General features: G+C 72.0%; 53 protein-coding genes and 2 pseudogenes (1 of these 55 cut by a window edge). 37 read left to right on the forward strand and 18 right to left on the reverse strand.

Annotated elements, in window-relative coordinates; all coding sequences use genetic code 11:
- Positions 1-936 (reverse strand): hypothetical protein (locus tag AB0J55_RS42460; protein ID WP_364262691.1); only part of this gene is annotated, 936 nt, incomplete at its 3' end.
- Between the two features lie 30 nt (positions 937-966).
- On the opposite strand from AB0J55_RS42460, the gene AB0J55_RS42465 reads away from it, so the two are divergent.
- The 5 genes from AB0J55_RS42465 (at position 967) to AB0J55_RS42485 (ending at position 6,208) form a co-directional block, all read left to right on the forward strand.
- Positions 967-2,496 (forward strand): fatty acyl-AMP ligase, encoded by a 1,530-nt coding sequence (locus AB0J55_RS42465; protein WP_364262694.1) that lies wholly within the window; start codon positions 967-969, stop codon positions 2,494-2,496.
- Positions 2,489-2,749 (forward strand): acyl carrier protein, encoded by a 261-nt coding sequence (locus tag AB0J55_RS42470; protein WP_364262697.1) that lies wholly within the window; start codon positions 2,489-2,491, stop codon positions 2,747-2,749. The genes AB0J55_RS42465 and AB0J55_RS42470 overlap by 8 nt, the downstream gene beginning before the upstream one ends.
- Positions 2,750-2,902: 153 nt before the next feature.
- Positions 2,903-3,217, forward strand: a complete 315-nt coding sequence (locus tag AB0J55_RS42475; RefSeq protein WP_364262700.1) for a hypothetical protein — start codon at positions 2,903-2,905, stop codon at positions 3,215-3,217.
- Positions 3,217-5,727, forward strand: a complete 2,511-nt coding sequence (locus AB0J55_RS42480; RefSeq protein ID WP_364262703.1) for a WXG100 family type VII secretion target — start codon at positions 3,217-3,219, stop codon at positions 5,725-5,727. Before AB0J55_RS42475 ends, AB0J55_RS42480 begins: the two co-directional genes overlap by 1 nt.
- Positions 5,728-5,746: 19 nt before the next feature.
- Positions 5,747-6,208 (forward strand): hypothetical protein, encoded by a 462-nt coding sequence (locus tag AB0J55_RS42485; protein ID WP_364262706.1) that lies wholly within the window; start codon positions 5,747-5,749, stop codon positions 6,206-6,208.
- A 7-nt stretch (positions 6,209-6,215) separates the two neighbouring features.
- Here the strand turns inward: AB0J55_RS42485 and AB0J55_RS42490 are convergent, their stop codons facing one another.
- A complete protein-coding gene (locus tag AB0J55_RS42490; RefSeq protein ID WP_364262709.1) occupies positions 6,216-7,040 on the reverse strand; it encodes an alpha/beta hydrolase in 825 nt (274 codons plus the stop codon).
- Positions 7,041-7,494: 454 nt separating this feature from the next.
- Between AB0J55_RS42490 and glmS the strand changes: the two genes are divergently transcribed.
- The 8 genes from glmS (at position 7,495) to tsaE (ending at position 17,161) form a co-directional block, all read left to right on the forward strand.
- Positions 7,495-9,357 carry a glutamine--fructose-6-phosphate transaminase (isomerizing) gene (gene glmS, locus AB0J55_RS42495; protein WP_364262712.1) on the forward strand — a complete coding sequence of 621 codons (1,863 nt, stop codon included), beginning with the start codon at positions 7,495-7,497 and terminating at the stop codon, positions 9,355-9,357.
- Between the two features lie 17 nt (positions 9,358-9,374).
- Positions 9,375-10,814: an NAD(P)H-hydrate dehydratase gene (locus tag AB0J55_RS42500; RefSeq protein ID WP_364262715.1), complete on the forward strand. Its 1,440-nt coding sequence runs from the start codon at positions 9,375-9,377 to the stop codon at positions 10,812-10,814.
- Between the two features lie 56 nt (positions 10,815-10,870).
- Positions 10,871-11,704 carry a DeoR/GlpR family DNA-binding transcription regulator gene (locus tag AB0J55_RS42505; RefSeq protein ID WP_364262718.1) on the forward strand — a complete coding sequence of 278 codons (834 nt, stop codon included), beginning with the start codon at positions 10,871-10,873 and terminating at the stop codon, positions 11,702-11,704.
- Complete coding sequence (gene xylB, locus AB0J55_RS42510; protein ID WP_364262721.1) at positions 11,694-13,124, forward strand: xylulokinase; 1,431 nt, start codon at positions 11,694-11,696, stop codon at positions 13,122-13,124. The genes AB0J55_RS42505 and xylB overlap by 11 nt, the downstream gene beginning before the upstream one ends.
- 3 nt (positions 13,125-13,127) lie before the next feature.
- Positions 13,128-14,219: a sn-glycerol-3-phosphate ABC transporter ATP-binding protein UgpC gene (gene ugpC / locus AB0J55_RS42515; protein ID WP_364262724.1), complete on the forward strand. Its 1,092-nt coding sequence runs from the start codon at positions 13,128-13,130 to the stop codon at positions 14,217-14,219.
- A gap of 271 nt (positions 14,220-14,490) precedes the next feature.
- Positions 14,491-15,606: an alanine racemase gene (gene alr / locus AB0J55_RS42520; RefSeq protein WP_364262727.1), complete on the forward strand. Its 1,116-nt coding sequence runs from the start codon at positions 14,491-14,493 to the stop codon at positions 15,604-15,606.
- On the forward strand, positions 15,603-16,700 hold the full coding sequence (locus tag AB0J55_RS42525) for an alpha/beta hydrolase (RefSeq protein WP_364262730.1): 1,098 nt from the start codon (positions 15,603-15,605) through the stop codon (positions 16,698-16,700). Before alr ends, AB0J55_RS42525 begins: the two co-directional genes overlap by 4 nt.
- Positions 16,697-17,161 carry a tRNA (adenosine(37)-N6)-threonylcarbamoyltransferase complex ATPase subunit type 1 TsaE gene (gene tsaE / locus AB0J55_RS42530; RefSeq protein WP_364262733.1) on the forward strand — a complete coding sequence of 155 codons (465 nt, stop codon included), beginning with the start codon at positions 16,697-16,699 and terminating at the stop codon, positions 17,159-17,161. Before AB0J55_RS42525 ends, tsaE begins: the two co-directional genes overlap by 4 nt.
- Positions 17,162-17,211: 50 nt before the next feature.
- On the opposite strand, the gene AB0J55_RS42535 is transcribed toward tsaE, so the two are convergent.
- The 3 genes from AB0J55_RS42535 to AB0J55_RS42545 all read right to left on the reverse strand — a co-directional run bounded on the left by AB0J55_RS42535 (position 17,212) and on the right by AB0J55_RS42545 (position 20,997).
- Complete coding sequence (locus tag AB0J55_RS42535) at positions 17,212-18,174, reverse strand: serine hydrolase (RefSeq protein ID WP_364262736.1); 963 nt, start codon at positions 18,172-18,174, stop codon at positions 17,212-17,214.
- Positions 18,175-18,251: 77 nt separating this feature from the next.
- The gene (locus AB0J55_RS42540; protein WP_364262739.1) at positions 18,252-19,580 is read right to left on the reverse strand and encodes a carboxyl transferase domain-containing protein; all 1,329 of its coding nucleotides are present in this window, start codon (positions 19,578-19,580) and stop codon (positions 18,252-18,254) included.
- The gene (locus AB0J55_RS42545) at positions 19,573-20,997 is read right to left on the reverse strand and encodes an acyl-CoA synthetase (RefSeq protein ID WP_364262742.1); all 1,425 of its coding nucleotides are present in this window, start codon (positions 20,995-20,997) and stop codon (positions 19,573-19,575) included. Before AB0J55_RS42545 ends, AB0J55_RS42540 begins: the two co-directional genes overlap by 8 nt.
- 99 nt (positions 20,998-21,096) lie before the next feature.
- Here AB0J55_RS42545 and tsaB point away from each other — a divergent pair, with 99 nt between their 5' ends.
- Genes tsaB through tsaD form a run of 3 tightly spaced genes read left to right on the forward strand, consistent with a single transcriptional unit; the run spans position 21,097 to position 23,284 of the window.
- Positions 21,097-21,762, forward strand: a complete 666-nt coding sequence (gene tsaB, locus AB0J55_RS42550; protein ID WP_364262745.1) for a tRNA (adenosine(37)-N6)-threonylcarbamoyltransferase complex dimerization subunit type 1 TsaB — start codon at positions 21,097-21,099, stop codon at positions 21,760-21,762.
- Positions 21,759-22,238: a ribosomal protein S18-alanine N-acetyltransferase gene (gene rimI, locus AB0J55_RS42555; protein WP_364262748.1), complete on the forward strand. Its 480-nt coding sequence runs from the start codon at positions 21,759-21,761 to the stop codon at positions 22,236-22,238. The genes tsaB and rimI overlap by 4 nt, the downstream gene beginning before the upstream one ends.
- The gene (gene tsaD / locus AB0J55_RS42560; protein ID WP_364262751.1) at positions 22,238-23,284 is read left to right on the forward strand and encodes a tRNA (adenosine(37)-N6)-threonylcarbamoyltransferase complex transferase subunit TsaD; all 1,047 of its coding nucleotides are present in this window, start codon (positions 22,238-22,240) and stop codon (positions 23,282-23,284) included. The genes rimI and tsaD overlap by 1 nt, the downstream gene beginning before the upstream one ends.
- 63 nt (positions 23,285-23,347) lie before the next feature.
- On the opposite strand, the gene wecB is transcribed toward tsaD, so the two are convergent.
- From wecB to AB0J55_RS42575, 3 genes are all read right to left on the reverse strand, one after another.
- Complete coding sequence (wecB, locus tag AB0J55_RS42565; protein WP_364262976.1) at positions 23,348-24,493, reverse strand: UDP-N-acetylglucosamine 2-epimerase (non-hydrolyzing); 1,146 nt, start codon at positions 24,491-24,493, stop codon at positions 23,348-23,350.
- Positions 24,494-24,588: 95 nt separating this feature from the next.
- A complete protein-coding gene (locus AB0J55_RS42570; RefSeq protein WP_364262754.1) occupies positions 24,589-24,765 on the reverse strand; it encodes an LPXTG cell wall anchor domain-containing protein in 177 nt (58 codons plus the stop codon).
- Between the two features lie 11 nt (positions 24,766-24,776).
- The gene (locus AB0J55_RS42575) at positions 24,777-25,544 is read right to left on the reverse strand and encodes a choice-of-anchor P family protein (RefSeq protein ID WP_364262757.1); all 768 of its coding nucleotides are present in this window, start codon (positions 25,542-25,544) and stop codon (positions 24,777-24,779) included.
- Positions 25,545-25,907: 363 nt separating this feature from the next.
- Here AB0J55_RS42575 and xrtP point away from each other — a divergent pair, with 363 nt between their 5' ends.
- A complete protein-coding gene (xrtP, locus tag AB0J55_RS42580; RefSeq protein WP_364262979.1) occupies positions 25,908-26,417 on the forward strand; it encodes an exosortase P in 510 nt (169 codons plus the stop codon).
- Positions 26,414-27,790, forward strand: coding sequence for a glycosyltransferase family 2 protein (locus AB0J55_RS42585; protein WP_364262760.1), 1,377 nt, complete (start codon positions 26,414-26,416; stop codon positions 27,788-27,790). Before xrtP ends, AB0J55_RS42585 begins: the two co-directional genes overlap by 4 nt.
- Before the next feature lie 16 nt (positions 27,791-27,806).
- On the opposite strand, the gene AB0J55_RS42590 is transcribed toward AB0J55_RS42585, so the two are convergent.
- Positions 27,807-29,672: an N-acetylmuramoyl-L-alanine amidase gene (locus AB0J55_RS42590; protein ID WP_364262763.1), complete on the reverse strand. Its 1,866-nt coding sequence runs from the start codon at positions 29,670-29,672 to the stop codon at positions 27,807-27,809.
- 882 nt (positions 29,673-30,554) lie between these two features.
- Here AB0J55_RS42590 and groES point away from each other — a divergent pair.
- Positions 30,555-30,848, forward strand: a complete 294-nt coding sequence (gene groES, locus AB0J55_RS42595; protein ID WP_004559922.1) for a co-chaperone GroES — start codon at positions 30,555-30,557, stop codon at positions 30,846-30,848.
- A gap of 98 nt (positions 30,849-30,946) precedes the next feature.
- A complete protein-coding gene (groL, locus tag AB0J55_RS42600; RefSeq protein ID WP_364262766.1) occupies positions 30,947-32,560 on the forward strand; it encodes a chaperonin GroEL in 1,614 nt (537 codons plus the stop codon).
- 148 nt (positions 32,561-32,708) lie between these two features.
- Here groL and AB0J55_RS42605 read toward each other — a convergent pair whose 3' ends face one another.
- Entirely contained in the window at positions 32,709-33,011 is a 303-nt protein-coding gene (locus AB0J55_RS42605; RefSeq protein ID WP_033261506.1) for a WhiB family transcriptional regulator, read from the reverse strand.
- 209 nt (positions 33,012-33,220) lie between these two features.
- Here AB0J55_RS42605 and AB0J55_RS42610 point away from each other — a divergent pair, with 209 nt between their 5' ends.
- The 6 genes and pseudogenes from AB0J55_RS42610 (at position 33,221) to AB0J55_RS42635 (ending at position 38,151) form a co-directional block, all read left to right on the forward strand.
- A complete protein-coding gene (locus AB0J55_RS42610) occupies positions 33,221-34,165 on the forward strand; it encodes a MerR family transcriptional regulator (RefSeq protein ID WP_364262769.1) in 945 nt (314 codons plus the stop codon).
- Between the two features lie 42 nt (positions 34,166-34,207).
- Positions 34,208-34,483: pseudogene (locus AB0J55_RS42615) on the forward strand (hypothetical protein); the annotation flags it as partial.
- Between the two features lie 492 nt (positions 34,484-34,975).
- A pseudogene (locus tag AB0J55_RS42620) lies at positions 34,976-35,530 on the forward strand (hypothetical protein); the annotation flags it as partial.
- Positions 35,531-35,661: 131 nt separating this feature from the next.
- Positions 35,662-36,258: a response regulator transcription factor gene (locus AB0J55_RS42625; protein ID WP_003073605.1), complete on the forward strand. Its 597-nt coding sequence runs from the start codon at positions 35,662-35,664 to the stop codon at positions 36,256-36,258.
- A 384-nt stretch (positions 36,259-36,642) separates the two neighbouring features.
- Positions 36,643-37,215: a sigma-70 family RNA polymerase sigma factor gene (locus tag AB0J55_RS42630; protein ID WP_026468912.1), complete on the forward strand. Its 573-nt coding sequence runs from the start codon at positions 36,643-36,645 to the stop codon at positions 37,213-37,215.
- Positions 37,216-38,151 (forward strand): anti-sigma-D factor RsdA, encoded by a 936-nt coding sequence (locus AB0J55_RS42635; protein WP_364262772.1) that lies wholly within the window; start codon positions 37,216-37,218, stop codon positions 38,149-38,151.
- A gap of 174 nt (positions 38,152-38,325) precedes the next feature.
- On the opposite strand, the gene AB0J55_RS42640 is transcribed toward AB0J55_RS42635, so the two are convergent.
- Entirely contained in the window at positions 38,326-38,721 is a 396-nt protein-coding gene (locus AB0J55_RS42640) for a DUF5319 domain-containing protein (protein ID WP_364262982.1), read from the reverse strand.
- 147 nt (positions 38,722-38,868) lie between these two features.
- Here AB0J55_RS42640 and guaB point away from each other — a divergent pair, with 147 nt between their 5' ends.
- The 3 genes from guaB (at position 38,869) to AB0J55_RS42655 (ending at position 42,245) form a co-directional block, all read left to right on the forward strand.
- Entirely contained in the window at positions 38,869-40,380 is a 1,512-nt protein-coding gene (gene guaB, locus AB0J55_RS42645; protein ID WP_364262775.1) for an IMP dehydrogenase, read from the forward strand.
- Positions 40,381-40,524: 144 nt separating this feature from the next.
- Positions 40,525-41,034, forward strand: a complete 510-nt coding sequence (locus AB0J55_RS42650) for a hypothetical protein (protein WP_364262778.1) — start codon at positions 40,525-40,527, stop codon at positions 41,032-41,034.
- A gap of 77 nt (positions 41,035-41,111) precedes the next feature.
- Positions 41,112-42,245, forward strand: a complete 1,134-nt coding sequence (locus AB0J55_RS42655; protein WP_364262781.1) for a GuaB3 family IMP dehydrogenase-related protein — start codon at positions 41,112-41,114, stop codon at positions 42,243-42,245.
- Here AB0J55_RS42655 and AB0J55_RS42660 read toward each other — a convergent pair.
- Positions 42,229-42,423 carry a DUF397 domain-containing protein gene (locus tag AB0J55_RS42660; protein ID WP_364262784.1) on the reverse strand — a complete coding sequence of 65 codons (195 nt, stop codon included), beginning with the start codon at positions 42,421-42,423 and terminating at the stop codon, positions 42,229-42,231. The two genes, AB0J55_RS42655 and AB0J55_RS42660, sit on opposite strands and share 17 nt — an antisense overlap.
- A 154-nt stretch (positions 42,424-42,577) precedes the next feature.
- Between AB0J55_RS42660 and AB0J55_RS42665 the strand changes: the two genes are divergently transcribed.
- The 3 genes from AB0J55_RS42665 (at position 42,578) to AB0J55_RS42675 (ending at position 46,583) form a co-directional block, all read left to right on the forward strand.
- Positions 42,578-44,290: a GMC family oxidoreductase gene (locus AB0J55_RS42665; RefSeq protein WP_364262787.1), complete on the forward strand. Its 1,713-nt coding sequence runs from the start codon at positions 42,578-42,580 to the stop codon at positions 44,288-44,290.
- 10 nt (positions 44,291-44,300) lie between these two features.
- Positions 44,301-45,008, forward strand: a complete 708-nt coding sequence (locus tag AB0J55_RS42670) for a maleylpyruvate isomerase family mycothiol-dependent enzyme (RefSeq protein ID WP_364262790.1) — start codon at positions 44,301-44,303, stop codon at positions 45,006-45,008.
- Positions 45,009-45,080: 72 nt separating this feature from the next.
- Complete coding sequence (locus AB0J55_RS42675) at positions 45,081-46,583, forward strand: FAD-dependent oxidoreductase (RefSeq protein WP_364262793.1); 1,503 nt, start codon at positions 45,081-45,083, stop codon at positions 46,581-46,583.
- Here AB0J55_RS42675 and AB0J55_RS42680 read toward each other — a convergent pair.
- Complete coding sequence (locus tag AB0J55_RS42680; protein ID WP_364262796.1) at positions 46,580-48,025, reverse strand: aldehyde dehydrogenase family protein; 1,446 nt, start codon at positions 48,023-48,025, stop codon at positions 46,580-46,582. The two genes, AB0J55_RS42675 and AB0J55_RS42680, sit on opposite strands and share 4 nt — an antisense overlap.
- Positions 48,026-48,080: 55 nt before the next feature.
- Positions 48,081-49,115 (reverse strand): zinc-dependent alcohol dehydrogenase family protein, encoded by a 1,035-nt coding sequence (locus AB0J55_RS42685; RefSeq protein WP_364262799.1) that lies wholly within the window; start codon positions 49,113-49,115, stop codon positions 48,081-48,083.
- A 75-nt stretch (positions 49,116-49,190) separates the two neighbouring features.
- Between AB0J55_RS42685 and AB0J55_RS42690 the strand changes: the two genes are divergently transcribed.
- Entirely contained in the window at positions 49,191-49,763 is a 573-nt protein-coding gene (locus tag AB0J55_RS42690; RefSeq protein ID WP_364262802.1) for a rhomboid family intramembrane serine protease, read from the forward strand.
- On the opposite strand, the gene AB0J55_RS42695 is transcribed toward AB0J55_RS42690, so the two are convergent.
- Positions 49,731-50,276 (reverse strand): DinB family protein, encoded by a 546-nt coding sequence (locus tag AB0J55_RS42695; RefSeq protein ID WP_364262805.1) that lies wholly within the window; start codon positions 50,274-50,276, stop codon positions 49,731-49,733. The genes AB0J55_RS42690 and AB0J55_RS42695 overlap by 33 nt on opposite strands.
- Positions 50,277-50,385: 109 nt before the next feature.
- Between AB0J55_RS42695 and guaA the strand changes: the two genes are divergently transcribed.
- Entirely contained in the window at positions 50,386-51,942 is a 1,557-nt protein-coding gene (gene guaA / locus AB0J55_RS42700) for a glutamine-hydrolyzing GMP synthase (RefSeq protein ID WP_364262808.1), read from the forward strand.
- Between the two features lie 64 nt (positions 51,943-52,006).
- Here the strand turns inward: guaA and AB0J55_RS42705 are convergent, their stop codons facing one another.
- Positions 52,007-52,246, reverse strand: a complete 240-nt coding sequence (locus AB0J55_RS42705; protein ID WP_003073507.1) for a hypothetical protein — start codon at positions 52,244-52,246, stop codon at positions 52,007-52,009.
- A complete protein-coding gene (locus tag AB0J55_RS42710; protein WP_364262812.1) occupies positions 52,239-53,534 on the reverse strand; it encodes a PspC domain-containing protein in 1,296 nt (431 codons plus the stop codon). Before AB0J55_RS42710 ends, AB0J55_RS42705 begins: the two co-directional genes overlap by 8 nt.
- Positions 53,535-53,667: 133 nt before the next feature.
- Between AB0J55_RS42710 and AB0J55_RS42715 the strand changes: the two genes are divergently transcribed.
- The 3 genes from AB0J55_RS42715 to AB0J55_RS42725 are packed head-to-tail and all read left to right on the forward strand — an operon-like array spanning position 53,668 to position 56,333.
- A complete protein-coding gene (locus AB0J55_RS42715) occupies positions 53,668-54,282 on the forward strand; it encodes a restriction endonuclease (protein ID WP_364262815.1) in 615 nt (204 codons plus the stop codon).
- Positions 54,283-54,340: 58 nt separating this feature from the next.
- Positions 54,341-55,645 (forward strand): PspC domain-containing protein, encoded by a 1,305-nt coding sequence (locus AB0J55_RS42720; RefSeq protein WP_364262985.1) that lies wholly within the window; start codon positions 54,341-54,343, stop codon positions 55,643-55,645.
- A 7-nt stretch (positions 55,646-55,652) separates the two neighbouring features.
- Positions 55,653-56,333, forward strand: a complete 681-nt coding sequence (locus tag AB0J55_RS42725) for a response regulator transcription factor (RefSeq protein WP_003073499.1) — start codon at positions 55,653-55,655, stop codon at positions 56,331-56,333.
- On the opposite strand, the gene AB0J55_RS42730 is transcribed toward AB0J55_RS42725, so the two are convergent.
- Positions 56,330-56,839, reverse strand: the 3' portion of a protein-coding gene (locus AB0J55_RS42730; RefSeq protein WP_364262818.1) for a DMT family transporter. Its footprint extends 396 nt past the window's final position; the window shows 510 of its 906 coding nt (coding positions 397-906); its start codon lies off the right edge, out of view; it ends in the stop codon at positions 56,330-56,332. The genes AB0J55_RS42725 and AB0J55_RS42730 overlap by 4 nt on opposite strands.

The raw sequence follows: 56,839 nt of genomic DNA on the forward strand, positions 1-56,839 counted from the left end.
GCCGCCCCCCCCTATATTCACCCCCCCGGTTGTTTTTTTAAAAACTGTTTCAAAACCCTGTTTCTCACTCACGACCACTTGCGCCGAGGCCAGGCCGTGGAAGACCGGGTGGGTCTTCCAGCGGACGTCCCGCACTTCGCAGGCGCCGCCGAGGTGCTTCGCCAGGGCGGTGAGCGCGATCTCGCCCTCGGCCAGCGCGACGCCGGAGCCGGGGCACGCGTGCCGCCCGAGGCCGAACGGCAGGCCGTCGGCCAGGGAGATCGCCACCGGGCCGTCCGGGCCGAACCGCAGCACGTACCGGGCCGGGCAGACCGCCGCCACCAGCTCGCGCACGGGCCGCGGACCGGAAGCCGCGAGTTCGAGACCCGCGCAGGCCAGGAAGTTCAGCGAGTTCTCGTAGACCGCGTGCGCCAGCACCACGGCGTTGATGGCCAGCTCGTCCTCGTCGAGCCGGCCGGCCGCGTGGGCTTCCCGCAACGCGGTCAGCCCACCCGGCCCGGCCGGGGTCCGGCTCAGCTGCACCGCGAGCCGGAACGCCGCCGCCTGCCCGGCCCGGTCGACCTCGCCGGACACGTCGAGGTTCGCCGTCGTCGCTTCGAGGTGGTCCAGGAAGACGTCGTCCAGGGGGACGCCCAGCACCGCCGACGTCACCAGCCCCGCCACCGGCCGCGCGAAGCCGCGCACCAGGTCGAAGGTCGTCCCCAGCCCGGCCACCGCCGTCTCGATCGCCGCCTGCAGGGCAGCCGGGAACGGCTCCAGCCCGGCGATGATCTCCCGCAGTACCGCGCGCACGCGGGTGTGCCCGTCGCCGTCCCGCAGCAGCACGCTGGGCGAGCCGCCCCCGGGATCCGACGTCAGCTCCGGCGACCGCAGGGCCCGCGCGCACGCGTCCCGGCCGGAGACCACCGTGATGCCGTGCCGTTCGAACTCGTCCATCGCTTCGACACGGTAGGGCAGGATGAGGCCGTGCCGCCCGCAGCCGTCCCGGATGCCGTCCTGACCACGCCGTTCACGGACTACCTGCTGCGCAACGCGGCCGAAGACCGCCCCGCGTTCACCTGCCGCACCTTCCCGGGCCCGGCCGGCCACACGCTGACCTGGCCGCAGCTGCTCGCCCGCGTCCGCGGGGTCGCCCGCGAGCTGCGGCGCGTCACGCGGCCGGGTGATCGCGTCGCCATCGTCGCCCGGCAGGACCTCGGGTACGTCACCGCCTTCCTCGGGACGCTCTACGCGGGACGCGTCGCGGTCCCGCTGTCCGTGCCGAACGGGCGGACCAACCGCGCCCGGGTCGAGTCGGCCTTCGCGGACGCCACCCCGGCGGCCTGTCTCACCTCGAAGGACCTGGTGGACAAGGTCCCGCCGGTCACCGTGCTGGCCGTCGAGGACATCGAGCCCGGCGACGCCGAGCCGCCGGCGGCCGTGGCGATGACCGACCCGGCGTACCTGCAGTACACATCCGGCTCGACGCGCCGCCCGGCCGGCGCGGTGATCTCCCACCGCGCGCTCGTCGCCAGCTGCTGGCAGACCACGCAGTGCTATCGCGCCGGCGCGTCGACACCGCTAGTGGGCTGGGTGCCGTTCTTCCACGACATGGGCCTGGTCCTGTTGATCGGCACGCCGGTCTTCCTCGGCTCGCGGTCGGTGTTCTGCACGCCGATGGACTTCGTGCGCGACCCGCTGCGCTGGATCCGGCTGCTGGCCGACCACCCGGGTGCGGTCACCGCCGCGCCGAACTTCGCCTTCGACCTGGCCGCCGAGGCGGCCCCTGGCCTTGAGGCCGTCGACCTTTCGCACGTCAACTCCCTGCTCAACGGCAGCGAGCCGGTCCGCGCGGACACCGTCGAAAACTTCGCGCGGGCCTTCGCGCCCTTCGGCCTGCCGCGAGCCGCCATCAAGCCGTGTTACGGACTCGCGGAGGCGACGGTGTTCGTCACCAGCGCCGGGGACGAGGGGCCGACGATCACCGAACTCGACGGCGAGCCGCGGGTGTCGGTGGGGCGGCCGTACGGCCAGCGGATCCGCATTGTCGACAAGGAGATCCAGGTGTCGGGCCCGAACCTCGCCGACGGCTATTGGGGCCGCGACGACGAGATCGCTCCCGGCGGCTGGCTGCGCACCGGCGACCTCGGGTTCGTCCACGACGGACAGCTGTACGTCACTGGCCGGCGCAAGGATCTGATCATCGTCGACGGCCGCAACCACCACCCGCAGGACATCGAGGCCACCGTGGAGGCCGCGCACCCGAGCGTCCGGCGCGCCGCCGCGTTCGGCGTGCGGGACGGCCGCGGCGAAGGTGTCGCGGTCGTGGCCGGGTGCACCGCGCCGGACGCGGCCGTGGAAACGGCGGTGCGGCGGGCCGTCTCGGCGGGGCACGACCTGCCGCTGCGCGCGCTGTGGCTGGTGCGGCCGGGCGAGGTGCCGCGGACCTCCAGCGGCAAGGTGTCCCGCGCCGCGGCCCGCGAACGCTGGTGGGGCGAGAATGGGCACCATGACTGACCCGGGGGCCTACGTCGACGAGATCCGGCGGATCATCGCCTTCGCGCTGGAGATCCCGCCGGAGCGGCTCACCGACACCACGCCGTTCGACGACATCGGCATGACGTCCCGGCAGCGCATCCAGCTGCTGGCCCGGGCCGAGGTCACCTTCGGCGTCTCGGTCGACATCGACGAGCTCGACCGGCTGGTGGACATCCGCGGCGTCGCCGAGGTGATCTCCGAGGCGGTCGCGGCGCAGCACGCCGGCGGGTAGCTCCCGGGCGGGTGCACTTCGCGGAAGCCCAGGTCCGCCGCCCGGGCGGACGCTAGACTCTGTGTGCATCTGCGACGGCACCGAACGGGGTCCGGGCGCGTCACAGTCCCGGAACGTCAGCCAGGGACTGTGGGATCGAAGGGGGCAGCGACCATGCCGGACGGGTATGCAGCGAGTTCGGAGGCGATGACGCGGGCGCAGATCCGCCTGGCGGACGTCGCCGACGACCCGGCGGCCGAAGCCAAGAAGGTCGCGCCGACCGAGATCGTGGCCGTCGACTTCGGCCGCGTCCACCAGGAGAGCTTCGGCAAGTACAAGGCCGGGATGGACGAGATCGGCGCCGGCCTGACCGGGCTGTCGAACGCCCTGCTGAACCTGGGCGGCGGCATCGGGACCGCGGGCGGCAAGTACACGACCCAGGAAGCGAACGCCGGGGCGACCGCGAACCAGGCCGGGGGTAACCGCTGATGGCTGACTGGGCCGAAATCAAGAAGGTCCTCGATGACCCGAACGTGTCCATGGACACGAAGACGAAGCTCATGGAGGAGTACGACCGCAACACCTTCAACTTCAACGACGAAGAAGAAGAGTACGCGAAGAAGTACATCGAAAACTATTCCGACGGCGGCGGCGGTTACGACGTCTTCGACTCGAACGACACCGACGAGATCGTCGCCGAGGCGAAGCAGGAGTCGGCGGCCAAGAACCAGGAACACCGGCGCCAGACCGCCGAACGCGACCAGGCCAAGAAGAACCTCGACGGCATCGCCGCGCCGACGCTGGGGGCCGGCGCGAAGAGTTCCGACGAACAGCTCGACCAGGGCAATGTCGCGGTGGACATGCTCGCGAAGTGGACCGACGAGGTCTGGAACCAGATCAAGGGCGGCGAAGGCGAAAAGAAGAATTCGCAGACCGACCTCAAGGACAAGTTCCACGAGAACCGCGGGATCCAGTACCAGAAGTTCCTCAGCGACGCCGACGACCTGAGCAAGGCGCACAAGGTCGTCGAGGACACCCTCACCAAGAGCGACACCGAGCTGCAGACCCTCTTCGGCGAGTGGAAGGGCAAGGGCGCCAACGCCGCGGAGATCAAGTACGACGAGATGCTCAAGCCGCACGCCAAGGAGCTGTCGCAGCAGATCGAAGGGGCGGCGAAGCTGATCCCGGAGACCGTCACGCAGGTCTACACCGCGGTCAAGAAGAAGGTCGATGAGGTCCTGCAGCTGCACCGCCCGGTGATCGCCGAGGCCGACATCCCGATGGCGAAGGACGTCCTCAAGATCGCCAACGGCGACACCGACAAGTTCGACGACTTCATGAAGGTCGCCGGCTGGATCGACGCCGTCAACGCGAAGAACGGCAACCCGTCCAACCTCGCCGAGCGGCTGCAGAACGACGACTGCGGCTTCAACGACGAAAACAAGGAATACGGCCGGAACGTCTGCCGCTACTGGCGTGACGGCGCTTTCTCGACCGAGTACAAGAGCCTGATCACCGCGTTCGACGGGTCCTGCAAGGCGGCCAAGGAGACCATCGACCAGCAGTTCGGCGCGCTGGCGCGGTACATGGACGGCTACCGCAACCAGCTGACCGAAGCCAAGAACGACGGCAACACGGGCAATACCGGAAACACCGGCAACACGGGGAACACCGGCAACACCGGGAACACGGGCAGCACCGGGACCGGCAGCACGGGAAGCACCGGCACGGGCAGCACCGGAACCGGGGGCGGCGGCACGACCACGCCGTCGGCGGCCGAGCCGCCCAAGGCCGAAGAACCGCCGAAGCCCGAGGAAGGCAAGAACCCGATCACCGGGAAGCCGTTGGAGGTCGACCCGGCGACGGGTCAGCCGTACCCGATCGACCCGAAGACCGGCGAGGCCATCAAGGACCTCGACGACACCGACACGGTGTCGGTCAAGAAGGGCGACAACACGATCACGATGTCCGAGCCCGACAAGGAGGGCAAGCAGGACATCTCCGTGGACGACGGCCACGGCCACAAGAAGGACTACCACCTCGACTGGGGTGACGACGACAAGGCCGAGGCGGGCAAGGACGGCGCCGGCAAGGACGGCGACAAGGCGTCCTTCGGCCCGCAGGGCAGCCAGGCGGTCAAGGAGGGCCAGCCCGGCGCGGACGGCAGCTACAAGCCGGGGCCGGACGGCAAGATCCACATCCAGGACGGCAACCTCAAGATCACCGCCGAGCGGCCGGAGGGCCCGGACGGGCCGACGATCGTGACCGTCGACGACGGCAAGGGCGAGCCGACCACCTACACGCTGGACGAGAAGGACGACCCGAAGGCCGCCGACCTCAAGGGCGACAACCTCAAGACCGAGGCCAAGCCGGTGACCGACGGCGCGGCCGGTGCGGACATCCGGCACGACGCGAACGCCGAGTCGCCGCTGACGAAGGACCCGGCGCCGGCCAACCCCGACCCCGGCTTCACGCGCAGCGAAGGCATGTCGGGGTTCACCGCGCCCGGCGGTTTCGAGGGTGACCTCGGCGGCAGCGTCGGCGCCGAGCCCGCGGTGGCGACGGCCGACGCGGGGGCGGGCACCGGTTCCGGTGACGCGACGACGACGGCCGGCGCGAGCGACTTCGGCTCGGCCATCACCGGCGGCGGGGCGCCGGACTTCGCGGGCGCCGTGTCGCTCGACCCGGGCGCCCAGACGGGCAGCGACGCCTCGCTGCCGATGTCCGACGGCGGCGGTGGCCTCGGCGCCACCCCGGTCGACGCCGGCCTGCACCAGGCGGCCGCGAGCGCGCCGGGCGCGAGCGCGATGTCGGGCATGGGCGGCATGGGCATGATGGGCGGCATGGGCGGCGCGCCCGGTGGCGGTGGCGGCGACCAGCAGCGCGGGCCCAGCCAGTACCGCATCGAGGGCGGCGTGTTCGAGACGTCCGGCGCGAAGGGCCGGATCAGCGGCTCGCTGGACGACGAGGGTGACCGTTCGATCCGGTACGACCGGTGACGAGGGCCGAGGAGGGCCGATGAGCAGCGCCGAAGACCGGTATCGCGCGGCGATCTCGACGATGGAAGCCGCGGCTCGTGAGCAGGACGAGCAGCGCGGGCTGCGCGAACGCCGGCTCGCCGAGGCCCAGCAGCAGGTCCGGGAGGGCATGCGGCAGGAGCTGGCGGCCGCGCAGAAGTACGCCGAGCACATGGACGAGCTCAACAAGCGCAAGCAGAGCGCGGGTGGCTGGGCGACGGAGAAGACGCTGGCCGACAAGTCCCGCGAGTCGCTGATGGAGTTCGGCGTCCACGACGAGGAAGCGGACACCGGCTACACGAACTACCCGACGCCGAGTTACGGCACCCCGGCGGTTTCCGCCCGCCCGGAGCCGGCCCCGGAACCGCCACCGGCGGCGGCCCCCGAGCCGCCCCGGCGTGGGCGGCACGCGCGTCAGCCCGACGACGAGGACGACTTCTCCAGCACGAGCTGGCTGGTCTGAGGCCGGTTCAGCGGGCGGGTTCTTCCTCACGCTCGATCGGGGCGCGCTTGACGTCCGCCTCGAGCAGGGGCCGGTACTTGTCGGTGCCGGTCAGGTGGGTGAGGAAGAACGCGGTGAACAGGGCACGCGTGAGCTGCTGCGTCTTGCGGTGCGGCTTGCCGTGCATGATCAGCTGCGACCAGTGCTTGCCTTCGGTGACGCCGAGGTGGGACGCCTTGCCGAGGAAGCGCAACTGGACGTCGTCACCGCCCCAGGCCCCGGCGATGGCCTCGGCGTGCGCGACGGACGGGGCGACCAGGTCCGCCTCCGCGGCCAAGTGCAGGCCGGGAACGGTGATCGCCTGCGCCGCCTCGCTCGCCGGCGGGAGCGTCTGGGCCGCGGTGATGGTGGCGACGGCCTTGATCCGCGGCTTCTCACTTCGAGCGTCCTGCGCCGCGGCGAGAACGGCCGAGCCACCGCCGGTCGAGTGTCCGGCGAGCCCGAGCTTGGCCGGGTCGACGCTGATCCCGTCCGGCCCGAGCCGCACGGTCGTGACGACGTCGAGGGTGGTCAGTAGATCGGCGGCGAGCAGCCGGTGCGACGGCAGGGGGCCTTTTTGCGTGGCCGGCGCGGCGGCGACGATGCCCCAGCTGGCGAGGTGCCGCAGCAGCTGCCGGTACCGATCGGGCGGCTGCAGCCACCCGTGCCCGAAGGCCACGGCCGGCAACCCGAGGCCGGCCCGGGGCGTGTAGACGACGCCGGGCAGCCCGACCAGGGCGAGATCGCCCCGCAGGACCTCGTGCGGACCCGGGTGCGTCAACTCCGCGAGCAGCTGCTTGGGCTTGCTGGCCATGGCCGAACCCTACTGTGCGCGGCCGGTCCGGGCTCGCCCGCCGCCCCGGCGCGCCGCCGCGCGAACCTGGACGGTCAGCTCGCGTACCCGGACAGCCGCCTCGCGTACCCCGAGGGTCGGTCCGCGTACCTGGACAGTCGGCTCGCGTACCTGCGCTGTCGGTCCGGCTCATCGGGTTCGCCGCTCCGCGGCATGTCGCGTCCGGTGGCCCGCGGGGGCGCCCCCCGTCTTCCACTCTACCGGCGGGCACCGACAGTTTCGGCGGCCCGAGCCGGCCGACCCTCCAGGTACGCAGGCCGACCCTCCAGGCACGCGGGGCCGACTCTCCAGGCACGCGGGCCGACCGTCCGGGTGCACCGCATTGGTTTGAACCATCGGCCGCGCCTTTTCGCAGGTCGGAGGGCCTTCGCGGACCCCGTCAACCCGCTGAATGTCCCTCGTTAGGCTGGTGTGCGTGTGTGGAATCGTGGGATATGTCGGGCACCGCCCGGCTCTGGACGTCGTCCTCGGTGGGCTCCGGCGCATGGAGTACCGCGGTTACGACTCGGCCGGTGTCGCGGTCCTCGACGGTGCCGGTGCGCTGACCGTCGAGCGCAAGGCCGGCCGGCTGGCCAACCTGGAAGGCCGGCTCGACGAGGTCGGCCGCGAGCACTTCGGCGGCACCGCCGGCATGGGGCACACCCGCTGGGCCACCCACGGGGCGCCGGTCGACCGCAACTCGCACCCGCACCGGGACGCCTCCCAGCGCGTCGCCGTCGTGCACAACGGCATCATCGAAAACTTCGCCACCCTCCGCGCCGAGCTCGAAGCCGACGGCGTCGAGATGGCCAGCGACACCGACACCGAGACCGCCGCCCACCTGGTGGCCCGCGCGTACACCGAAGGCGACACCAAGGGCGACTTCACCGCCAGCGTCGCCGCCGTCTGCCGCCGCCTCGAAGGCGCGTTCACGCTGGTCGTGACGCACGCCGACCACCCGGACACGATCGTGGCCGCCCGCCGGTCGTCGCCGCTGGTCGTGGGGGTCGGGGAGGGCGAGCACTTCGTCGCCTCCGACGTCGCCGCCTTCATCGAGCACACCCGCGAGGCCGTCGAGCTCGGCCAGGACCAGCTCGTCGTCATCACCCGCGAGGGCTACGACGTCCTCGACTTCCACGGCGACGCCGCCCAGGCCAAGCCGTTCACCGTGGACTGGGACCTCTCCGCCGCCGAGAAGGGCGGCCACGAGTACTTCATGCTCAAGGAGATCGAGGAGCAGCCCGAGGCGCTGGCCAACACGCTGCGCGGGCACTTCGAGTCCGGCCGGATCATCCTCGACGAGCAGCGCATCTCCGACCAGGACCTCCGCGACGTCGACAAGGTCTTCGTCGTCGCCTGCGGCTCGGCCTACCACTCCGGCCTGGTCGCCAAGTACGCCATCGAGCACTGGACCCGCCTGCCGGTCGAGGTGGAGCTGGCGAGCGAGTTCCGCTACCGCGACCCGGTCCTCGACCGCGACACCCTCGTCGTCGCCGTGAGCCAGTCCGGCGAGACGGCGGACACGCTCGAAGCCGTCCGGCACGCCCGGGAGCAGAAGGCCCGCGTCCTGGCCGTCTGCAACACCAACGGCGCGCAGATCCCGCGCGAGTCCGACGCCGTCCTCTACACCCACGCCGGGCCCGAGATCGGCGTCGCCTCGACCAAGGCGTTCCTCGCCCAGATCGCGGCCAACTACCTGGTCGGCCTGGCGCTGGCGCAGGCCCGCGGCACGAAGTACCCGGACGAGGTCGCCCGCGAGTTCGCCGAGCTGGAGGCCATGCCCGCGGCCGTCCAGAAAGTACTGTCCACTGTGGAGCAGGTGCGCGACCTCGGGCGCCGCATCGCGGACTCCAAGGCGGTGCTGTTCCTCGGACGGCACGTCGGCTTCCCGGTCGCCCTCGAAGGCGCGCTGAAGCTCAAGGAACTCGCGTACATGCACGCCGAGGGCTTCGCCGCCGGCGAGCTCAAGCACGGCCCGATCGCGCTGATCGAAGACGGCCTGCCGGTCGTCGTCGTGATGCCGTCGCCCAAGGGCCGCGCGGTGCTGCACTCGAAGCTCGTGTCGAACATCAGCGAGATCCAGGCCCGCGGCGCCCGCACGATCGTGATCGCCGAAGAGGGCGACGAGACGGTCCGGCCGTTCGCCGACGAGCTCATCGAGGTCCCCGCGGTGCCGACGCTGCTGCAGCCGCTGGTGTCCACCGTGCCGCTGCAGGTGCTGGCCGCGGAGATCGCCCGCGCCCGCGGGTACGACGTCGACAAGCCGCGTAACCTGGCGAAGTCCGTCACAGTCGAGTAATCGCCGGAGGGCCCGCCGTGCAGGGAATCTGGACCACGGAACGGATTCGCGAGGCGGAGGGGCGGGCGTTCGCCGTCACGCCGGAAGGCGAGCTGATGCGGCGGGCGTCCTTCGGGCTCGCGGTCCACATCGCGGACTTCCTCGAGGACCACACCGGCAGCGTGTCCGGCCGCCGGGTCGTCCTGCTGGTCGGCTCCGGTGACAACGGTGGTGACGCCCTGTGGGCCGGCGCGTTCCTGCGCCGCCGCGGAGTGGCGGTCACGGCGGTCCTGCTCAACCCCGCGAAGGCACATGCAAAAGGCCTCGGGGCGCTCAAGCGCGCTGGGGGACGTGCGGTGTCCGCCGAGGACGGTCCACAGTGGATCGCCAAAGCCGACGTCGTGGTGGACGGCATCATCGGCATCTCGGGCAAGGGCGCACTGAGGCCCGACGCGGCCCGGCTGGTCGAGCTGGTCGAGGCCCCGATCGTGGCGGTCGACCTGCCCAGCGGCGTCGACCCGGACACCGGCGCGGTCGACGGCCCGGCGGTGAAGGCGGCCAAAACCGTCACGTTCGGCGCGCTCAAGCCGGTCCACGCACTCGCGCCCGCCCACTGCGGCGAGGTCGTGCTGGTCGACATCGGTCTCGAGCTGGACAACCCCGACCTCCAGCGCCTCGACATCGTCGACGTCGCCGCGGCGTGGCCCATCCCCGGGCCGGAGGACGACAAGTACAGCCAGGGTGTCGTCGGGATCGCGGCCGGCTCGGCGACCTACCCGGGCGCGGCGGTACTCGCGTCGGGCTCGGCGGTCCGCGCGACCTCGGGCCTCGTGCGCTACGCGGGTCACGCGGCCGACGTCGTGCGCGGGCAGTGGCCGGAGATCATCGCGACGGGCACGGTCGCGGACGCCGGCCGGGTCCAGGCGTGGGCGGTCGGCCCCGGCATCGGCACGGGCGCCGAAGGCCGCGAAGTCCTGCGGTTCGTCCTCGGCCAGGGCGTCCCGGTCTGCGCGGACGCCGACGCGACGACGATCATCGCCAAGAGCCCGGACGTCCTCGACGCCCGCGACCCGGACACGCCCCTGGTCCTGACGCCGCACGCGGGCGAGTACGAGCGCTTGATGGGCCGCAAGCCGGGCCCGGACCGCGTGACGGCGGCGCGTGAAGCGGCGAAGAAGTACGACGCGGTGGTGCTGCTGAAAGGGCACTGCACGGTGATCGCGGCTCCGGACGGCCGGGTCGCGGTGAACACCCCCCGCGGCGCCTGGCTGGCGACGGCCGGCTCGGGCGACGTCCTGTCCGGCCTGGTCGGCGCGCTCCTCGCGGCCGGCTTGGACCCCTGGCTGGCGGCGGCCGCCGCAGCGAACGTCCACTCGCTGGCCGGCGCGATCGCGGCCCAGAACGCCCCGACGTCGGCGTCCGGCCTGGTCCACGCCATCCCGGAGGCCATCCGCGCGATCCGCTCGCTAACGTCCTGAGAAGACTTATCGAGTTCTCTGTTAACTTCGCGCGATAAATCTGGTAAGAATGCCGTGTGAGCGGCGGCACAGTATCCGGAGACCGGAAGACCCGGCCGTCCGATGCCGTCGTCGAGCAGCGGCGGCAGGACATCCTCGACCACGTCATCGAGCAGGGCGAGGTCCGCATCGACGACCTGACCGCGCGCTTCAAGGTCAGCCTGATGACCATGCACCGCGACCTCGACGACCTCGCCGAGCGCCGCCTCCTCCGCAAGCTCCGCGGCAAGGTCGAGGCCTACCCCGCGCTCACCATCGAGACCGCCGCCCGCTTCCGCGACACGCTCCACCACGGTGAGAAGGAGGCTCTCGGCGACGCCGCCGCGAACCACGTCCAGGCCGGCCAGACCGTCTTCGTCGACGACTCGACCACCCTCCTCCCGCTGGTCCGCCGGCTCGCCGAGATCGACGCCCTCACCGTCGTCACCAACTCGCTGCACGCGGCCCGGCTGCTCGGGCCGAAGGTCGAGGTCGTCCTCGCCGGGGGCCGCTACAGCCACGAGTACGACTCCTGCGCCGGTCCCGAGGTGCTCGGCCTGCTCGACTCGATCCGCGCCGACGTCTCGTTCGTCTCGGTCACCGCGGTCGCCGTCGGCCGGCTGTTCCACCCGGACCGCGACTACGCCGAGCTCAAGAAGGCCGCCCTCAAGGTCGCGAACCAGAGCGTGCTCGTCGTCGACCACTCGAAGTTCGGCCGCACCGCCACCTACGCGCACGGCGACGTCGGCGACTACGACCTGCTGATCACCGGCCAGGCCACACCCACCGAGGAGATCGAGGCCGCGCTCAACGCGGGCACCGCGATCGAGATCGTCGAACACGTCGCAGAGGGGCAGCCCTATGACAGCTGAGCTGGTCGCCGGCATCGACTCGTCCACGCAGTCGACCAAGGTCGTCGTGTGCGACGCCGAAACCGGCGAAATCGTCCGCACCGGCCGTGCGCCGCACCCCGAGGGCACCGAGGTCGCGCCCGCCGCCTGGTGGGACGCCTTCCAGGAGGCGTCGAACGGCCTGCTCGACGGCGTCCGGGCCATCGGCGTCGGCGGGCAGCAGCACGGCATGGTCACCCTCGACGAAGACGGCGAGGTCGTCCGGCCGGCGCTGCTGTGGAACGACACCCGCTCCGCGCAGGCGGCGCTCGACCTCATCGACGAACTCGGCGGGCCGTCGGCCTGGGCGAAGTCCGTCGGCTCGGTGCCGGTCGCCAGCTTCACCGTGACGAAACTGCGCTGGCTGGCCGAGCACGAGCCCGAGCTCGCCGACCGCGTGACGCGCGTGCTGCTCCCGCACGACTGGCTGACCTGGAAGCTCACCGGCGGCGACCCGGTCACCGACCGCGGCGACGCCTCCGGCACCGGCTACTTCTCGCCGTCGGACAACGCCTACCGCCTCGACGTCCTCAGCCACGCCTTCGGCGGCCGGACGCCGGAGCTGCCGACCGTCCTCGGTCCGGCCGACGCGGCCGGCCACACCCCGGACGGCGTGCTGGTTTCGGCTGGCACCGGCGACAACATGGCCGCCGCGCTCGGGCTGGAACTCAAGCCCGGCGACGCCGTCGTTTCGCTCGGCACCAGCGGCACGGTGTTCGGCGTCGCCGAGACCGGCGCGGCCGACGTCAGCGGCGAGGTCGCCGGGTTCGCCGACGCCACCGGCCGCTTCCTCCCGCTCGCCTGCACGCTCAACGCCGCCCGCGTCCTCACCGCGACGGCCGCGATGCTCGGCGCGACGCTCAGCGAGTTCGACCGGCTCGCCCTGGCCGCCGAGCCGGGCGCCGGCGGGCTGACGTTCCTGCCGTACCTCGACGGCGAGCGCACCCCGAACCTGCCCGGCGCGACCGGCTCGCTGGCCGGTCTGACCCGGGACAACATGACCCCGGAGAACCTCGCGCGCAGCGCCGTCGAAGGCATGCTCTGCGGCCTGGCCGCGGGTCTCGACGCGGTGCGTGCGCACGGCCTCGACGTCCAGCGCGTGCTGCTGATCGGCGGTGGCGCGCAGTCGCGGGCCGTCCGCGCGGTCGCGCCGCTGGTCTTCGGCGTGCCCGTGCAGCTGCCCGAAGTCGCCGAGTACGTCGCGCTCGGCGCGGCGCGGCAGGCGGCGTGGGCCCTGGCTTCCAGCGCGGAACCCCCGTCCTGGCAGGAACACCAGAAGCTCCGGCTCGAGCTGGACGAGCCGACCGAGGCGCAGCGCGCCGAGGGCCACCGGATCCAGCAACGCCACCTCGAAGCCCGCGAAGCGGCGTACGGGGTCCGGCGGAATCTCGGAGAGGACTGACCGATGGCTTCCATCACCTACGACAAGGCCACCCGCCGCTACCCGGGTGCCGAGCGGCCCGCGGTCGACGCGCTGGACCTGCAGATCGAGGACGGCGAGTTCCTCGTGCTGGTCGGCCCGTCCGGCTGCGGCAAGTCGACCAGCCTGCGCATGCTCGCCGGCCTCGAGGACATCGACGACGGCGCCGTCTGGATCGGCGACCGCGACGTCACCCAGCTGCCGCCGCGTTCCCGCGACATCGCGATGGTGTTCCAGAACTACGCGCTGTACCCGCACATGACGGTCGCGCAGAACATGGGCTTCGCGCTGAAGATCGCCGGGCGGCCCGCGTCCGAGATCAAGCAGAAGGTGCTGGAGGCCGCGAAGCTGCTCGACATCGAGCAGTACCTCGACCGCAAGCCGAAAGCGCTCTCCGGTGGTCAGCGCCAGCGCGTCGCGATGGGCCGCGCGATCGTGCGCGAGCCGCAGGTCTTCCTCATGGACGAGCCGCTGTCGAACCTCGACGCCAAGCTGCGTGTCTCGACGCGTACGCAGATCGCCGCGCTGCAGCGCCGCCTCGGCGTCACGACGGTGTACGTCACGCACGACCAGGTCGAGGCCATGACGATGGGTGACCGCGTGGCGGTGCTCTCGGACGGCCTGCTGCAGCAGTGCGACACCCCGCGCGCGCTGTACGACCGGCCCGCCAACGCTTTCGTCGCCGGCTTCATCGGCTCGCCCGCGATGAACCTCGTCACCGCGAAGCTGACGGCCGACGGCGCCGAGCTGGGCGGCGGCAGCGTGGCCCTGACCCGCGAGGTCATCGCGGCCGCCGACGGCGACACGGTGACCCTCGGCTTCCGCCCGGAGTCCCTGGAAGTGGTCAGCGAGGGCCCCGACTCGGTGCCGATCAAGGTCGACCTGGTCGAGGAGCTCGGCTCGGACGCGTACGTCTACGGCAAGCTCGCCGAGACCGACGCCGAAGGCACGAAGTCCAACGTCGTGGCCCGAGTCGACCCGCGCACCCCGCCGGCCATGGGCGACACGCTCCACCTGCGAATCCGCCCCGACGAGCTGCACGTGTTCTCCGCCACGTCCGGGGCGCGCCTGCCCTGACCGGCAAAGGCCCGGCAACCGCCGAGCCGACGTAAACCGCTCGTTGACGGCCTAACCAGCCCGAAACCACCCAGACCTCCCCGCAACCCCGATACGAAGCCAGAACACGGCCGGTAGTGCCGGGTCAAGGCACGCTTTCCCGCCTTGACGCGGTGCTGCCGGCCGTAGTCACAATTCCGGCTTCGGGGTGGTGGGGTACTGAGCGGGTGGGGATGCTCACCCGGGGCGCGCGCCTGCCCTGACCTCGGGTCATGGGAAACTGGAGGGCGCCATGTCCTCCAGCTTCCCGCGCGCGCAGGTCGACATCGACCTCGACGCGATCCGCCACAACCTCACCCTGCTGGGCGCCCGCGCGCCCGGCTCCCAGGTGATGGCCGTGGTCAAGGCCGACGCCTACGGCCACGGCGCGCTGCCGGTGGCGCGCGCCGCGGTCGAGGCCGGCGCGTCCTGGCTCGGCACCTGCTCCCTCGGCGAGGCCCTCGCCCTCCGCGAGGCCGGCATCGAGACCCGGCTGTTCAGCTGGCTGGACACCCCCGACGTCGACTTCACCGCCGGCCTCGAAGCGGACATCGACCTCGCCGCCAGCTCGCTGGGTGAGCTTCGCCGCATCGCGGCCGCCGCGAAACCGGGTACCCGAGCCCGTGTGCACCTCAAAATCGACACCGGGCTGTCGCGCAATGGCTGCCCGCCCGCCGCGTGGGCCGGGCTGGTCGAAGCGGCGGCCGCCGAACCGCGGGTCGAGGTCGTCGCGATCTGGTCCCACCTCGCGTGCGCCGACGAGCCCGGGCACCCCTCGATCGACCTGCAGGCCAAGCGGTTCGCCGACGCCTACGACACCGCCCGCGCCGCCGGGCTCGACCCGATGCGGCACCTGGCGAACTCCGCGGCCCTGCTCACCCGGCCCGACCTGCACTTCGACGTCGTCCGGCCCGGCATCGCGATGTACGGGCTGAACCCGGTGCCGCAGGCCGAAGACCTGCGCCCGGCCATGACGTTCCGGTCCGCGGTCGCCCTGGTCAAGCGCATCGAAGCCGGCGAATCGGTGTCCTACGGGCACACCTGGACAGCGGAGCGGGACACGAACCTCGCGCTCGTCCCGGCCGGGTACGCCGACGGCGTCCCGCGGTCCCTGTCCGGCCGCATGGACGTCTGGCTCGGCGGGCAGCGGCGGCCGGTCGCCGGGCGGGTCTGCATGGACCAGCTGGTCGTCGACTGCGGCGACTACGAACCGGCCGTCGGCGACGAGGTCGTCCTGTTCGGCGCGGGGACGCACGGGGAGCCGACCGCCCGCGAATGGGCGGACAAGCTGGGCACCATCGACTACGAGATCGTGACCTCGATGTACCGGCCGCGGGTGCGGCGCCGGTATCTGGGGGAACGCGGGTGACACCTTCACGTCGACTGCTGGCCATCGCCGGCGGGGTCGGGGCGATCGCCACCGGGACCGCCGCCGCCATCGCCGTCGCCGCGCAGCAGCGGCGGCACATTGAGGATCCGTACGTGGACGAGCCGCTGGGGGACCTGAAGCCGGACCGCACTTCGACGGTCGCGGCCGAGGACGGCACGCCGCTTTCGGTCGAGGAGATCGACCCGGAAGACGGCGGCGAACCGGAACTGACCGTCGTGGGGGTGCACGGCTTCGCGCTTTCGCGGCGCTGCTGGCATTTCCAGCGTCGCGACCTCGCGTCGCTGCGGCTGCCGCGCGTGCGTCAGGTGTACTACGACCACCGCAGCCACGGCCTGTCCGGCGCGGCTTCGGCCGAGACGTCGACCATCGAACAGCTGGCCCGCGACCTGGACTGCGTGCTGCGGTCCGTGGTGCCGGACGGGCCCATCGTGCTGATGGGGCACTCGATGGGCGGCATGGTCATCATGGAGCTGGCCGCCGAGTTCCCCGAGCTGTTCGAGGACCGCGTGTGCGGGGTCGCCTTCATCGCGACGGCGGCGGGTGAAGTCGGCGCACGCGGGTTGCCGCGTTCGCTGCTCTCGAAGTACAACCCGCTCACGCGCGCCGCGGGTGGTCTCGCGGGCTGGCAGCCGGGGCTGGTGGAGTTCGTCCGCGCGGCGGGCGGCCAGCTGACGCGCCAAGCCGTGCGCCGGCTGGCGTTCGGCAGCCGTGACGTCGCGCCGCGGCTCGTCGACTTCATGATCGAGATGCTGGAAGTGACGCCGGTGCGCGGGCTCGTCAACTTCATCGACACCCTCGGCAGCCACAACCGGTACGCGGCGTTGGCCGGCTTGAAGCACGCCGAAGTGCTGGTCATCGGCGGCGATTCGGACCGGTTCACGCCGTTCTCGCACGCCGAGCGGATCGCGGCCGAGCTGCCCGACGCGGAGCTGGTGCGCGTCCGCGGCGCCGGCCACATGGTCCAGCTCGAGCAGCCCGAGCTGGTGAACAGCCATCTGATCGATCTCCTGCAACGCTGTTCCGGTGCGGACGGCGTGACCTCGTCCCGGCGAACCTGGTGGTGGCAGCGTTGAGTTTCGTGTTCCCGACCCCCGACGAAACGATGGACTTCGGGCGGGCCCTCGGCCGCGTCCTGCGGGCGGGTGACCTGGTCCTGCTGGCCGGGCCGCTCGGCGCGGGCAAGACGACGCTGACCCGCGGCATCGCGGACGGCCTCGGCGTCGGCGGCCGGGTGAGCAGCCCGACGTTCGTCCTGGCCCGGGTCCACCCGGCGGGCGCTTCGGGCGTGCCGCTGGTGCACGTGGACGCGTACCGCCTGGGCGGCGATCTCTCGCAGCTGGACGACCTGGACCTGGACACGGACCTGGAGCGCTCGGCGATCGTGGTCGAGTGGGGCGAAGGCTCGGCGGAACGCCTGTCGGACGACTACTTGGTGGTGCGGCTGGACCGCCGCGAGGACGACGTCCGCGAGATCACCCTGGAACCGCACGGCACCTGGGCCGACCGGGTTCCGGAGCTCGCCAAGACCTCGTGAGTGAGAAACAGTGTTCTAACCCTGTTTCCCACTCCCGAGGGTAGCTGCGCTCAGCCGCCGTTGTACTGCTGGTAGGCCGGTGCCCGGAACGTCCGGGTGCCGGCGCCCGCGATCTTGTCGACCGCGCACAGGAACTTCGGCCCCATCTTCGCGGCGGCCTGCCGGACCGGGTGCGTGGCCCCGAAGTCCTCCGGGTTCGCCTGTCCGTGCGCGAACATCGAGTAGATCAGCACCGGCTTGCCCGCGGCGTCGAACATGATTCCGGCCTCGTTGCGGCCGTCGTTCAGCCAGCCCGCCTTCGTGGCGATCCTCGCCCGATCCACGGACGACATCTCACGGCGGATGCCGTCGGTGAACGCCACCTGCGACCGCAGGAGGGACAGCAGGTAGTCCGTCGACGCCGGGCTCAGCAAGGTGCCCGCGACCAGCGCCTGCAGCAGGTCGTGGGTCTCGCGCGGAGTGGTCTGGCCGAGGAAGTAGCGGTTCGGGTTGGCCACCGGCGTGACCTGGGTCTTGGGGAAGCCCTTGGCCACCAGGATCTGGTTGATCTCGGCCGCCGGAACCACCAGCCCGGCCAGCCGGACGCACGTGTCGTCCGAAACCGTGAGGAACAGCGACAGCACGTGCCCCAGCGTGAACGCGCTCGGGTACGCCTTGTCCAGGATGATGATGCCGTCACCACCCGGCACGACGATGCTCGCCGGCACCTGGACCTGCTGGTCCAGGGTGAGCAGGCCGCGGTCGATCTTGTCCATCAGGGTGACCGCGACGGCCACCTTGTTGACGCTGTACGCCTCGACGATCTCGTCGGACGCCACGTCGACGGCCACCTGGCCGGCCACGCTGATGTAGGAGTTCCAGATGCCGCCTGCCTCGGCGGCTGCGTCGTCGTAGACGCGCTTCACCTTCTGCCTGGCCCGGTCCGGTGTGGCCGGGCTGGCCTCGATTTCTGCTTCCTGCGCGTACGCGGGAGAACCGGCCAGAATGCTTCCAGCGGCGACAGCGGTCCCCAAACCGAACGCGGCTCGCCTGTTGAGTTGATACCCCATCGCAAGATCCAACCACGGATGGACCCCTGATCGGGCGACGATCATCGAGCCGGATTCACCACCGCCCGCGCCACGCCCAGATCCACCAGGTCCTGGGGCCGCAGGTGCAGCTGGTTGGCGATGTCCGGCACCTCCGAAGCCGGGCGCTTGAGGATCGCCGCCGCGGCTTCCGGGGACGTCACCGAGAAGTACGCGTCCGGGGTGACCCACGTCGAACCCGCCGCCGCGAACGCCAGTGCGCCGCCCGAGCCGCCTTCGCCGATCACCAGCGTCGTCACCGGGACCGAAGCCGTCGCCACCGCCTCGAACAGCTCCGCGATCGCGCCGCCCACGCCGGCCTGCTCCGCCACCGCGTCGTTCGCCGCGCCCGGAGTGTCGACCAGCGTCAGCACCGGAATCCCCAGGCGGGACGCCAGCCGGACCAGGCGCGCCGCCGTCCGGAAGCCCGAGGGCAACGTCGGCGTGCCGCACTGGGCCGCGTACGCGATCGTCCGGCCGTCGCGCCAGCCGAAGCCGCACGCGACACCGGGGTCCGCGCCGCCGACGCGGTCGCCGCTGATGTCTTCCCGCCAGCCGAAGTACGCGTCGAGGTACTCCGCCGCCCGGGCCCGTTCCGGCGACCGTGCCGCCTGGACCGCTTCCCAGCCCGTCGAAGGCAGCGGAGTGGCCCGCAACGCGGACGGCGGGGGAGCCGCCGCCGACGAACGCGCGGTCAGCAGCCGCAGCCACCGGTTCAACGCCGCCCCGAGCTCGTCCGGCGCGACCACGGCATCGACCTGGCCCCAGGCGTGGTGCGCCTCCGCGGTGTACGCCTCCGGCGAGCCCGGCGGCCGCACGCGGGAGCCCGCGAAGCCGACCTGGACCTCCGGCAGCGCGAGGACGACGTCGGCGCCCGCGCCGAGCGTCGCCCAGCCGCCGCCGGTCGTCGGGTCGCGCAGCACCGCGATCTGCGGGATGCCCACCGACCGCGTCAGCGCCGACGCCCGCGCCACCCGCTGCAGCTGCATCAGCGCCCGCATGCCCTGCTGCATGCGGCTGCCGCCGGTCGCGACCAGCGACACCACCGGCAGCCGCGCGTCGCGGGCGTGCGCGAACGCCGCCTCGATCCGGTCGCCGGTCCGCTGCCCGAGGGACCCGCCGAGGAACCCGAACTCGAACGCGATCAGCACGGCCTCGACGTCGCCGATCTTCGCCGTCCCGCAGACGACCGACTCCTTCTCGCCGGTGCGGTCTTCGGCGGCGGAACGCGCTTCCCGGTAGCCCGGCCAGCCGATCGGGCCGTCGGCGGGCTCCTCGCGCAGCGGGGTGGCGAACTCGGTGAAACCGTTCGCGATCGCGCCGACGACCTCGCGCGCCGGCAGCCTAGGCACCGAGCGCCCGCTTCATGACCTTGCCCATGTCGTTGCGGGGCAACGCATCCAGGAACCGGACGACCCGCGGGCGCTTGTGCGGCGCCAGCAGCCTGGCCACGTGGTCGGCGAGCTCGATCTCCGAGGGCGGCGAGCCGGCGGGCACGATCCACGCCACGATCCGCTCGCCGAGGTCGTCGTCCGGCTCGCCGGTGACGGCCGCTTCGGCGACGCGCGGGTGTTCGAGCAGCGCGTTCTCGATCTCGCCCGCGCCGATCTTGTAGCCGCCGCTCTTGATCAGGTCGGTCGCCTTGCGCCCGACGATCTTGACGTACCCGTCGGCGTCCCGCGTGGCCATGTCGCCGGTGCGGAACCAGCCGTCGTCGAACGCGGCCGCGGTCGCGTCCGGCCGGTTGAGGTATTCGGTGAACAGGTTCGGGCCGCGGACCTGGATCTCGCCGACCGTCTCTACGTCTTCGATCACTTCACCGGCGTCGCCGACCAGCCGGAGGTCCACGCCTCGGAGCGGCACGCCGACCGTGCCGGGTTTGCGCTCGCCGTCCGCGCGGACGCTGGTGTTCATCAGCGTCTCGGTCATGCCGTAGCGCTCGACGACCTGCTGGCCGGTCGCCGCGGTGATCAGCTGGTGGTCGTGCACCGGCAGCGCCGCCGACCCGGAGACGAGCAGCCGGGCCCGTTTCAGCCCCTCGGCCAGCGCCGGGTCGGCGCCGACCTCGCCGGCGATCCGGTGGTACATCGTCGGCACGCCGAACAGCATGGTCGCGCCGGCCGACAGCTCCCGCGCGACGCCCTCGGTCGAGAACCGGCCGAGGTGGCGGACCGAACCACCGCGGCGCAGCGGGCCGAGGATGCCGAGGATCAGGCCGTGCACGTGGAACAGCGGCAGAGCGTGCACCAGGACGTCGGCGGCGGTCCACGCCCAGGCGTCCTCCAGGGCGTCCAACGTGGTCGCGAGCGCGCGGCGGGGGAGCACGACGCCCTTCGGGGGCCCGGTGGTGCCCGAGGTGTAGACGATCAGCGCCGGGCTTTCCGGGTCCGGCTCCGCCGGGATCGGCGCGCCCTCGCCGGTGAGCGGGATGTCGCGCCGCGGCAGGGCGGCGAGCCCGGCGGGCAGCTCCGCGCCCGGCTCGGCCAGGACGAGGGCCGGTTCGCTGTCGGCGAGGATGTGCGCGAGCTCGCGTTCGCCGATCTTCGGGTTGAGCGGCACCGCCGGCACCCCGGCGAGCAATGCGGCGACGACGGCGATGCTCGTGTGCACGGTCGGCGTCGCCCACACCGCGACCCGGCCCGGTGGCAGCTCGGCGGCGAGACCGCCGGCGACGGCGGCGAGGGCGTCGTAGGACAGGGCGCGGTCGCCGAAGCGCAAGGCTTCCTTGGCGGCACCGGCGACGAGGGTGGGGAACAACGGGTCGGGCACCGCGGGGACCTCCCAGTGTCGGACTCCATCCGCACGTTACCGTGCTGATCGGTCCCCTGCAGCAAGCGGGCGAAGGCGCTGGTCGTAGGCTGGGACACCGTGTTGGTACTGGCGATCGATACCTCGACCCCGGCGGTGACCGCCGGCGTCGTCGCGCTCGACGGCGATGCGGCCGGGACGCTCGGTGAGCGTGTCACGGTCGACCCCCGCGCCCACGGCGAGCTGATCATGCCGCACGCCCTGGCCGCCGCCGAAGCCGCCGGCGTGACCCTGAAGGACCTCGACGCGATCGTCGCCGGTGTCGGTCCGGGGCCGTTCACCGGCCTGCGCGCCGGGATGGCCACCGCGGCCGCGCTCGGCCACGCGCTCGGCATCCCGGTGTACCCGGTCTGCAGCCTCGACGCGCTGGCCGCCGACGTCGTCTCCGGCGGTCACCCGTTCCTGGTGATGACCGACGCCCGCCGCCGCGAGGTCTACTGGGCGGCCTACGACGCCGACGGGCGGCGCACCGGCGGCCCGCACGTCCAGCGGCCCGCCGACGTCGAGACCGACGTCGAGGCGGCGGCCGGCGACGGCGTGCTGCTCTACGCCGACGTCCTCGACGTCCAGCCGGTCGAGCCGCGGTTCCCGTCGCCCGCCGGGCTGGTGAAGGTCGCGCGGACCGCGTTGCTCGCTTCGGAACCGCCGGCTCCGCTGACGCCGTTGTACCTGCGCCGCCCGGACGCCGCCGAGCCCGCCGCGCCGAAACGGGTGACCGTCCCGTGAGACTCGGGCCCCTGCGCCGCATGGACATCGCCCGGTGCGTGGAAATCGAGCAGATCCTCTTCCCGGGCGACGACCCGTGGAGCGCCCGCGCCTTCCACTCGGAGCTGGACGCGGGGCACTTCTACCTCGCCGCCCGCCCGGACGAGGGCGACGAACTGCTCGGCTACGCCGGGCTGGCCGTCGTCGGCCGCCGCCGCGGCGAGTACGAGGCGACCGTGCACACCATCGGCGTCGCACCCGAACACCAGGGCCAGGGCATCGGGAAGGCGCTGCTGCAGGCCCTGCTGGTGCGGGCCGACGAGTTCGAGGCGCCGGTCTTCCTCGAGGTCCGCACGGACAACACGACTGCGCTCGGCCTGTACGAGCGCCACGGCTTCGAACGGCTCGGCATCCGGAAGCGCTACTACCAGCCTTCCGGAGCCGACGCGTACACGATGGTCCGCCCGGCGCGGACGCGGGACGGGGTGGCGCGCTGATGGCACGCATCATCATGGGTATCGAGAGCTCGTGCGACGAGACCGGCGTCGGCTTGGTCCGCCTGCACGACGACGGGACGGTCGAGCTGCTGGCGGACGAGGTGGCCTCCAGTGTCGAGCAGCACGCCCGCTTCGGCGGCGTGGTGCCCGAGGTCGCCAGCCGGGCTCATCTCGAGGCGATGGTGCCGACCACCTCTCGTGCCTTTGCCACGGCAGGGCTGTCCATGTCCGATGTGGACGCTATTGCCGTGACGGCCGGGCCGGGGCTGGCTGGGGCGCTGCTGGTCGGTGTCTCGGCCGCGAAGGCTTATGCGACCGCGTTGGATGTGCCGTTGTACGGGGTCAATCACCTGGCTGGGCACATTGCCGTGGACACGTTGCAGCACGGGCCGTTGCCGACCCCGTGCCTGGCGCTGCTGGTTTCCGGCGGGCACACGCAGCTGCTGCGCGTCGACGACATCGCGTCGTCGATCACCGAACTCGGGTCCACAGTGGACGATGCCGCGGGCGAGGCGTACGACAAGGTGGCCCGCGTCCTCGGTCTCCCGTACCCGGGCGGCCCGCCGATCGACAAGGCGGCGAAGAACGGCGATCCGGCGGCGATCGCGTTCCCGCGTGGGATGACGGGCCCGCGGGACGCCGCGTTCGACTTCTCCTTCTCCGGTTTGAAGACCGCGGTGGCGCGCTGGGTCGAAGGCGCTGCGCGACGCGGCGAGGAGATCCCGGTGGACGACGTCGCGGCGTCATTCCAGGAGGCGGTCGCGGACGTGCTGACGGCCAAGGCCATCCGCGCGGCGAAGGAGCAGGGGATCGACACGATGGTGATTTCCGGCGGCGTGGCGGCGAATTCCAGGCTGAAGGAGCTGGCGGCCGAGCGCTGCGCGGCGGCGGGGATCGAGCTGCGGGTACCTCGGCCCCGCTTGTGCACGGACAACGGCGCGATGATCGCGGCGCTGGGCGCGCACGTGGTGGCCGGGAAGCGCCCGACGACGCCGCTGGAGTTCAGCGCGAACCCGGCGTTGCCGGTGAACGTGGTTTCGCTCTGACCACCGGTCGTGAGTGGTAAGGCGAGTTGGAACGCTCCTTGCCACTCACGACAAGTCCGGTCCCTACGAAGCCGCTGCCGGGGCCACGGCCCGGACGCCCAGCAGCTCCTCGATCGCCGCCACTGCCAGGATCGCCGCTTTTCCTTCCCCATAAGGGTTTCCCACCTGAGCCGGGCGTAGCTCGCCCCGTAGCAACCGGGCCGCCGTGTCCGCTATGCGGGCCGTGTCCGTCCCCGCCAGCCAGGCGCACCCCGCCTCCACCACCTCCGCCCGCTCGGTCACGTCTCGCAGGACCACCACCGGGGTGCCGAATGTCGGGGCCTCCTCCTGGATGCCGCCCGAGTCCGTCAGCACCAGCGATGCCAGCCGCAAGGCGCGTACCAGGTCCGGGTACTCCAGCGGGTCCGTCACCGTCACCCGGGGCAGGCCGCCCAGTGCCGCCTCCACCTGGGTGCGGACCTGCGGGTTCGGGTGGGCCGGGAACAGCACCTGGACGTCCGGGTGCTCCGCCACGATCAGCTGCACCGCCGCCAGCGTCCGCTCCAGCGGCTCGCCCCAGGACTCGCGGCGGTGGGAGGTCACCAGCACCAGCCGCTCGGTGGCCTCGGCGATCTCCATCTCCAGCAACGCCAGCGCCGTGTCGCGGGCCGGGAGGTCTCGGGCCGCTATCTCCAGCACCGCGTCCACCACCGTGTTGCCCGTGACCGCGATCTGCTGGCGCGCAACGCCTTCCGAGCGCAACGCCGCCGCCGCGGCGAGGGTGGGGGCCAGGTGCAGGGCCGCCAGGCGGGACACCATCTGGCGGGCGCCCTCCTCGGGGAACGGGGCCGCCAGGTCGTGGGTGCGCAGGCCGGCCTCCAGGTGGACCACCGGGATGCCCAGCCAGAACGCCGCCAGCGCGCCCGCGAGCGTTGTCGTCGTGTCGCCCTGGACCACCAGTGCTGCCGGGGTGTGCCGGCGCAACGTCTCGTCCAGCGCGGGCAGCAGGCCCGCGACCAGCTCCGCCTGGCCTCCGGTGACCCGCGGGGGTACGTCCAGCCACAGGTCCGCGGTCAGGCCGAACGGCTCCAGCGCCTGCTCGACCATCCCCGGGTGCTGGCCGCTGTGGACCAGGACCGGGCGCAGGACCGGGTGCGCCGCCAGCGCCAGGGCCAGCGGTGCGAGCTTGACGGCTTCCGGCCGCGTTCCGGCCAGCAACATCACGTCCACCCCGTGCCGCCCCTTCTCCACATCATTCAGTGTCCAGCAAATTCGTCACCTCGGGGCCGCCGGCGTGCGAGGGGCACACGCCGGCGGCCCGGGAGTCACCGCGCCCGGGAAACGCGGCGGTTGCGGCGGTGGACGGCGATCAGCGCGATGGTCCCGAGCAGGACCAGGAGCACGCCGACGGCCAGCCACCACCCGATGTCGGCCCCGGTGGCGGCGAGGGTGCCCACCCCGCCACCGGCCACGCCGACTCCGGCGCCCGGCATCCGGTACACCGCGACCTCGCTCAGGCCTGCGCGGAACGGCGGCGGAAGATGCGCGTGCCGACCGGCACCGCGACGGCGCCGAGCAGCCCGAGCCCGATCCACAGGCCCGCGCCCGACGCCAGCGGCATCGGCGGTGCGGCCGGGCCGCAGGTCGCCGACGACACGACGACGTCACCCGAGCCCAGTGCGTTCAGGCCGTCGCCGAGCAGCTTCACGTGGACGGCGTTGACCGTGAGGCTGCCGTCCTTGTTCTTCACCTGCTCGTTCAGGATGATCGTGGCGACGTTCAGCGTGCCGAGGCCGACCTTGATCTGCGTGTTCGCGGCCGGGGCCGCGTCGACGGCGCCGACGCTGCCGAGGTCGGCGCCGACCAGTTTCGTGCTGCCTTCGACGCCCTTCTGCGTGGCGGTGCAGACGGCTTCGACGAGCTTGATGCCGACGTTGCCGAGTGCCGCCTTCAGCAGCGGCAGCGTGACGTCGGCGGTGCTCGCCTTCGCCGTCACCGCACCGGAATTCTCATCACGCTTGGCCTCGGCGTTGAGGGCACCGGCGGTGAGGATGCCCTTCAGGTCGACCTTCGCCAGGCTGCTGCTCGTCGGGCCCGCGGTGTTCGCGGCCGCGAACGGGCCCGCTTTCACCGCGTCCTGGCCGAGCAGCTTGACGTCGACCTTGACGCCGTACGCGGATCCGTCGCCGGGGGCCGCCGAAGCGGGAGCCGCGCCGGCGAGCACGACGCTCGCCACGACCGCGGCGAGCAGCCCGCCACGGCGCACGAGGGAGCTCTTCATCAAGTGGTCCTCCGAAATTCGCTGGATTCATCGGGGGGTGCGTGACGGCGGCGCGGATCGAACCGGCTTGCCTCGACTCGGCACGCGGATCGACTATCGCGAAGACCGCGCCGAATAGCACACATTATTTTCCGAATCACCGGATCGGGTAAGGCTCTGAGTCGTTTCCCCAGGTCGGTTTCGACGTCACCCGGATGGCGTAACAAGTTCCGGGAAGATCCAGCCGATTGGGGCCACGTTTCCACCCCTCCGAGTGGAAACGCCCGGCGCAGGTGTTCTACGCTCGCCCGTGCCCCGCAACTTGGTCGGAAAATCGGCACCGAGAGGAACGTCGTGGCGGTAGCGAGCGCTCCGAACTCAGGAATGGCAAGGTTTCCGCTGGTCGCAGCGTTGAGCGTGCTCGCCGCCGCGGGAGTCGTGGTGGTGCTGGCCGAGCGGCTCTATCGCGAGCTGGAAGTGCGGCTCGCCGGCGCGATCCTCGATCTGTTCACTACATCGGGTGTTTATGTGGCACCCGATCGGGAGTCCGTTTACTTTGGGTTGACCAGTGCTACTCCGTTCGGGTTGAGAATGACGCCGGAATGTTCTTCGGCGTTCCTTTTGCTCCCGCTGCTCGTTGTGACGATGGTCATGCTCTACTTCCGGCCTTCGAATGCGCGGCGGCTCTTCTTTTCGCTCGGCATTTCGGCGCTCGTCGTCGTATTGGTGAATCAGGTGCGCATTCTGACGATCGTCGGGCTCGTGTACGGGTTCGGCACCGACGAGGGCTACTACTGGGGCCACACGCTGCTCGGCTCGATGGTCAGCGTGTTCGGCGGCGCGGTCTCGATCGTCCTGTTCGTTTGGCTCGCCACGCGGAAGAAGAAGGCATGAGCGTCAAGGTCCTGCTGGCGATCACGCAGGCGTTCGCGCTGACCATGAGCGTGGCGTTCCTCGTCTACGTCGTGGTGATCGTGGTGCCGTACCTGCGCCGCAAGCCCGGCCCGGTCGGCGATCCGGCCGGCTTCACCTGGCACTTCTTCGTGCCGTGCCGCGACGAGCAGACGGTCATCCGCGAGACGATCCGCTACCTGCGCACGACGTTCCGCCGGGCGCACGTCTGGGTCGTCGACGACGACTCGGAGGACCGCACCGCCCGCGTGGTCCGGATGCTGTGGCGGCGGCATGGCGGCTACGACCCGTACCTGCACCTCGTGCCGCGCGTGCGCCCGGAAGCCCGGACCGGCAAGGGGGACGCGCTGAACGCGGCGTACCGCGCCCTGAACGACTGGATGGGCCCGGACGCGAGCCGCGACGACGTCGTCGTGGTGGTCGTCGACGCCGACGGCCGGCCGGCGCCGAACTGCCTGGCGGTCTGCGCGGCGGACCACCTCTTCGGCGACCCGGAGGTCGGCGCGGTCCAGCTCGACGTGTGGATGGGCAACGCCGGCACGCCGCCGCCGAGCCGCAACCCGCTCGGCCGCTGGTTCGGCCTGAAACTCGCTCAGCTGCAGGACCTGGAGTTCCGGACGGCGATCGCGGCGATCCAGACGTCCCGCGGGTTCACCGGCACGATTTCGATGGGCGGCAACGGCCAGTTCACCCGCCTCACCGCGCTGGACTCGATCGCGGGCGAGGACGAGCAGCCGTGGCGCGGCTCGCTGCTGGAGGACTTCGAACTCGGCGTCCACCTGCTCACGGCGGGCTGGCGGACCGGGTTCACCCCGGATTCCCACGTGTCGCAGGAAGGTTTGTACAGCCTGCGGCGGTTCCTCGTGCAGCGCACGCGGTGGGGCCAGGGCACCATGCAGTGCGCCCGGTACCTGCGGCGGATCTGGGACTCGCCGCACGTCAGCACGCTCGGCGCGGCGGAGATGATGTACTACCTGGCCCAGCCGTGGCTGCAGCTGCTGGGTTCGCTGCTCTACCCGATCCCGTTCGTGCTGCTGGTGCTCGGCACCGCGGGCGACCCGGCGCGGATGTGGACGTGGTTCACCGGCGGTGCCTGGATCCTGTTCGCCATCTACGGCTCGTTCGGGCTCCTGCCGTTCCTCGTCTGGGGCCCGATCTACCAGCTGAAGTGCCTGCGCAGCAAGAACATCCTGCGCGGGCTGGGCATGGGCCTGGCGTATGCGGCCTACATCTACACGTTCTACGTGACGTCGTGGCGCGCGCTGTTCCGGCTGGTCCGCGGGCGCAACGGCTGGGCGAAAACGCGGCGCAACACCGAACAGGCGAGCGGGGTGAAGGTCGCGCTCGACGCGTGACCTCCACCCCGGCCGGTCAGAACGCGGGGAGGAACCGGACGTCGTCCGCCTTGACGAAGGCGATCCGGTGCCCGAACTGGATCTGGACGTACTTCAGCTTGCCCTTCACCACCACGTGGTTCGCCGGGTCGAACGTGGTCGCCCAGTAGTACTCGGAGCCGACCGTCCCGCCCGAGGAGTACTTCTGGCCGGCGGCCAGCGTGTAGGGCAGCGGCGTGATGGCCTGCACGGTCACGCCCGCCGGGTACGCCTCCGGCTCGGGGTAGGCGCGGCCGTACACCGGCACGGACGCGAGGCCGGGCTTCGGCGTCACGACCCAGCCGATCGCGGGCTTCGCGACCCGGGCGTTGCGCGGGTTGTGGAACCAGCCCTTCTGCCCGAGGTACCAGATCGCCGTCCAGTCGCCCCGGACTTCGGCGACCGAGTACTGCTGCCCGGTCGCGACGCGGCTGCCGACGTCGGCGACGTCCATCGTGGACGCCGTGCCCTTCGGGTGCAGGCCGATGTCGACCAGCAGCGGCGACGTCTCACTGGGCTCCGAGTGCAGCACGACGGCTTCCGAGCCCCGCGGCGTGCACGGCGTCCCGGGGCTGTCGCAGCCGGTGAACGCGGGCTGGTTCTTCGCGAAGTCGGGATCGATGGTGACCAGCGACGAGCCGGGCAGGCCGAACCCGCCGAGCGGCGCGCCCAGCAGGTCGAAGTAGTGCGACCAGTCCCAGTAGGGGCCCGGGTCCCAGTGCATGCCCGCGATCGTCGCCGGCGTCGTGCCCGGCACGTTGTCGTGGCCGATGATGTGCGCGCGGTCGAGCGGGATGCCGTACTTGCGCGCGAGGTAGCCGACGAGCTTCGCGCTCGAGCGGTACATGGCCTCGGTGTACCAGGTGCCCTTCGCGGCGAAGCCCTCGTGCTCGATGCCGACCGACTTCGCGTTGACGTACCAGTTGCCGGCGTGCCAGGCGACGTCCTTGGTCGGCACGTGCTGCGCGATCAGGCCGTCGTTGGAGCGGATCGTGTAGTGCCAGCTGACGTACGTCGGGTCCTGGGCGAGGTCCAGGACGTTGGCCCAGTAGCCCTCGGTGTCGTGGATGACGATGTGGTCGATCTTCTGGCTCTCGGGCCGGTTCGCGAGGTCGTGGTTGCCGTAGTCGTCGTTCGGCAGCTCCTGGTAGGGAGCGGGGACGGACTCGCAGGTGACCCGGCGCGGGCACTCGACGTTCGCCGGCGTGGTCTCGGCGTGCTGCGGGACGGTGAGGTCCGGCGTGGCCTTCAGGGTGACCTGCTGGCCGTCGTCGGTGGTCCTCGCTGTGCCGGTCTTGATGGTGTCGAAGACCTCGTCGGCGAAGGTCTGCGCGGCGTCACCGGTGGACCCGCTGTACTTCGCGACGGCGGTGTACCAGTTGCCGTCGGTGTTGTACTTCGCGAGCAGGGCGGCGCCGCCGCGGATGTTCTGGGTGGGGTCGGCGCGCAGCGTTCCCGCATCGGTGTGCAGCAGCTGCGCGGCCTCGTCGACGGTCTGCAGCGCGGGCGGCGGGGCGGCGGGGCCGGCCTGCGGGTGCCGGGCCGGGCGGGCGTCGTCGCCGCGCGGGTCTTCGGTGCCTTCGTCGTGGTGGGTGCCCGCGACGCCGGCTTCGCGCAGGTCGGTGAGGTGCATCGGGCCGTAGCCGGCGGACGTGCTGGGCGTGCCGGCGTTGGCGTCCCAGCGGGACTCGAGGTAGGAGACGCCGAGGAGGACGTTCTCGGGGACGTTGAACTCCTTCGCGGCGGCGGTGAAGTCGCGTTGGCGCTGGGAGGAGGGGTCGGCTTGGGCCGGTGTGACGGCCAGGCCGGTGAGGAGGGCGACGGTGGCCGCTACGGCCGCTGTTCTCGGGACGGGCATGGGCATGAACCCCCAGGGTGCAGGTGCCAGAGGTGAGAACCTAACCAGAAACTCATGCTGGGGGTAAGGGCTCGTTCGGGAGTTCCCGCCGTGGGTTGGCCGCATGGGGGGCTTCGCTTCGCGTTGGCTGCCGGTGGGTGGTGTGCCCGGCTCCGCTTCGGCTGCCGGTGGGTGGGGGTCCCCCGCTCCTCGTCCTTTGATTGTTCAACACCGGAGAGCCGGCCTCAAGGGCGCCTTCGGCGTCGCTTCGCGATGAGCTTCGCTCACCCTTGACCCCGGCCCTCCGGTGCTGACTGCGGCTGGGACGAGGGGCGGGGGAGGTGTAGGGCGGGGGTCGGGTTGCTTTCGCGGGTGCGGCTCAGCCGGGCGGTGTGGGTGGTGGCTGGGGTGCTCGGGCCGGGTGGCTCAGCCGGGCGGGGCGGGTGGCCGAGTTGCTCGGCTGGTGGGGCCGCCGGTGTGTGCCTGTCCGGGACGATGCCCCCTGCCGGCAAGCCACAGCCCCCGGCTAGTGCACTTCACCGGGGGCCGCAGGCTGGCCGGCAATGCGGGAGATCGTCACGTCAAGTGCCTCCCCCGGCCGGATGCGGCCACCAAGCCGCGGGCCTATTGGTCCCAGGGGACCGCACAAGACCTAACCATCTATCGCCCTGTCAGTTTCCCGGAACGGGCCGCCGTCATCAAGCGGGACCTTCGGGGGGAACCGAGGCAGGCAAACAGGCCGGTCAGGGCGGCTGTCCCACGTCGGGTGGACCCTCCTTGCGAAGCTGGCACTCACGTGGATAGAGTGCTAATCGCACGGCCCGACAGCCCCGGCACCCGCGACGGCGGGGGTGGTAGAGCCGTAACCACATCCTGCCAACGCTTTCGACGACCGTGGAGGTCAACCCGGTGAGCGTGAACATCAAGCCGCTCGAGGACAAGATCGTTGTCCAGACGAGTGAGGCCGAGGAGACGACCGCTTCCGGCCTCGTCATCCCCGACACCGCCAAGGAGAAGCCCCAGGAGGGCAAGGTTCTGGCCGTGGGCCCGGGCCGGATCGACGACAAGGGCAACCGCGTCCCGCTGGACGTGAACGTCGGCGACGTCGTCATCTACTCCAAGTACGGCGGCACCGAGGTCAAGTACAACGGCGAGGACTACCTCATCCTGTCCGCCCGCGACGTGCTGGCCGTCATCAACTGACGTCCGCTCGCAGCGCATGACGCCCCGGGCCCCGCACAACGCCGGGGGACGGGGCGTTCTTGCGTTCCAGACCCACCGAAAGGTAAGCGGAAACCGCTATGCCCAAGCAGATCAGTTTCGACGAGGACGCTCGTCGCGCGCTGGAGCGCGGGGTGAACAAGCTCGCCGACGCCGTCAAGGTCACCCTCGGCCCGCGTGGTCGCCACGTCGTGCTCGACAAGAAGTTCGGCGGGCCGACCATCACCCTCGACGGCGTGACCGTCGCCCGTGAGATCGAGCTCGACGACCCGTTCGAGAACCTCGGCGCGCAGCTCGCCAAGAGCGTCGCCACCAAGACCAACGACGTCGCCGGTGACGGCACCACGACCGCGACCGTGCTCGCGCAGTCTCTGGTGAAGGTCGGCCTGCGCAACGTCGCGGCCGGCGCGAACCCGACCTCGATCGGCCGCGGCATCGAGGCCGCCGCGGAGAAGGTCATCGAGGTCCTCAAGGCCAAGGCCACCCCGGTCAAGGGCCGCGAGAACATCGCCCAGGTCGGCACCGTGACCTCCCGTGACGCCAACATCGGCGCCCTGCTCGGCGAAGCCGTCGAGAAGGTCGGCGAGGACGGCGTCATCACCATCGAGGAGTCGTCGACCCTGGCGACCGAGCTGGTGATCACCGAGGGCGTCCAGTTCGACAAGGGCTTCCTCTCGGCGCACTTCGCGACCAACCCGGAGGAGCAGAAGGCGATCCTCGAGGACGCCTACGTCCTGCTGCACCGCGAGAAGATCTCGGCGCTGGCCGACCTGCTGCCGGTGCTGGAGAAGGTCGTCGAGGCCAAGAAGCCGCTGCTGATCATCGCCGAGGACGTCGACGGCGAGGCGCTGTCCACCCTCGTGGTGAACTCGCTGCGCAAGACGATCACCGCCGTCGCGGTCAAGGCGCCGTTCTTCGGCGACCGCCGCAAGGCGTTCCTGGACGACCTCGCGGTCGTCACCGGCGGCGAGGTGATCTCCGCGGAGATCGGCCGCAAGCTGTCCGACGTCGACCTCGGCGCGCTGGGCAAGGCCCGCCGCATCGTCGTCACCAAGGACGACACCACGATCGTCGACGGTGCCGGCGCCAAGGACGCCATCGCCGGGCGGGTCGCGCAGATCCGCAAGGAGATCGAGACCACCGACTCCGACTGGGACCGCGAGAAGCTGCAGGAGCGGCTCGCGAAGCTCGGCGGCGGCGTGGCGGTCATCAAGGTCGGCGCGGCCACCGAGACCGAGCTGAACGAGCGCAAGCACCGCATCGAGGACGCCGTGGCATCGACCAAGGCGGCCGTCGAGGAGGGCATCCTGCCCGGCGGCGGTTCGGCGCTGGTCCACGCGGTCAAGGAGCTCGAGGGCGGCCTGGGCCTGGAGGGCGACGAGGCGACCGGTGTCCGGATCGTGAAGGACGCGCTGACGGCGCCGCTGTTCTGGATCGCGACGAACGCGGGCCACGAGGGCGCGGTCATCGTCAACAAGGTGCAGGAGCAGGGCTGGGGCCAGGGCTTCAACGCGGCCACCGGCGAGCTGACCGACCTGCTGGCGGCCGGCATCGTCGACCCGGTCAAGGTGACCCGGTCCGCGGTGGCGAACGCCGCCTCGATCGCGCGTCTCGTGCTGACGACGGAGTCGTCGGTCGTCGAGAAGCCGGCCGAGGAAGAGCCCGCCGCGGCGGGCCACGGCCACTCGCACTGACGCGATACCCGAAAACGGGGCGGCACTCCACCTGGGGTGCCGCCCCGTTCTCGTCTCGCCCCGCGGGCGCTTTCACGTCAAAGCGCCCCTGGAACGGCACGGAGGGCGGCACCCCACCCGGTGCCGCCCTCCGATGTCCGTGGTGCGCTCAGCCGCCCGACATGCTGAGCGCGCGTTTGTCCGACTTGATGATGTGCTCCCGCTCGGACTCCGAGAGGCCGCCCCAGATGCCGTACGGCTCGTGCACCGCCAGCGCGTGGCTGCGGCACATCTCCAGGACCGGGCAGCTCAGGCAGACGGCTTTCGCTCTGGCCTCCCGTCGTGCCCGCGCCGGGCCCCGCTCGCCGTCCGGGTGAAAGAAGGACGCGCTGTCCATCCCCCGGCACGACCCCTCGAGCTGCCAGTCCCACATGTCGGCGTTGGGTCCTGGGAGCCTGCGCGTGTCTGCCATCCTGACCGCCTCCGTCATTCGGTCGATGCCGCTAGCTGCTCTGCTGTGGTGCCGCTACTCCATTCGGTGCAACGGCGGTAACGTTAGAAGCGCGCCAATAGTTGTTCAAGCGATTCGGTTCGATTCAGCCGTTAGGCATCCCCCGGATGTGTGAGCAGGGCTTTCGGCTCCGGTTGCCGACTCCGCTGGCTGCCTGGATATTGAGGCTCGTGGGAGCTGGGTCGGGCACCGAAGAACCCACCCTGCCGGTGGCCTCGGTCGCCCGCCGGCTCGGGGTCGCGCCGTCCACCCTCCGAACCTGGGACCGCCGCTACGGACTGGGCCCCAGCCGGCACACCGACGGCCGCCACCGCCGCTACGGCAGCTCCGACATCGGCCGTCTCGAACTGATGCAGCGCGCGCTGCTGAGCGGCGCGTCGACGGCGGAGGCGGCGCGGTACGCCCTGGAGCAGATGCCGCGCTCGGGGCCGCCCCAGCCGGACGAGCCCGGCGAACCGCCCGCGGCTTCGGAAGCCGACGACGGCATCGAGGTCCGGTCCCGCCTGGCCCGCCGCCTGAGCACGGCGGCGCTGGCCATGGACGTCGGCGCGGTCCAGCGGATGCTGGCGGACACGATCGCCGAGCTCGGCGTCCTCCCGGCGTGGGCCGGCGTGATCGAGCCGGTGCTGTCGGCCCTCGGCGCGCGCTGGCGCGGGGCGAGCGCGGGAGCGGAGGTCGAGTACCTGCTCGCCGAGTGCGTGTTCGCGGCGCTGGTCCGGGCGACCCCGGTGCTGGACGAGCCGCGCAACACCCGCCCGGTGCTGCTGGGCTGCGTCCCGGACGAGCGCGACTCGATGCCGATGTACGCGCTGGCGGCATCGCTGGCGGGCCGCCGGATCGGCGCGCAGCTGTTCGGGGTCCCGCTGCCGGCCGAGGTCCTGGCGGTCGCGGTCCGCCGCAGCGCACCGGCGGCGGTGGTGCTGTGGGCGCACGGACGCGGGGTCGCCGACACCCGGCTGTTCGCGAGGGTGTCCCGCGGGCGCCAGCGCAGCCGCCTGTTCGCCTGCGGCCCGGGCTGGGACCCGGCGGGGCTGCCGGACAAGGTGGAGCTCCTGACGGACCTCCCATCGGCGGCGGACCGCATCGAACACGTGCTGGTGGGCGCGCGGCGGTAGTTCGATCATGTTTTTGTCGGTGTGAACCGCTAGAAAGGACGGGTGCACGAACCCGCCCTGAGGGCCGCCGCGTTCGGGAGCGACCCGCTGCCCGACCCCGCCGTCGCGCGCGGGTCCGGCAGCCCGCGGGAGCGCCTCCTCGCGGCGATCGTGCTGGGCGCCCAGGGCCGGTACGCCGCCGCGGCGACGCTCCTCGACCGCCTCCGGCAGGGGAGCGACCCGGTGCTGGCCTCGCTCGCGGCCAGCACGCTCGCCTCACACCGCCGGCAGCTGGGCGGCCATCGGCGGGCGCGGGCGCTCGACGGGGAGGCCTTCGCGAAAGTCGCCGACCTGGGAACCGCTCCTGCCGGGGCTGGAGTGGCCGGCCGCGACCCCGGGGCGCACGCGGCACCCGGCCCCGGCGACCCCGCGGCCCGCGGTGGGACCGGAGCCGTGATCGGCGGCGAGTCCGGTGCCCGCGCCGCCGGGGGCAAGCCCGGCGCCCGCTCCGGAGCCAGAGCCGTCGGCCGCGACTTCGATGCGCACGCCGCAGCCGGTCCCGGCGACCCCGCCGGCCGCGGTGGAACCGGAGCCGTGCTCGGCCGCGACCCCGGTGCCCGCGCCGCTACCGGAGCTGCCGACCGCGACCTCGCCGACGGCAGCGGGACTGGAGCCGCGATCGGCCGCGACCCCGGTGCCAACGCCGCAGCCGGGCGCGAGCCCCGCTCCAGCGCCGGAGCTGCCAACCGAGAACCCGCCGCCGGTACCCGCGCTCAGACCGACCCCGCCGGCCGCAACGCCGGTGCCCGCGCCGGGACCAACCCCGCCGCCCGCGACCCCGACGGCCTCGACGCCCCCGGCGCCCGCGCCGACGCCCTCCTCGGCCTCGCCGCCGACAACCTCGCCCTCGGCCGTCTCACCGCCGCGCGCCGGCTCGCCGACCGGGCGGAAGCCGAGGACGGCGGGTGGCGGGCCACCGTCCGCGGTGGCTGGGTCGGCGCCGAAATCGCCCTCGCCGCAGGTCAGGGCGCCGATGCCGTGCCGCACGCCCAGCGCGCTTTCGAAACCGCGCGAGCGCGGGGCGCGCGGCGGCACACCGTGAAATCCGGGATTGTGCTGGCCGTGGCCCTGAGCGCGGCCGGGGCTCCCGATCACCGGGAGATTTCGGACGACCTTGTCGGAAATGCAATGGCGGCCGCGGAGGAATGCGAACTCCTTTCACTTTCGTGGCCGGCGGCGCTCGTCGCGGCCGACCTGCGCCCAGGACACGCCGAGGAGTATCGATTCAGAGTGGCGCAGGTGTTGCACGCAGTGTTACGAAGCGCAGATCCTTGCGGGAGGAGGGTTGCGGGGGAATCACCATGGGTCCCCGTCCCGGGTGGTTGAGCCGTCGGAATGGGGTGTTCCGGCATCCGGGCTAAGAAGTTTCAAAAAAAGCCACCGGATCGTGTCAAGGTTCGGGCTAAAGCGTCCGATAGGGGAAGAGGAATGTCACCCGGCTGCAGGAAGGAAACCCCGTGACGACGGTCTTGATCTGCGATGACCGACGCAGTGTCCGTGAAGGGCTCACCCGAGTGATGTCCGCGGTCCCTGGGGTCAGTCGCATCGACTGCGTAGCGCACGGTGACGAGCTGCTGGCCCGGTACTCCCGTCAGCCCGTCGACGTCGTGCTGGTCGGGACGCAGCGCGCGGTCCCGACGGGTGTCGAAGCCACCCGGCGGCTCGTCTCGGCCAACCCCCAGGCGAACGTCATCGTCTTCGGCGCCCCGGACGACGCGGGCAGCATCGCCGCCGCGATCGCCGGCGGTGCCCGCGGCTACCTCCGCTGGGACGCGTCCCGGCCGGAGCTGGTCGCCGCGCTGGCCCACACCCTGGCGAGCACCTCGGTGCCCGCGCCCCGTCAGCCGTCCGACCCGGGCGTCCAGCTGACCGAGCGCGAGCTTCAGGTGCTCCGCGGGATGAGCCAGGGCAAGAGCAACGGCCAGATCGGCCGCGAGCTCTACCTGTCCGAGGACACGGTCAAGACCCACGCCCGGCGGCTGTTCCGCAAGCTCGGCGTGCGCGACCGCGCGCAGGCCGTTGCCCACGGCTTCCGCCGCGGCCTGGTCAGCTGACCTGCTGCTCTCCCCGTTCCTGACACGGCCGGTTCACAGGTGACGACGGGCCAGGGCACTCCGCCCTGGCCCGTACCTGCGTGGTCCCCATCACAAACCGGCGCCCGTAAGGGCAGCCCCGCGGCCGTTCGCCGCCCGGCGCCGTCCCTCCGACGGTTCTCGTACCCGTGACGCCGTTCACTCGTTGAATCGACGATGCCGACCGCGGGTCTGCACGACAATCCGTATTTCCGCGGCTACGGAGGCCGCGGCGCGCCGGGGAGCACCGTGCGCGTCGCACCGCACCGGGCCGCAGGTACGGTAGCGGTCACCGGTGCGCGGTGGAGGCGACCACGGGCCGGGTTCTTTGCCCACCTACACGTAACACTGGGACTGTTGTCTGCGATGGCCAATGTGGGGGATGGACTGGATGAGCCGGTCGCCGCTGCTGTCGAGGGAGATCCCCAGGCAGTGGAGCGGCTGCTGGCTGCTATCCGTCCACTGGTAGTGCGGTATTGCCGCGCCCGGGTTGGCAGGCAGGAGCGATCGTTCGCTTCGGCAGACGACGTTGCGCAGGAGGTGTGTCTCGCGGTGCTAACGGCATTGCCTTCGTACCGTGACCAAGGCCGCCCTTTCCTGGCGTTCGTCTACGGGATCGCGCAGCACAAGGTGGCTGACGCGCATCGCGCGGCAGCGCGCAACCGGGCCGAGCCGGTGGCCGAGATCCCCGACGAGGTCGAGGGCGGGGTCGGTCCCGAGCAGCGGGCGCTGCAAGGTGAGCTGAACGAGCGGATGTCCCAGTTGTTGCAGGTGCTGCCGGACAAGCAGCGGGAGATCGTGGTGCTGCGCGTGGTCGTCGGCCTGTCGGCGGAGGAGACCGCGGATGCGGTGGGCTCCACCCCCGGCGCCGTCCGCGTCGCCCAGCACCGCGCCCTCGCGCGGCTGAGAAAGGTCCTGGCCGCGGAGGAGGTGATCTGAGTGACCGGTCACGAGAAGAGATTCGAGCCGGATGACGTCTTCGGCAGTGGCCTGACGGCGTCGGAGGCGGAGTTCGCCGCCGACCTGTCGGCCGTGCAAGCCGACGACGCGCTGCTCGATGCGCTCGGCGGGTCCGACCCGGCGCTGGCCGACGGTCTCGGCGACCAGGAGCTCAATGCGTTGCTGGTGGCGTGGCGAAGAGACATCGACAGCGAGCCCTTGGCCGAGCTCGTCGACGTCGACACCGCCGTGCGCACCGTCAGCACCGCCGCTCTGGCGAAGCGGCACGCCTCGGGCGGACGCCGCCGCAGGCTGCTCGTCCCGGTCGCCGTCGCCGCCGCCGTGCTGGCGATCGCGTTCACCGGCACCGGGCTGGCCGCGCGCTCCGCGCAACCCGGCGACACGCTGTGGGGCCTCGCCAAGGTCCTGTACTCCGACCACACCCGCTCGGTCGAGGCGGCCGCGACGGCCAAGCTCGACCTCGAGAAGGCCAACCTCGCCATCGCCGGCGGCAACCTCGACGCCGCCCGCCAGGCCCTCCAGGACGCCCAGGCCGCCCTGTCGCAGGTCACCGACGAGGAGAACCGCGACCAGCTGATGGAGCAGCACCGGCAGCTCGCCGCCCAGCTCCAGAACCCCGACGCGCCGGTACAGGGCCCGATCCAGACCTCCGTGCCGCCGGTTTCGCCGGGCGCGCCGACGAGCCAGGCCCCGCCGGCCGGATCGGCCTCGTCGCTGCCGGGCAGCGGCAGCGGCACGACGAGCCTCCCGGGCAGCGCGACGCCGACGCCGACGCCTCCGCCACCGACCACAACCCCGCCGCCCACGACCACCCCGCCGCCGCCGACCACGACCGGCGCGACGGGAAATGAGCCGGGCACGCCGCGCAGCGAGTCCGCGGGCGGTGCGCCGCAAGGTGTGAGCGAGACGCCGTAGCAGTAGTCCTGGCCCGGCAGCACGAGCTGCCGGGCCGCAAGGGGCGCGAGCGCCGCGGGGCATCACGGGCCTGCCGACGATCCACCGCTCAGGCGCCGAGCCGTCCCCGCAGCCGAACCCACGAAAAAAGCCCTGGTGAGCAAACTCACCAGGGCTCTTTCGTGCTCTCAGCGCTCAGTAGGCGCTCTCGTTGGCCGTCACGCCGTCGGCGAAGCCGCGGCAGTAGTCCCAGCTGACGTAGTCGCCGGGGTTCGGGTCGTAGGCCGGCTCGTGCGGGCGCATGCGCCCGTCGGACAGCAGCTGCTCGAGGCTGGCCCGCAGCAGGTGCCAGTCGTGGTAGTGCGGTTCGTCGCACTCGCCGCAGTCGACGACGATCCCGCGGACCCCGCGGGGTTCGAGCAGCGCCTGGTAAACGGCCAGATCCGAAAGATCGGCCAGCAGTTCGGTGCGTTCGGAGTCGCTGATCGGCTCGTCCAGCCGGTCCTCGGGGTCTCCGAAAGCGCGGGCCGGGTCGTCCGGGTCGTCCGCGAACGGGTCTGGAGGCAGGACATCGTGCGCCACGGCCTGCACGGTACCGGGCGGCCCCGCCGGCCCGCCCACCGCCCGGGGCGGGCGGCACGCGGCGGATATCATGAGGGGAAGGCTCCGAGTCGCCAGTTGATCTTGAACAAACGCCGCGACACGCTCATCCCGCGCCAGGAAGGCCCTTCACCCGCTATGACCAGCGACGGCACCACCGCCCCCGTTCCGGCCAAGTTCGCCATGCTCGGCCTGACCTTCGACGACGTGCTGCTGCTGCCGGCCGAATCGGACGTCGTCCCCAGCGCCGTCGACACGAGCTCCCGGCTGACCCGGAACATCACCCTCGGCGTCCCGCTGGTGTCCGCGGCGATGGACACCGTCACCGAGGCCCGGATGGCCATCGCGATGGCCCGCCAGGGCGGCATCGGCGTCCTCCAGCGCAACCTGCCGATCGACGAGCAGGCCGCCGCGGTCGAGGTCGTCAAGCGCTCCGAAGCCGGCATGGTCACCGACCCGGTCACCTGCTCGCCGGACGCGACCCTGGCCGAGGTCGACGCGCTGTGCGCCAAGTTCCGCATCTCCGGCGTGCCGGTCACCGACGCCGCCGGCACGCTGGTGGGCATCATCACCAACCGCGACATGCGGTTCGAGGTGGACCACAGCCGCCCGGTGTCCGAAGTCATGACGAAGCCGCCGCTGGTCACCGCGCAGGTCGGCGTCTCGGCCGACGCCGCGCTCGGCCTGCTGCGCCGGCACAAGATCGAGAAGCTGCCGATCGTCGACGGCGCGGGCAAGCTCCGCGGCCTGATCACGGTCAAGGACTTCGTCAAGACCGAGCAGTACCCGAAGGCGACGAAGGACCCGGACGGCCGGCTCATCGTCGGCGCCGCGGTCGGCGTCGGCCCGGACGGCCACCAGCGCGCGATGGCGCTGGCCGACGCGGGCGTCGACGTGCTGATGGTCGACACCGCCCACGGGCACTCCCGCGCGGTCGTCGAGACGGTCGCGCTGCTGAAGAAGGAGCTGGGCGACTCGGTCGACATCGTCGGCGGCAACGTCGCGACCCGGGCCGGCGCGCAGGCGCTGGTCGACGCGGGCGCGGACGGCATCAAGGTCGGCGTCGGCCCGGGCTCCATCTGCACCACCCGGATCGTCGCGGGCGTCGGCGTGCCGCAGATCTCGGCGATCTACGAGGCCGACCAGGCCGCGCGGCCGGCCGGCATCCCGGTGATCGGCGACGGCGGCATCCAGTACTCGGGCGACATCGCCAAGGCCATCGCGGCCGGCGCGTCCACGGTGATGCTGGGCAGCCTGCTCGCCGGTACGGCCGAGTCGCCGGGTGACCTGATCCTGGTCAACGGCAAGCAGTTCAAGGTCTACCGCGGCATGGGCTCGCTGGGCGCGATGCAGTCCCGCGGCCAGGGCAAGTCGTACTCGAAGGACCGCTACGCCCAGGACGACGTGCTCAACGAGGACAAGCTGGTCCCGGAGGGCATCGAGGGCCGGATCCCGTTCCGCGGCCCGCTCGCCAACGTGGTGCACCAGCTGGTGGGCGGCCTGCGCGCCGGTATGGGTTACGCCGGTGCCGAGACGATCGCGCAGCTGCAGGAGGCGCAGCTCGTCCGGATCACCGCGGCCGGGCTCAAGGAGAGCCACCCGCACGACATCACGATGACCGTCGAGGCGCCGAACTACACCACTCGCTGAGTCCTTTTCCGCTACGGCCCGCAGCGTGGCCCGCACTTCGAACCCGTCCGAAGTGCGGGCTTCTCGCTGAGTCACGGTGACCTAGCGTGCTTACGGTAATCGGCCTATCGCGTTGCGTGGCGGTCGTGGTGTGCACTAGGACACATGACGGTCCTGCGCAGGGTGTTCTTCACGGCCGTCGCCCTGGTGTCCCTGTTCCTCGGCGGCGTGGTCTGCCTGATGTGCCAGGTACTGGCCGGGCGCGACGCGCCGACGTACCGCGTCGAGGGCCATGTGACGTCCCACGAGCGCGGCGCGCTCCCGGTCGGCGGCAACGAGGACGCGGTGAGCCACACCATCGCGGTCGACGCCGGCGGCCGGCAGTACCGCGTCACCGCGGTGGACCCCGGCCTGGACCTGCCGGCGGGCCAGCCGGTGACGCTCGACGTCTCGACGGCGGACGGCAGCATCGCCTACCTGCGCGCCGGCGGGGGCGTGGTCGACCTGCGCTCCGGCGTGGTGCGCCCGGTCCTGCTGATCACGGCAGCCCTGCTCGCCCTGGGCGCGGTGTACTTCGGCGCGGTCCGGCTGAACGTGTACCCGCCGGTGGCGACCTGGCTGGCCCTGGCGCTGGGCGCGCTGCTGGCGCCGGTCGCGGTGTTCGTGCGCGTGTAGACCCCCGTGCGCGCGTCACCCACGCGGCCTAGCGACAATGGGGCACGGCAGATTGTCGTCGGCGGAGGAGGCTTCACGTGCGGGACCTGGTCGAGATCGGGATGGGCCGCACCGCGCGGCGGGCGTATGACCTCGACGACGTCGAGATCGTGCCGTCGCGGCGGACCCGGTCGTCCTCGGTGGTGTCCACCGCCTGGCAGATCGACGCCTACCGGTTCGACCTGCCGCTCGTCACGCACCCGACCGACGCGATCGTCTCGCCCGGCACCGCGGTCGCCGTCGGCGAGCTCGGCGGCCTGGGCGTCCTCAACGCCGAAGGGCTCTGGGCGCGGCACGCGAACGTCGAAGACGCCATCTTCCAGCTCGTCCGGGCGGCCGAGGACCTCGAGGACCCGACCGCGGTCGGCCGCGTGCTGCAGGAGCTGCACAGCGCGCCGATCCGGCTCGACCTGCTGACCGAGGCCATCAAGACGGTCCGCGAATCCGGGGTCACGGTGGCCGCGCGCGTCAGCCCGCAGCACGCCGCCGAGCTGACCCCGGACCTGATCGCGGCCGGCGTCGAGATTCTCGTCGTGCAGGGCACGATCATCTCGGCCGAGCACGTCCAGCGCGACGCCGAGCCGCTGAACCTCAAGGAGTTCATCGGCCGCCTCGACGTCCCGGTGATCGCCGGCGGTGTCAGCGACTACCGCACCGCGATGCACCTCATGCGCACCGGTGCGGCCGGTGTCATCGTCGGCCACGGCTACACCCCGGGCGTGACCAGCACCGACCGCGTGCTCGGCATCGGCGTCCCGATGGCCACGGCCATCATCGACGCCGCGGCCGCCCGCCGCGACTACCTCGACGAGACCGGCGGCCGGTACGTCCACGTGCTCGCCGACGGCGGCATGACGGTCTCGGGTGACATCGCCAAGGCCATCGCCTGCGGTGCGGACGCCGTCATGCTCGGCTCCCCGCTGGCCGCCGCGTCGGACGCGCCCGGGCAGGGCCTCTACTGGACGGCGGCGGCCGCGCACCCGTCGCTGCCGCGCTCGCGCGTGGCGGCCGGGCCGGACTACGCCGTCGACCTCAAGACCCTGCTGTTCGGGCCGTCGTCCGACGCGGAAGGCGTCGTGAACCTCTTCGGGGCGCTTCGCCGGGCGATGGCGAAGACGGGCTACTCGGACCTCAAGGAGTTCCAGCGGGTCGGGCTCACCGTTCGCCGGTGAGCCGCGCGAGGAACGCTGCGAAGGCGTCGGCGGAGTAGACGAGCACCTGGCGGGGTACCGCCTGCTTGGTGTCCCTGACCCCGACGACGCCAGGTGCGGTGCCGATCTCGACGCAGGCGTTCTCCTCGAAGTGGCTGTGGCTCGACTTGCGCCACCCGGTGAGCGTTCGTGGGCTCATCTGGTGCCTCCTGGGAATGGTGTCCCGCTCGGCGGTGCATCGCCGGCGTGGACATCGAGCACCTTCGAAGGTACCCACAGTTGTCATCGGACAAGCGTAACTGGCCGGTAACTTACCTCTGGTCAGAACGCGGACCCGGAGTTACGCTCCAGGTGTGACTGCCAGTAACACCACCACCAGTGCGGGTGGCCCCGACTACGACGTCGTCGTGGTGGGGTCGGGGTTCGGCGGCAGCGTCGCGGCGCTGCGGCTCACCGAGAAGGGCTACCGGGTAGCCGTCATCGAGGCCGGGCGGCGGTTCGCCGACGACGAGTTCGCGAAGACGTCGTGGGACCTCAAGCGCTACCTGTGGGCGCCGCAGGTCGGCTGCTACGGCATCCAGCGGATCCACATGCTCAACGACGTGATGGTGCTGGCGGGCGCCGGTGTCGGCGGCGGTTCGCTCGTCTACGCGAACACGCTGTACCGCCCGCTGAAGCCGTTCTACCGGGACCGGCAGTGGGCGCACATCACCGACTGGGAGGCCGAGCTCGCGCCGCACTACGACCAGGCGAGCCGGATGCTGGGCGTGGTCACGAACCCGACCATGACGCCGTCGGACGTCGTGATGCGTGACGTCGCGAAGGACATGGGCGTCGCCGATTCGTTCCACCCGACGCCCGTCGGCGTCTACTTCGGCAAGCCGGGGGAGAAGGCGAAGGATCCGTACTTCGGCGGCGCCGGCCCCGAGCGCACCGGCTGCACCGAGTGCGGCTCGTGCATGACCGGCTGCCGGGTGGGCGCGAAGAACACCCTGGTCAAGAACTACCTGTACCTCGCGGAGCAGGACGGCGCGAAGGTCATCCCGCTGACCACGGTGACGTCGGTGCGGCCGATCGACGGCGGCTACGAGGTCTCGGTGAAGAAGACCGGGACGACCTCGAAGAAGTTCCGGACGACGATCACGGCCGGGAAGGTCGTCTTCGCCGCGGGGACCTGGGGCACGCAGAACCTGCTGCACAAGATGAAGGACACCGGCACGCTGCCGCGGCTTTCGCGCCGGCTCGGCGAGCTGACCCGGACGAACTCCGAGGCGATCATCGGCGCGGCCCGGACCGACGTCGACGAGAGCCGGAACTTCAGCCGCGGGGTCGCGATCACCTCGTCGATCCACCCGGACGAGAACACCCACATCGAGCCGGTCCGCTACGGCAAGGGCAGCAACGCGATGAGCCTGCTGCAGACGATCGCGACGGACGGCGCTTCGCCGGTGCCGCGGTGGCGGCAGGCCGTCACTTTCATGGTCAAGCACCCGGTGCAGGCGGCGAAGCTGCTCAACGGCTACCGGTGGTCCGAGCGCACGGTGATCCTGCTGGTGATGCAGAGCCTGGACAACTCGATCACCACCTACACCCGCCGGGGCCTTTTCGGGCGGCGCAAGTACACGTCCAAGCAGGGCCACGGCGAGCCGAACCCGAGCTTCATCCCGGCGGGCCACGAGGCGAACGAGCGGACGGCCGAGCGCATCGGCGGCATCGCGGGCGGCACCTGGGGCGAGATCTTCGACATCCCGCTGACGGCCCACTTCATCGGCGGCGTCCCGATCGGCGCCACGGCGGAGGAGGGCGTGATCGACCCGTACCACCGCGTGTTCGGCTACCCGGGCCTGTCGGTGGTGGACGGCGCGGCGATCACGGCCAACCTGGGCGTGAACCCGTCCCTGACGATCACAGCCCAGGCCGAGCGCGCGTTCTCGTTCTGGCCGAACAAGGGCGAGGAGGACCAGCGGCCGCCGCAGGACGCGGGGTACGTGCGGCTGGAGCCGATCGCGCCGAAGAACCCGGCCGTCCCGGCGGAAGCACCCGCCGCGTTGCGCCGATCCTCCTAGACTCGGGGCCGTGACGGCATCCGACAAGGCACACGCCCTGCTCGACGGGGTCAGGAAGCTCGACGACGAATGGGCGCGGGCCATCGGCGGCCTCGGCGAACCCGAACTGCGCGCGCCCAGCGCGTTGCCGGGGTGGTCGCGCGCCCACGTGCTCGCGCACGTCGCCCGCAACGCCGATGGCCTTCGCAACCTGCTGACCTGGGCGAACACCGGGGTCGAGACCCCGATGTACCCCAGCGCCGAGGCCCGCGAACGCGACATCGAAACCAGCTCGCAGCACGCCGCCGGTGACCTGCTCGCCGACTTCGTCGCCTCCGCCGGGCGGTTCGAGCAGTACGCCGCCGCGATGCCCGGCGACGCCTGGGCGCGGGAGGCCCGCAACCGGCAGGGGCAGCCCGTCACCGGCGCCGTCGTCGCGCGGATGCGGCTGTCCGAACTGGCCATCCACCTCGCCGACCTCGACCGCGGTTACGACCTCGACCGCGTGCTCGCGCTGCTCGGACCCCTCACCGAGGACGTCGTCCAGCACGCCGTCACCTCGCGCGGGGCCCACCTGCCCGCCCTGCGGCTGGTCGCCGACGGCTTCGAGTGGACGATGGGCGCCGCCCCGAAGACCACCGTGCGCGGGTCGGCCGGGGCGCTGCTGGCCTGGCTCAGCGGGCGCTCCGACGGCGCCGCCCTCGACGGTGACACGCCGCCGCTCCCGGCCTGGGCGTGACCGGTCCGCTCCGCCCGGTGAACGCCTCGCGGCCGCTCTACACTGGGCGTTCCCGGCACCGAGGAGTCCGCTGTGGACAGTGAGCACGACCAGGGGCGGCCCGGCGTCCCGCGGAGGGCGTTCCTGCGGATCGCGGGCGTCTCCGCGGCCGGCGCCGTCGTCGCCGCGTGCGGGCCGGACACGCCTTCGGCGCCGGTCGCCTCGACCGCTCCGGCGGTCACGTCGTCCGTTCCGCCGGCCAGCAGGCTGCCGACCGGGCCGCCGAACTGGGACGACCTGCGCAGCCAGCTGACCGGTGGCCTGGTGCGCCCGGGCGCCGAGGGGTACGCGACCGCCAAGCGCGGGTTCAACCAGCTGTTCGACGGCAACAACCCGGTCGCCGTCGCGACCGTGTCGACCGTCGAGGACGTCCAGACCTGCCTGCGCGCCGCCGCCGGGCGCGTGACCATCGCCGCACGCAGCGGCGGCCACAGCTACGCCGGCTACTCGGTGCCCGAGGGCGGCCTGGTCGTCGACGTGGCCGGCCTGAACAAGATCGACGTCCAGGGCGGCAAGGCCGTGATCGGCGCCGGCGCGAAACTCGGGGCCGTCTACGCCGCGCTGGCGCAGGCCGGGCGCGCGCTGCCCGCCGGGTCCTGCCCGACGGTCGGGATCGCCGGGCTCACCCTCGGCGGCGGCATCGGCGTGCTCGCCCGCAAGTACGGCCTGACCTGCGACCACCTGAGCTCCGCGCAGGTCGTCACGGCCGACGGCCGGGCGCTCACCGCGTCCGCGGACTCCGAACCGGACCTGTTCTGGGCCCTGCGCGGCGGGGGCGGCGGCAACTTCGGCATCGTCACCGAGTTCACCTTCGACACCGACCCGGCGCCGGACCTCACGGTGTTCTCGCTGCGCTTCCCGCCCGGGTCCGCCGCGGGCGTGCTCGCCGCGTGGCAGCAGTGGATCGCCGCGATGCCGCCGGAGCTGTGGGCGAACCTGGTGCTCTCGGGCGGGTCGCCGGTCCAGTGCCGCGTCGGCGGCTGCTACGTCGGCGGTGCCGCGGGGCTGAACACGCTGCTGAACAACCTGACCACCAACGCCGGCGCGCGGCCGACGCAGCGGGTCGTGAAGAGCCTCGACTACCTGGGCGCCATGAAGTACTTCGAGGGCAGCTCGAACCGCCAGTCGTTCGTCGCGTCGTCGCGGATCATCACCACGCCGGTCGACGCCGCGAAGCTCGTCGCGGCCGCCGACGGCCGGGCGGGCACGGACCTGCTCATCGACGGCCTCGGCGGCGCGGTCGCCGGCCCGGCCAAGGACGCCACCGCGTTCTGGCACCGCGACGCGCTGGCCAGCGTGCAGGTCTACGCGCCCGCGACGGCGAAGACCCGGACGAAGGTCGCGCAGTCGGTCGGCGAGGTCGTCGCCGGCCTCGCCGCGGCGGGCGCGGGCGGCGGCTACGTCAACTACATCGACCCGGCCCTGCCCGACTGGAAGACCGCCTACTACGGCGACAACGCGAAACGCCTCGTGGACGTCTCGAAGAAGTACGACCCGCAGAACGTGTTCCGGTTCGGGCAGGGCGTCGTCAGCTAGAGGTCGATGCCCGTGAAGACCGTGACGCGCTCTTCGGTCAGGTCGTGCATCGCGGCGAGCACGCCCTCGCGGCCGACGCCGGATCCCTTGACGCCGCCGTAGGGCATCTGGTCGGCGCGGTAGGACGGGACGTCGCCGATGATCACGCCGCCGACCTCCAGCTCGGCCGACGCGTGGAACGCCAGCTGGACGTCGGTGGTGAAGACACCCGCCTGCAGGCCGTACGCGGATTCGTTGACCGCGCGGAAAGCGTCGTCCACACCGTCCACAACGGACACCGCGAGCACCGGCCCGAAGATTTCCTCGTTCCAGGCCTTGGTGTCCGTCGGGACGTCGGTGAGCAGCGTCGGGGCGACGGTCGCGCCGTCGCGGGTGCCGCCGGTGAGCACCTTCGCGCCCGCCTCGACGGCTTCGTCGATCCACGCGACGATCCGTTCGGCCGCGGCCTCGTCGACCACCGGGCCGACGTCGGTGTTGCGGTCGTACGGATCGCCGGTCCGCTGTGCCTCGACGGCTTCCACCAGCGCGGGCACGAACTCCTCGGCCACCGCGGCGTCCACGATCACCCGCTGCACCGCGATGCAGGACTGGCCCGCCTGGTAGTTGCCGAAGGTGGCGATCCGGTGCGCGGCGCCTTCGGGGTCGGGCCAGTCACGCAGCACGACGGCTGCCGCGTTGCCGCCGAGCTCGAGCACGACGTGCTTACGCGGCGCGGCGTCCTTGAGCGACCAGCCGACCGGGCCGGAGCCGGTGAACGACACGACGGGCAGCCGCGGGTCCGCCACGAGCGCCTGCGTCTCCTCGTTTCCCAGCGGCAGCACGGAAAACGCGCCTTCCGGCAGGTCCGTCTCGGCCAGGATCTCGCCGAGGATGAGCGCCGACAACGGCGTCCGCGGCGCGGGCTTGACGATGATCGGCGCGCCGATCGCCAGCGACGGCGCCACCTTGTGCGCGACGAGGTTGAGCGGGAAGTTGAACGGCGCGATGCCGAGCACCGGCCCGCGCGGAACGCGGCGGGTCAAGGCCAGCCGCGCCTCGCCCGCGGGGTCGGTGTCGAGGCGCTGGATTTCGCCGGTGAAGCGGCGGGCCTCCTCGGCGGCGATCCTGAACACCGACACCGCCCGCTTGACCTCGGCCTCGGCCCACTTGAGCGGTTTGCCGTTTTCGGCGGTGATCACCTCGGCGATCTCCTCGGCGCGCGCGGCGAGCACGCGGGAGACGTGGTCGAGCGCGCCCGCCCGCAGGTGCGCGGGGGTGCGCCGGAACTCCTTGGCGACCGAGGCCGCGGCGGCGACCGCGCGTTCGACCTGGTCCGGCCCCGGCACGGCGACCGTGGCGACCTCGCTGCCGTCGTACGGGTGGTGCACGACGAGGGTGGTGGCGCCCGCTTCGGGGCGGCCGGCGATCCAGGCGGGGCGCGGCTCGGGGGTGATCATGTCCATGCGTACCAACGTAATGCGGGCGGGGGCGCGAACGAGTGACCCCCACCCGGACGGGTCACGGCTTGATGAGCACCTTCAGCGCTTCGCGGTCCGCCATCGCGCGGTAGCCGTCCGGCACGCCTTCGACGTCGATGGTCCGGTCGAAGACGCGACCCGGCCGGTACTTGCCGTCGAGGACGTCCGGGAGCAGCTCGGGGATGTAGTGCCGGGCCGGGGCGACCCCGCCGGTGACGGTGATGTTGCGCCGGAACAGCGCCGGTCCGATCGGGCCCTCCTCGTACTGCGGGACGCCGACCCGGCTGACCGCCCCGCCCGGGCGCACGACCCCGACGGCCATCTCGAAGGCGGGCTTCGTGCCGACGCACTCGAGGACGGCGTGCGTGCCCTCGCCGTTCGTCAGCTCACGCACCTTCTCGACGCCTTCCTCGCCGCGCTCGGCCACGACGTCGGTCGCGCCGAACTCGCGGCCGAGGTCGGTCCGCGCCCGGTGGCGTCCCATCAGGACGATCCGCTCGGCGCCGAGGCGCTTGGCGGCGAGGACAGCGGAGAGGCCGACCGCGCCGTCGCCGATCACCGTGACGTTCTGGCCGGCGCTCACGCGTGCCTTGGTGGCGGCGTGGTGGCCGGTAGGGAAGACGTCCGACAGCGTGAGCAGCGACGCCAGCAGGTCGTCGTCCTCGGTGTGCGGCACCTTGACCAGGGTGCCGTCGGCCTGCGGCACGCGGACCGCCTCGCCCTGGCCGCCGTCGACGCCCTTCGCACCCCAGAACCCGCCGTGCACGCACGACGTCTGCAAGCCCTCCCGGCAGAACTGGCAGGTGTTGTCGGAGTAGACGAAGGGCGCGATGACGAGGTCGCCCTTGGTGACCGTGGTGACGTCCGCGCCGGTCTCCTCGACGATCCCGAGGAACTCGTGCCCGATCCGGCGGCCGTGCTCGCTCGGCGCCATGTCGGCGTACGGCCAGAGGTCGCTGCCGCAGATGCAGGACCGCACCACCCGCAGGATGACGTCGGTCGGCTCCACCAGCTTCGGGTCCGGGACGGTTTCCACCCGCACGTCGCCGGCGCCGTAGATGACTGTCGCTCGCATGCAGGTGCCTTTCCCTGGGTGGAACGTGACAAACGGAAGGGGTGCGGCCACGGTGACGCGCCTAGATTTTCGTCCATGATCCCTGGCACCGCACTTCGCCGCCCGTACCTGACCGCCGCCGTCTTCGCGGTGACGCTCGCCTGCGGGATCGCGCAGCTGGTCCACCCGCCGCTCTACGACGCCATGGACCGCAATGCCGCCCGCATCGACGCCGGCGAGTGGTACCGCCTGGTCACGGGCATGTTCTTCCAGGACGGCCGGGCGTTCGGGCTGGTTTTCAACCTGGTCTGGCTGGCGGTGTTCGGCACGCTCGCCGAGCGCGTGTTCGGCCGCGTCCGCTGGCTCGTCCTGTACTTCGGCTGCGGCCTGTTCGGCCAGTTCGCCAGCTATGTCTGGCTCAACCCCGTCGGCGCGGGCAACTCGATGTGCACGGCCGGCTTGATCGGCGCCCTCGCGGCCGTGGGCATGGTGGCTTCGCGCCGCTACGGCGTGGTGCTGCCCGTGCAATTCCGGGTCATGGCCTTCGCGGTGCCGGTGCTGGCGGTGGTGGACACGATCGCGCACGACAACCACGGCCTGCCCGCCCTGCTCGGCGTGGCGCTGGGCTTCCTGCTGCTACCGGCTCCGGTACAGGTCGCGCAGCAGTAGCACCTCGGCGCAGTGGTGGATCATCTCCCGGTTGATGTGCAGCACCAGCGTCGCCATCGGGTACTTCGCGTACGGGCCTTCCGCCGGGCCGCACGGCCGTTCCAGCGCCTCCTCGTCGAGGGACTGCACGCCGGCGACCCACTGCGCGTACAGCTTGTCGAGCTCCGAAAGCGCTTCGGCGGCCGTCCCGGGGTACGGGTAGCTGTCGTAGCCGATCGGCGCGCCGCCGAAGTGCGACCCGATCCGCGCGCCCAGCACGCCGACCAGGAGGTGGCCGAGCCGCCAGGCGATCGTCGTGACCGGCGGTGGCGTCGGCTCCGGGAAGGCGAAGTCGATGGTGAACGGGCCGGTGCCGGGCTCGTCGTCCGACTTGCGCGGCCGCACGGTCCAGCAGTTCGGAACCGGCTCCCAGAAGTACTCGTCGTCGGTGAGGCCCTCGAGCTTCGGGCGCGTGTGCACCTCCCAGTGGAAGGCGAGCTGGTCGGTCAGTTCCTTGGTCCAGTTCACAGCCATACCGGGCACCGTAGGCCCGATCGAGGACAGCGACGGCCCTGAATCCCGGGTGACCGGGCCCACCTGGGACGATGGTGGGGAATCCCGCTTCTCGCCAGGAGGTCGCCAGGTGCCCAACCCCACCGGTCCGGTTCTCGTCGTGGACTTCGGGGCGCAGTACGCGCAGCTGATCGCCCGGCGCGTCCGCGAGGCACAGATCTACTCGGAGGTCGTGCCGCACAGCGCGTCCACCGAAGAGATCCTCGCGAAGAACCCCGCGGCCATCATCCTTTCCGGTGGTCCTTCGAGCGTGTACGCCGAAGGCGCGCCGGGCATGGACCCGAAGCTCACCGAAGCGGGCGTGCCGATGTTCGGCATCTGCTACGGCCACCAGCTGCTGGCCAGCGCGCTCGGCGGGGTCGTCGAGCCGACCGGGGTCCGCGAGTTCGGCCGCACCGAGGTCCGCGTCACCGGCGACGGCGGCGTGCTGCACGCCGGCCTGCCCGCGCACCAGCCCGCTTGGATGAGCCACAACGACAGCGTCACCAAGGCCCCCGAGGGCTCGGTCGTCACGGCCTCTTCGGACGGTGCTGCGGTCGCCGGCTTCGAGGACGTCGAGCGCCGCTTCGCCGGCGTCCAGTACCACCCGGAGGTCGCGCACTCGCCGCACGGCCAGGAGGTGCTGCGCCGGTTCCTGCGCGACATCGCCGGCATCGAGCCGCAGTGGACGACGTCGTCGATCGTCGAGGAGCAGGTCAAGCGGATCACCGACCAGATCGGCGACGGCCGGGCGATCTGCGGCCTCTCCGGCGGTGTGGACTCCGCCGTCGCGGCCGCGCTGGTGCAGCGCGCCATCGGGGACCGGCTGACCTGCGTGTTCGTCGACCACGGCCTGCTGCGCGCCGGCGAGCGCACCCAGGTCGAGCAGGACTTCGTGTCCGCCACCGGGGTCAACCTGGTCACCATCGACGCCCGCGAACGGTTCCTCGACGCGCTCGCCGGCGTCACCGATCCGGAGCAGAAGCGCAAGATCATCGGCCGCGAGTTCATCCGCGTCTTCGAGCAGGCCGAGCGCGACCTCAAGGCGCAGGGCGACTACAAGTTCCTGGTCCAGGGCACGCTCTACCCGGACGTCGTCGAGTCCGGCGGCGGCGAGGGCACGGCCAACATCAAGAGCCACCACAACGTCGGCGGCCTGCCGGACGACCTGGAGTTCGAGCTGGTCGAGCCCCTGCGGCTGCTGTTCAAGGACGAGGTCCGCCGCGTCGGGCTGGAGCTGGGCCTGCCCGAGACGATCGTGCAGCGGCAGCCGTTCCCCGGCCCCGGCCTGGGCATCCGCATCATCGGCGCGGTCGACCAGGAGCGTCTCGACACTCTCCGCGCGGCGGACCTCATCGCCCGCGAGGAGCTGACGGCGGCCGGGCTGGACCGCAGCATCTGGCAGTGCCCGGTGGTGCTGCTCGCGGACGTCCGCAGCGTCGGCGTCCAGGGCGACGGCCGGACCTACGGGCATCCGGTGGTGCTGCGGCCGGTGTCGTCGGAGGACGCGATGACCGCGGACTGGACGCGCCTGCCCTACGAGGTCCTGGAGCGGATCTCCACGCGCATCACCAACGAGGTCGCGGAGGTCAACCGGGTGGTGCTGGACGTGACGTCCAAGCCGCCGGGCACCATCGAGTGGGAGTGAGCCTCCCCCGGGCAAGGCTCGAGGCCCCGGCGTGGGATCCGGGGCCTCGAGGGTTTGCGGTGGGTCAGCGCCGGCGCTTGCCGAACGACGCGGCGAGCAGCAGCACCCCCACGAACACCGCACCGCCGGCGATCACCCAGCGGAAGTCGAACGAGGGCAGCCAGCTCGCGCCGTCCGAGAGGACGTACGCCGACACCAGCAGCGTCGCGACGCCGACGATCAGGGTGAAGGCGTCCACGCCGCCGCGCCGGGCGGGCTGGGTGTCGGCCGGGTTGTCGTAGGCGTAAGGGTTCTGGTCAGCCACGCCGTACCTCCACGGTGCCCAGACTGTTCGACACATGCAGGGTGATCTTCTGGCCGCCGACGCCGTCGGGGCCGTTGTCCGTCCCGGTCAGCGCGGGCTGGCTGATGCCGTCGTTCGAGCGGCCGAAGCACGACGCCTCGCCCGCCCCGGTGCGGCAGTCGAAGGTGACGTCCGCGTTCGCCGGCACGGTCACCGTGGTGTCGCCGGCGCCGTTGGACACGGTCGTCGTGTACGGCGCTCCTTCGGGCAGTTCGGTCAGGTCGAGCCGGATGTCGCCCGCCGCGTGCTGGTACAGCGGCAGCAGTTCGGCCTGCGACTGCGGGGTCTGCGTGAGGTCACCGACGCCACCGCGGACGTCGAAGTCCTTGAACGGCGCCGCCGTGAGGACCATGCCGACGATCGCCAGCGGCACCGCGAGCCCGATCAGGCCGCGGCCGCCCCCGGCGAACGCGCCGGCGACCAGGCCGATCCCGACCACGCCGAGCACCAGGCCGATGATGTGCTGCGCGTCGAACCAGGTGGCCCCGTTGAGCCCGGCCAGCACCGCACCGCCGGCGGTCAGCACGGCGAGGGCGAAGGTGGCCGAGCCGACCTTCGACCGCGGACCGAGCTGCGACCCGTGGTGCGACGGCCGCGGACCACGCTGCGTCCCGTGGTGCGACGGCTGCGGTGGCGGTGCCGGCTGCGGCGCGTCGGGCAGGTCCCAGCCGGCCGGGTCGGCGGCGAGGGGATCCCAGCCGCGGGCCGGCGACGGCGCCTCGGCGGTGTCGGTCATGGTGAAGGCTCCGTTTCCGGTGAAGGCCGGGTAGGACGTCCGCGCGGCGACGGGCGCGGGCCGGTTCAGGTGGCCGCGGCTGCGGTGCAGCAGGTAGAGCGCGGCGGCGATGAGCGCGCAGCTGATGAGGCCGCCGCCGTCGAACCACGAGCCGGTGATCGACCCCCCGGTGCTGACGACGGTGAGCACGAGCAGCACGACGGCGAAGGCCGGCGACACCGACGACCGCCCGCGCCCGATGAGCCCCTCGAAGCCGGAGACCTCGTCGCTCTCCCCGGGGAAGAACAGCCACCCCAGCAGGTAGAAGGGGACACCGAAGCCGCCGAAGATCGTCGTGACGACCAGCGCGATCCGCACGACGACGGGATCGACCCCGTACCGGTACCCGATGGCGGCGGCCACCCCGGCGAGTTTCCGCCCGGCGTGCGGCCGCCGCGGCCGGCTGGCCCAGAAGTCCTTCACGGTCTCCTCGAAGCCGTCCAGGACCCCCGGCTTCTCGCTCGCACCACTCATACCGAGAAGCATGCGGCACCGAGGTCGGCGGGACATCCGGGATGGTCCCTGAGGTTTCCCGGAGGGGTCGGCGTAACAGGTCGCTCCCAGGCGCGACCTTTGTTCCGAATCCACGGCGGAGGAGGAACAGGCGATGGCCCGCAGGAAGAAGCCGGCCGGCGCCGGCGGCAGTGCCGTGGTGGGGATCGCCACGGTCGGCGTGGTGGTGCTGATCGTGCGGTTCGTCGCGGCACATCCGGTCGCCTCGCTCGTCGGGGGGACCTTGGTGCTCGGCGCGGCGATCTACGGGTCCGTGCTGTGGCAGCGGAAGCGAGCCCGCGAAGCCCAGCGGGCGTGGCAGCTCGAGGTCGCCCGGTCCCAGGAGATCGCTCGCTACCACGCGATGGCACCCGACGAGTTCGAACGTGCCCTCGCCTTTCTCTGCGCGCGGGACGGCTGCTCGCAGGCGACGGTCACCGGCCGGGCGGGCGACCTGGGCGCCGACGTCACCGCCTACGCCCCCGACGGGCGCAAGATCGTCCTGCAAGCCAAGCGGTACGGCGGTACCTCGAAGGTCACCGGTCCGGATCTGCAGCGCTTCGGCGGCACCTGCTTCAGCGTGCACGGCGCACGCGTCGCCGCCGTGGTGACCACTTCTGCGTTCACGAAGCAGGCGCAGCAGTACGCCGCCCACCACGGCATCCGGCTGCTCGATGGCGCCGGTCTGGCCGCCTGGGCCGGCCGCACCGAGCCGGCCCCCTGGCACTGACCGCGGTGCCGGGCAGCTGGATCAGGGGTTTCCCCGATGGATCCGCACCCCCGTGCGTGTGACCATGGACGGCGTGCAGGAGTCCCTCGACCACGTCACCGCCGAGCAGGCGATCACCCCCGCGGACCCGAGCAGGCCGAAGATGCTCCGGCGCCGGTCCGGGCGTGCCATCGCCGGGGTCGCCGGGGGGCTCGCCGATCACCTCGGCGTGCCGGTCCTCTGGGTGCGGACGGTGTTCGCGCTGCTCGCCGCGCTCAACGGCGCCGGGCTGCTCGCCTACGGCCTCCTCTGGGTGTTCGTCCAGCAGCAGTCCGAAGAAGCGGCGGAGGCGCCGAAGCCGAAGGAACGGCAGCAAGCCTTCGGCCTGATCGCGCTGGGCGTCGGGCTCGCCGTCGCCAGCGGGACGCTCACCGGGTTCATCAGCGGCTGGGTCGCCGTGCCGCTGGCCGTCGCCATGATCGGTCTCGCGGTCGTCTGGCGCGAGGCCGACGAGTCGCAGCGCCGTCGCTGGCGGGCCGGGGCGAAAGACGGCTTCGCGGGCGCCTTCCTCGGCGGGGGCGGCTGGTCGGCCGCCATCCGGATCGTCGCCGGTGTCGCGCTGGTCATCACCGGCATCACCGTCGTCGTGCTGCGCAGCGGCACCCTCGACCAGGTCCAGTTCGCGTTGATCGCGGTCCTCGCGACGCTGATCGGGGTGGCCGTGCTGACCGTGCCGTTCTGGCTGCGGCTGGTCCGGGACCTCTCCGACGAGCGCAAGGCCCGCATCCGCACCGACGAACGCGCCGAGATCGCTGCCCACCTGCACGACTCCGTCCTGCAGACCCTCGCGCTGATCCAGAAGCAGAGCGAACAGCCCCGCGAGGTCGCGCGGCTGGCCCGCAGCCAGGAGCGTGAGCTGCGCGGCTGGCTCTACGGTCCCAACGGCTACGGCAAGCCCTCGGAGAAGCCCGAAGAAGCGACGGGGCAGCTCTCGGAGGCGCTCGCCACCGCGTGCGGCGAGGTCGAGGACACCTTCGCCATCTCCGTCGGGCAGGTTGTCGTCGGCGACGCCGAGCTGGACGAATCGCTGGCCGCGCTCGTCCAGGCCGCCCGCGAGGCGATCGTGAACGCCGCCAAGCACGCCGGCGTCGACGAGGTCAGCGTCTACGCCGAGGTCGAGCCGACGTCGGTCACCGTGTTCGTCCGCGACCGCGGGAAGGGCTTCGACCCCGAGCTCGTCCCGGACGACCGCCACGGGCTCGCCGACTCGATCCGCGGCCGGATGACCCGGCACGGCGGCACGTGCAAGGTCCGGACCGCGCCGGGGGAGGGCACCGAGGTGCAGCTCGCCATGCCGGTGAAGGCGGGCAAGGGAGCGGCGTGAGGCGGCTATGCTCGACGACGTGACGGACAGCCAGCGCGAACCGGTCAAGGTGTTCCTCGTCGACGATCACGCGCTGTTCCGCGCGGGGGTCCGCACCGAGCTCGACTCGATCACCGACGAGGTCCGCGTCGTCGGCGAGGCCGGTTCGGTCGCCGAGGCGGTCGCCGGGATCGCCCGGACGAAACCGCAGGTGGTACTGCTCGACGTGCACATGCCCGACGGCGGCGGCGCCGAGGTGCTCCGCCGGGTCCGCCCCGAGCTGCCGGACGTCGTGTTCCTGGCCCTCTCGGTCTCCGACGCCGCCGAGGACGTCATCGCGGTCATCCGCGCCGGCGCGCGCGGGTACGTCACGAAGACGATCTCGTCGAAGGAACTGGTCCGCGCGGTGGTCCGGGTCGCGGACGGCGACGCCGTGTTCTCGCCGCGGCTGGCCGGCTTCGTGCTCGACGCGTTCGCCGACCGCCCGGGCTCGGCCCCGATCAACGACCCCGAGCTGGACCTGCTGACCCCGCGCGAGCGGGACGTCCTGCGGCTGCTGGCCCGCGGGTACGCCTACAAGGAGATCGCGTCCGAGCTGTTCATCTCGGTGAAGACGGTCGAGACGCACGTGTCGAGCGTCCTGCGGAAGACCCAGCTGTCGAACCGCTACGAGCTCTCCCGCTGGGCCTCCGACCGCCGCCTCGTCTAAACCCGTTCCAGCGCCGGCTCGGCCGCCGGCACGCGCTTCGGGATCCGCGTCAGGGCCACGCCGCCGAGCACGACGACCATGCCCGCGATCACCCGCAGGTGCAGCTGTTCACCCAGGAACACCGCGCCGAGCAGCACGGACACCACCGGCAGCAGGTAGCCGACCACGGACGCGGCGACCGCGCCTTCGCTCGCCAGCAGCTGGTAGTTCAGCGCGAACGCGATGCCGGTCGACCCGATGCCCAGGACCAGGACCGCGAGCAGCGGCCCGGTGGACACGTGGACCGGCGTGAACCCGCCCGCCGGCAGCGCCAGCACCAGCATCCCGCTGGCCAGCAGCATCTGCCCGGCGGAAGTCGCGTACGGCGACAGCGAGGCGTCCGACAGGTACTTGCCCTCGTAGACGAACGCGAAGCCGTAGCTGGCCGCCGCCGCGAGGCACGCCAGCGCGCCCCAGCTCAGCAGGCCCGACGCCTGCCACGGCGCGAAGATCAGCAGGATGCCGCC

Source organism: Amycolatopsis sp. NPDC049688, from assembly GCF_040674975.1.
Classification (GTDB): domain Bacteria; phylum Actinomycetota; class Actinomycetes; order Mycobacteriales; family Pseudonocardiaceae; genus Amycolatopsis.

What these genes read in the sequence shown, in the direction of transcription:
- AB0J55_RS42470 (WP_364262697.1), top strand. Translation starts at nt 2,489, where the DNA reads ATGACTGACCCGGGGGCCTACGTCGACGAGATCCGGCGGATCATCGCC.
- AB0J55_RS42475 (WP_364262700.1), top strand. Translation starts at nt 2,903, where the DNA reads ATGCCGGACGGGTATGCAGCGAGTTCGGAGGCGATGACGCGGGCGCAG.
- AB0J55_RS42480 (WP_364262703.1), top strand. Translation starts at nt 3,217, where the DNA reads ATGGCTGACTGGGCCGAAATCAAGAAGGTCCTCGATGACCCGAACGTG.
- AB0J55_RS42485 (WP_364262706.1), top strand. Translation starts at nt 5,747, where the DNA reads ATGAGCAGCGCCGAAGACCGGTATCGCGCGGCGATCTCGACGATGGAA.
- AB0J55_RS42490 (WP_364262709.1), bottom strand. Translation starts at nt 7,040, where the DNA reads ATGGCCAGCAAGCCCAAGCAGCTGCTCGCGGAGTTGACGCACCCGGGT.
- xylB (WP_364262721.1), top strand. Translation starts at nt 11,694, where the DNA reads ATGACAGCTGAGCTGGTCGCCGGCATCGACTCGTCCACGCAGTCGACC.
- ugpC (WP_364262724.1), top strand. Translation starts at nt 13,128, where the DNA reads ATGGCTTCCATCACCTACGACAAGGCCACCCGCCGCTACCCGGGTGCC.
- alr (WP_364262727.1), top strand. Translation starts at nt 14,491, where the DNA reads ATGTCCTCCAGCTTCCCGCGCGCGCAGGTCGACATCGACCTCGACGCG.
- tsaD (WP_364262751.1), top strand. Translation starts at nt 22,238, where the DNA reads ATGGCACGCATCATCATGGGTATCGAGAGCTCGTGCGACGAGACCGGC.
- AB0J55_RS42575 (WP_364262757.1), bottom strand. Translation starts at nt 25,544, where the DNA reads ATGAAGAGCTCCCTCGTGCGCCGTGGCGGGCTGCTCGCCGCGGTCGTG.
- xrtP (WP_364262979.1), top strand. Translation starts at nt 25,908, where the DNA reads ATGGCAAGGTTTCCGCTGGTCGCAGCGTTGAGCGTGCTCGCCGCCGCG.
- AB0J55_RS42585 (WP_364262760.1), top strand. Translation starts at nt 26,414, where the DNA reads ATGAGCGTCAAGGTCCTGCTGGCGATCACGCAGGCGTTCGCGCTGACC.
- AB0J55_RS42590 (WP_364262763.1), bottom strand. Translation starts at nt 29,672, where the DNA reads ATGCCCATGCCCGTCCCGAGAACAGCGGCCGTAGCGGCCACCGTCGCC.
- groL (WP_364262766.1), top strand. Translation starts at nt 30,947, where the DNA reads ATGCCCAAGCAGATCAGTTTCGACGAGGACGCTCGTCGCGCGCTGGAG.
- AB0J55_RS42605 (WP_033261506.1), bottom strand. Translation starts at nt 33,011, where the DNA reads ATGGCAGACACGCGCAGGCTCCCAGGACCCAACGCCGACATGTGGGAC.
- AB0J55_RS42630 (WP_026468912.1), top strand. Translation starts at nt 36,643, where the DNA reads ATGGCCAATGTGGGGGATGGACTGGATGAGCCGGTCGCCGCTGCTGTC.
- guaB (WP_364262775.1), top strand. Translation starts at nt 38,869, where the DNA reads ATGACCAGCGACGGCACCACCGCCCCCGTTCCGGCCAAGTTCGCCATG.
- AB0J55_RS42650 (WP_364262778.1), top strand. Translation starts at nt 40,525, where the DNA reads ATGACGGTCCTGCGCAGGGTGTTCTTCACGGCCGTCGCCCTGGTGTCC.
- AB0J55_RS42660 (WP_364262784.1), bottom strand. Translation starts at nt 42,423, where the DNA reads ATGAGCCCACGAACGCTCACCGGGTGGCGCAAGTCGAGCCACAGCCAC.
- AB0J55_RS42680 (WP_364262796.1), bottom strand. Translation starts at nt 48,025, where the DNA reads ATGGACATGATCACCCCCGAGCCGCGCCCCGCCTGGATCGCCGGCCGC.
- AB0J55_RS42685 (WP_364262799.1), bottom strand. Translation starts at nt 49,115, where the DNA reads ATGCGAGCGACAGTCATCTACGGCGCCGGCGACGTGCGGGTGGAAACC.
- AB0J55_RS42690 (WP_364262802.1), top strand. Translation starts at nt 49,191, where the DNA reads ATGATCCCTGGCACCGCACTTCGCCGCCCGTACCTGACCGCCGCCGTC.
- AB0J55_RS42695 (WP_364262805.1), bottom strand. Translation starts at nt 50,276, where the DNA reads ATGGCTGTGAACTGGACCAAGGAACTGACCGACCAGCTCGCCTTCCAC.
- AB0J55_RS42710 (WP_364262812.1), bottom strand. Translation starts at nt 53,534, where the DNA reads ATGAGTGGTGCGAGCGAGAAGCCGGGGGTCCTGGACGGCTTCGAGGAG.
- AB0J55_RS42715 (WP_364262815.1), top strand. Translation starts at nt 53,668, where the DNA reads ATGGCCCGCAGGAAGAAGCCGGCCGGCGCCGGCGGCAGTGCCGTGGTG.
- AB0J55_RS42725 (WP_003073499.1), top strand. Translation starts at nt 55,653, where the DNA reads ATGCTCGACGACGTGACGGACAGCCAGCGCGAACCGGTCAAGGTGTTC.